39 protein-coding genes and 1 tRNA gene (1 of these 40 only partly in view) are annotated in these 57,671 nt (G+C 63.8%); 16 read left to right on the forward strand and 24 right to left on the reverse strand.

Annotation, left to right across the window (positions count from 1 at the left end; translation table 11 throughout):
- Positions 1-97 precede the first annotated feature (97 nt).
- The 8 genes from tal to DCO45_RS03670 all read left to right on the forward strand — a co-directional run bounded on the left by tal (position 98) and on the right by DCO45_RS03670 (position 11,104).
- A complete protein-coding gene (gene tal, locus DCO45_RS03635) occupies positions 98-1,045 on the forward strand; it encodes a transaldolase (protein ID WP_116924891.1) in 948 nt (315 codons plus the stop codon).
- 53 nt (positions 1,046-1,098) lie between these two features.
- Positions 1,099-2,706, forward strand: coding sequence for a glucose-6-phosphate isomerase (gene pgi / locus DCO45_RS03640; protein WP_116924576.1), 1,608 nt, complete (start codon positions 1,099-1,101; stop codon positions 2,704-2,706).
- 282 nt (positions 2,707-2,988) lie between these two features.
- A complete protein-coding gene (locus DCO45_RS03645; RefSeq protein WP_232539651.1) occupies positions 2,989-3,861 on the forward strand; it encodes a transporter substrate-binding domain-containing protein in 873 nt (290 codons plus the stop codon).
- 291 nt (positions 3,862-4,152) lie between these two features.
- Positions 4,153-5,526, forward strand: coding sequence for a VOC family protein (locus DCO45_RS03650; protein ID WP_116924578.1), 1,374 nt, complete (start codon positions 4,153-4,155; stop codon positions 5,524-5,526).
- Positions 5,527-5,529: 3 nt separating this feature from the next.
- Positions 5,530-6,978 carry an FAD-binding oxidoreductase gene (locus DCO45_RS03655; RefSeq protein ID WP_116924579.1) on the forward strand — a complete coding sequence of 483 codons (1,449 nt, stop codon included), beginning with the start codon at positions 5,530-5,532 and terminating at the stop codon, positions 6,976-6,978.
- Between the two features lie 69 nt (positions 6,979-7,047).
- Positions 7,048-8,256, forward strand: a complete 1,209-nt coding sequence (locus DCO45_RS03660; protein WP_116924580.1) for a PLP-dependent aminotransferase family protein — start codon at positions 7,048-7,050, stop codon at positions 8,254-8,256.
- A gap of 292 nt (positions 8,257-8,548) precedes the next feature.
- Complete coding sequence (locus tag DCO45_RS03665; RefSeq protein ID WP_165841114.1) at positions 8,549-9,520, forward strand: tripartite tricarboxylate transporter substrate binding protein; 972 nt, start codon at positions 8,549-8,551, stop codon at positions 9,518-9,520.
- Between the two features lie 87 nt (positions 9,521-9,607).
- Complete coding sequence (locus tag DCO45_RS03670; protein ID WP_116924582.1) at positions 9,608-11,104, forward strand: D-aminoacylase; 1,497 nt, start codon at positions 9,608-9,610, stop codon at positions 11,102-11,104.
- A 142-nt stretch (positions 11,105-11,246) separates the two neighbouring features.
- On the opposite strand, the gene DCO45_RS03675 is transcribed toward DCO45_RS03670, so the two are convergent.
- The 3 genes from DCO45_RS03675 to DCO45_RS03685 all read right to left on the reverse strand — a co-directional run bounded on the left by DCO45_RS03675 (position 11,247) and on the right by DCO45_RS03685 (position 15,588).
- Positions 11,247-13,652, reverse strand: a complete 2,406-nt coding sequence (locus tag DCO45_RS03675; protein WP_116924583.1) for a TonB-dependent siderophore receptor — start codon at positions 13,650-13,652, stop codon at positions 11,247-11,249.
- A gap of 114 nt (positions 13,653-13,766) precedes the next feature.
- Positions 13,767-14,918: a FecR domain-containing protein gene (locus DCO45_RS03680; RefSeq protein WP_243419231.1), complete on the reverse strand. Its 1,152-nt coding sequence runs from the start codon at positions 14,916-14,918 to the stop codon at positions 13,767-13,769.
- A 7-nt stretch (positions 14,919-14,925) separates the two neighbouring features.
- Positions 14,926-15,588 carry a sigma-70 family RNA polymerase sigma factor gene (locus DCO45_RS03685; protein ID WP_313900073.1) on the reverse strand — a complete coding sequence of 221 codons (663 nt, stop codon included), beginning with the start codon at positions 15,586-15,588 and terminating at the stop codon, positions 14,926-14,928.
- 548 nt (positions 15,589-16,136) lie between these two features.
- Here DCO45_RS03685 and DCO45_RS03690 point away from each other — a divergent pair.
- From DCO45_RS03690 to DCO45_RS03710, 5 genes are all read left to right on the forward strand, one after another.
- Positions 16,137-17,498 (forward strand): NAD(P)-dependent oxidoreductase, encoded by a 1,362-nt coding sequence (locus tag DCO45_RS03690; protein WP_116924586.1) that lies wholly within the window; start codon positions 16,137-16,139, stop codon positions 17,496-17,498.
- A gap of 41 nt (positions 17,499-17,539) precedes the next feature.
- Positions 17,540-18,862 carry an NAD-dependent dihydropyrimidine dehydrogenase subunit PreA gene (preA, locus tag DCO45_RS03695; RefSeq protein WP_021025784.1) on the forward strand — a complete coding sequence of 441 codons (1,323 nt, stop codon included), beginning with the start codon at positions 17,540-17,542 and terminating at the stop codon, positions 18,860-18,862.
- Positions 18,863-18,988: 126 nt separating this feature from the next.
- Positions 18,989-20,494 (forward strand): NCS1 family nucleobase:cation symporter-1, encoded by a 1,506-nt coding sequence (locus DCO45_RS03700; protein WP_116924587.1) that lies wholly within the window; start codon positions 18,989-18,991, stop codon positions 20,492-20,494.
- Between the two features lie 45 nt (positions 20,495-20,539).
- Complete coding sequence (gene hydA, locus DCO45_RS03705) at positions 20,540-22,006, forward strand: dihydropyrimidinase (protein WP_116924892.1); 1,467 nt, start codon at positions 20,540-20,542, stop codon at positions 22,004-22,006.
- A 16-nt stretch (positions 22,007-22,022) separates the two neighbouring features.
- Positions 22,023-23,279: a Zn-dependent hydrolase gene (locus tag DCO45_RS03710; RefSeq protein ID WP_116924588.1), complete on the forward strand. Its 1,257-nt coding sequence runs from the start codon at positions 22,023-22,025 to the stop codon at positions 23,277-23,279.
- Positions 23,280-23,467: 188 nt separating this feature from the next.
- On the opposite strand, the gene groL is transcribed toward DCO45_RS03710, so the two are convergent.
- The 13 genes from groL to DCO45_RS03775 form a co-directional block, all read right to left on the reverse strand.
- Positions 23,468-25,111, reverse strand: a complete 1,644-nt coding sequence (gene groL, locus DCO45_RS03715) for a chaperonin GroEL (RefSeq protein WP_116924589.1) — start codon at positions 25,109-25,111, stop codon at positions 23,468-23,470.
- 168 nt (positions 25,112-25,279) lie between these two features.
- Positions 25,280-25,570 (reverse strand): co-chaperone GroES, encoded by a 291-nt coding sequence (locus tag DCO45_RS03720; RefSeq protein ID WP_021025779.1) that lies wholly within the window; start codon positions 25,568-25,570, stop codon positions 25,280-25,282.
- 380 nt (positions 25,571-25,950) lie between these two features.
- Positions 25,951-26,631, reverse strand: a complete 681-nt coding sequence (locus tag DCO45_RS03725; protein ID WP_243419232.1) for a TetR family transcriptional regulator C-terminal domain-containing protein — start codon at positions 26,629-26,631, stop codon at positions 25,951-25,953.
- Positions 26,632-26,979: 348 nt separating this feature from the next.
- On the reverse strand, positions 26,980-27,903 hold the full coding sequence (locus DCO45_RS03730; protein WP_116924590.1) for a hypothetical protein: 924 nt from the start codon (positions 27,901-27,903) through the stop codon (positions 26,980-26,982).
- 194 nt (positions 27,904-28,097) lie between these two features.
- Entirely contained in the window at positions 28,098-29,201 is a 1,104-nt protein-coding gene (locus DCO45_RS03735; protein ID WP_116924894.1) for a ribonucleotide-diphosphate reductase subunit beta, read from the reverse strand.
- A gap of 82 nt (positions 29,202-29,283) precedes the next feature.
- Positions 29,284-32,187: a ribonucleoside-diphosphate reductase subunit alpha gene (locus DCO45_RS03740; protein ID WP_116924591.1), complete on the reverse strand. Its 2,904-nt coding sequence runs from the start codon at positions 32,185-32,187 to the stop codon at positions 29,284-29,286.
- Positions 32,188-32,719: 532 nt separating this feature from the next.
- Entirely contained in the window at positions 32,720-33,358 is a 639-nt protein-coding gene (ampD, locus tag DCO45_RS03745; protein WP_116924592.1) for a 1,6-anhydro-N-acetylmuramyl-L-alanine amidase AmpD, read from the reverse strand.
- Positions 33,359-33,370: 12 nt separating this feature from the next.
- Positions 33,371-34,885: a sigma-54 dependent transcriptional regulator gene (locus DCO45_RS03750; protein ID WP_116924593.1), complete on the reverse strand. Its 1,515-nt coding sequence runs from the start codon at positions 34,883-34,885 to the stop codon at positions 33,371-33,373.
- Positions 34,882-36,579 carry a PAS domain-containing sensor histidine kinase gene (locus DCO45_RS03755; protein ID WP_243419233.1) on the reverse strand — a complete coding sequence of 566 codons (1,698 nt, stop codon included), beginning with the start codon at positions 36,577-36,579 and terminating at the stop codon, positions 34,882-34,884. The genes DCO45_RS03750 and DCO45_RS03755 overlap by 4 nt, the downstream gene beginning before the upstream one ends.
- Before the next feature lie 3 nt (positions 36,580-36,582).
- Positions 36,583-36,819: a PP0621 family protein gene (locus DCO45_RS03760; protein ID WP_116924594.1), complete on the reverse strand. Its 237-nt coding sequence runs from the start codon at positions 36,817-36,819 to the stop codon at positions 36,583-36,585.
- Positions 36,820-36,825: 6 nt separating this feature from the next.
- Entirely contained in the window at positions 36,826-37,632 is an 807-nt protein-coding gene (gene ccsA, locus DCO45_RS03765; RefSeq protein WP_116924595.1) for a cytochrome c biogenesis protein CcsA, read from the reverse strand.
- Positions 37,633-37,742: 110 nt separating this feature from the next.
- On the reverse strand, positions 37,743-38,669 hold the full coding sequence (locus tag DCO45_RS03770; RefSeq protein WP_116924596.1) for a diguanylate cyclase: 927 nt from the start codon (positions 38,667-38,669) through the stop codon (positions 37,743-37,745).
- 43 nt (positions 38,670-38,712) lie between these two features.
- Positions 38,713-42,582, reverse strand: coding sequence for a response regulator (locus tag DCO45_RS03775; RefSeq protein WP_116924597.1), 3,870 nt, complete (start codon positions 42,580-42,582; stop codon positions 38,713-38,715).
- A gap of 384 nt (positions 42,583-42,966) precedes the next feature.
- Between DCO45_RS03775 and ffh the strand changes: the two genes are divergently transcribed.
- Complete coding sequence (gene ffh, locus DCO45_RS03780; protein ID WP_021026457.1) at positions 42,967-44,346, forward strand: signal recognition particle protein; 1,380 nt, start codon at positions 42,967-42,969, stop codon at positions 44,344-44,346.
- Between the two features lie 400 nt (positions 44,347-44,746).
- Here the strand turns inward: ffh and selD are convergent, their stop codons facing one another.
- The gene (gene selD / locus DCO45_RS03785; RefSeq protein ID WP_116924598.1) at positions 44,747-45,814 is read right to left on the reverse strand and encodes a selenide, water dikinase SelD; all 1,068 of its coding nucleotides are present in this window, start codon (positions 45,812-45,814) and stop codon (positions 44,747-44,749) included.
- Between the two features lie 292 nt (positions 45,815-46,106).
- Here selD and DCO45_RS03790 point away from each other — a divergent pair, with 292 nt between their 5' ends.
- Positions 46,107-47,045, forward strand: coding sequence for an acyltransferase family protein (locus tag DCO45_RS03790; RefSeq protein ID WP_116924599.1), 939 nt, complete (start codon positions 46,107-46,109; stop codon positions 47,043-47,045).
- 108 nt (positions 47,046-47,153) lie between these two features.
- Complete coding sequence (locus DCO45_RS03795) at positions 47,154-48,278, forward strand: acyltransferase (RefSeq protein WP_116924600.1); 1,125 nt, start codon at positions 47,154-47,156, stop codon at positions 48,276-48,278.
- Between the two features lie 272 nt (positions 48,279-48,550).
- Here DCO45_RS03795 and DCO45_RS22880 read toward each other — a convergent pair.
- The 7 genes from DCO45_RS22880 to fdnG all read right to left on the reverse strand — a co-directional run.
- Positions 48,551-48,646 (reverse strand) — tRNA-Sec (locus DCO45_RS22880).
- A gap of 89 nt (positions 48,647-48,735) precedes the next feature.
- Entirely contained in the window at positions 48,736-50,661 is a 1,926-nt protein-coding gene (selB, locus tag DCO45_RS03800) for a selenocysteine-specific translation elongation factor (RefSeq protein WP_116924601.1), read from the reverse strand.
- Complete coding sequence (selA, locus tag DCO45_RS03805) at positions 50,658-52,085, reverse strand: L-seryl-tRNA(Sec) selenium transferase (protein ID WP_116924602.1); 1,428 nt, start codon at positions 52,083-52,085, stop codon at positions 50,658-50,660. Before selA ends, selB begins: the two co-directional genes overlap by 4 nt.
- 110 nt (positions 52,086-52,195) lie before the next feature.
- Positions 52,196-53,161, reverse strand: coding sequence for a formate dehydrogenase accessory protein FdhE (gene fdhE, locus DCO45_RS03810; protein WP_116924603.1), 966 nt, complete (start codon positions 53,159-53,161; stop codon positions 52,196-52,198).
- A 121-nt stretch (positions 53,162-53,282) separates the two neighbouring features.
- Positions 53,283-53,945: a formate dehydrogenase subunit gamma gene (locus DCO45_RS03815; protein WP_116924604.1), complete on the reverse strand. Its 663-nt coding sequence runs from the start codon at positions 53,943-53,945 to the stop codon at positions 53,283-53,285.
- A complete protein-coding gene (fdxH, locus tag DCO45_RS03820; RefSeq protein WP_116924605.1) occupies positions 53,942-54,883 on the reverse strand; it encodes a formate dehydrogenase subunit beta in 942 nt (313 codons plus the stop codon). The genes DCO45_RS03815 and fdxH overlap by 4 nt, the downstream gene beginning before the upstream one ends.
- 9 nt (positions 54,884-54,892) lie before the next feature.
- Positions 54,893-57,671, reverse strand: partial view of a formate dehydrogenase-N subunit alpha gene (gene fdnG, locus DCO45_RS03825; RefSeq protein ID WP_165841115.1) — the 3' portion only. It continues 284 nt past the right edge of the window; the window shows 2,779 of its 3,063 coding nt (coding positions 285-3,063); its start codon lies beyond the right edge, outside the window; the stop codon is at positions 54,893-54,895.

Raw genomic sequence — 57,671 nt, forward strand, 5'->3', positions numbered from 1 at the left:
GCACATAAGTTCGGTTAAGCTTGAGCGCCCCCCGTGTTGGCTGCAACGCGTAGGGGCAGACAAGCACGGCTAACCGGATATGGACCAAGAGCAGACCATGAACCAACTCGATGCACTCAAAGCGCTGACCACGGTGGTGGCAGATACCGGTGACTTTCACCAGCTGGCGCAGTTCCAGCCGCAAGACGCGACGACCAACCCGTCCCTGATCCTCAAGGCTGTGCAGAAGGCCGAATACGCGCCGCTGCTGACGGAGACCGTGCAAAAGTTCCGCGGCAAGCCGCTCGATGAGGTGATGGACCGCCTGCTGGTGCGCTTTGGCGCCGAGATCCTGTCCATCATCCCGGGCCGTGTGTCGACCGAGGTCGATGCCCGCCTGTCATTCGACACAGACGCGACAGTGGCCCGGGCCCAGCGCATCATCGCGCTGTACGAGGCCGAGGGCGTGCACATCGACCGCGTGCTGATCAAGATCGCCTCCACCTGGGAAGGCATCCAGGCGGCCAAGGCGCTGGAAGCGCAGGGCATCCACACCAACCTGACCTTGCTGTTCGCCCAGTGCCAGGCCATCGCCTGCGGCCAGGCCCAGGTGCAGCTGATCTCGCCGTTTGTCGGCCGTATCTACGACTGGTACAAAAAGCAGGCTGGCAGCAACTGGGACGAAGCTGCGATGGCCGGTGCCAACGACCCGGGTGTGAAATCGGTCAAGGCCATATTCGATTACTACAAGCATTTCGGCATCACGACCGAAGTGATGGGCGCGAGCTTCCGCAATATCGGCCAGGTCACCGCGCTGGCGGGCTGCGATCTGCTGACCATCTCGCCCGAGCTGCTGGCCCAGTTGGCCGCCGCTGACGCACCGCTGCAGCCCGCGCTGAACGCCGAAGCGGCCAAGGCGCTGTCGCTGGAGCATGTGCAGTATGACGAGGCGGGCTTTCGCTTTGCACTGAACGAAGACGCGATGGCCACCGAAAAGCTGGCCGAAGGCATCCGCGCTTTTGTCGCCGATGCCATCAAGCTCGACAAGTTGTTGCAATCGGCCTGATCGGGTGGCTGCCAGCCCGCCTGGCAGCCCCGTGCAGCCATTTACACTGCCCTATGAACCGAGAATGTGCGACACAGCGCAAGCGCTGCGATGAAACCCCCGCGTGGCAAGAACTGCAAAAATACTACGACGCTGAGGGCCGAGGCCAGGACCTGCGCGCGGCCTTTGCCGACGATGCATCCCGACTGGACCAGTTCAGCCAGCAGGCGCCCCATCTGTTTGCCGACCTGTCCAAGAACCTGATCGACCGCCACAGCCAGCAGCTTTTGCTGCAGCTGGCGCGCGACTGTGACCTGGAGAAGGCGCGCGATGCGATGTTTGCTGGGGCAGAGGTCAATGCCTCCGAAGGCCGCGCCGCCATGCACTGGCTGCTGCGCCAGCCCGCCCAGGGCCTGGACAGTTGGCTACCGGGCAGCCCCGCCGAGGTGCATGCGGCGCTGGCCGATGTGCACAGCAGCCTGGCCCAGATGCTGGCGCTGGCCGAGCGGGTGCGTGCCAACCCGCAGATCACCGACATCGTCAACATCGGCATTGGTGGCTCGGACCTGGGCCCGGCCATGGTGGTCAATGCGCTGGAGGACTGGCGCATTGCCGGCAAGCGCTTCCACTTTGTCTCGAATGTGGACGGGCATGAGCTGGGCCATGTGCTGGCGCAGACCCGGCCCGAGAGCACCTTGTTCCTGGTCGCATCCAAGTCTTTCACGACCCTGGAGACCATGGTCAACGCGCATTCGGCGCGCGACTGGTTCATTGCGCAAGGCGGCAGCGAGGACCGCAGCGCCGCGCTGTCGATCTCCAAGCACTTCTGGGCGCTGACCACCAACACCGAGGCGGCCGCTGCCTTTGGCATCGACACCACGCTGGGTTTCTGGGACTGGGTCGGCGGGCGCTATTCGCTGTGGTCGGTGATCGGCCTGCCGATTGCGATTGCGGTGGGGGCCGAGTCCTTCCGTGCGCTGCTGCAGGGCGCGCATGACATGGATGTGCACTTCAAGACCGCGCCGCTGGCGCAGAACCTGCCGGTGCGCCTGGGCCTGCTCGATGTCTGGTACCGCAACTTCCACGGCTTTGCCACGCGCTGCGTAGCGCCCTACAGCCATGGTCTGCGCCGGCTGTCGGCCTATTTGCAGCAGCTGGAGATGGAGAGCAACGGCAAGGGCCGGGATGTAGACAACCAGCCGCTGCCCTATGCAACGTCGCCGGTGGTCTGGGGCGAGCCCGGCACCAATGGCCAGCACGCCTTTTTCCAGATGATCCACCAGGGCCGCGATGTGATCCCGGTGGAGTTCATCGCCGCGCGCGACGGCGGCAAGAACCTGGCCAGCCACCAGAACAACCTGGTGATCAATGCGATTGCGCAGGCGCAGGCGCTGCTGGTGGGGCGCACCGAAGAGCAAGGCCCCAAGTACTGCCCGGGCAACCGCCCCAGCAGCTTCTTGCTGATGGACAAGCTCACCCCCACCTCGCTGGGCGCGCTGATTGCTTTGTACGAGCACCGCGTGTTTGTCAGCGGTGCCCTTTGGGGCATCAACAGCTTTGACCAGTGGGGCGTGGAGCTGGGCAAGCAACTGGCCAAGGACCTGTTTGCGCGCCGCGACCAGGGTGACTGGCAGGGCGTGGATCCCTCGACCGTGGCGCTGGTGAGCCGGCTGGCGCCCTGACGCTGCTCGCCAGGCACTGCCGTGTGGAGATACGGCAGTGCAGCACGGTGTTTCCAAAACAGCAACACATGCTTCTAAATACGCGCTAGGGATTGGCGCGACTCTCTGGAATACTCGGAGGCTGGATGCGCTGGCGCAAAACCGGCGCATCCTTTTTGTTTTAAAGCGCATGTGCAGCGCACCAAGACCAGCGCAATCGCAAAGCTGGTGAGGCATCTTGGCCCGGTGCCGGGATACCCGTTCGTTCATTCCAAGGAGTACACAATGACATTCAGCATCAAGATGGTGGCTGCGGCGGTGGCTTTTGCCGCAGGCGGCGCGGCGTTTGCGCAAAGCACCTTTGACAAGATCAACAGCACTGGCAAGGTGGTGGTGGGCGTGCGCGAGAGCTCGGCCCCGATGGCCTATGCGATTGGCTCCAACCAGACCTTTGGCGGCTACCACGTTGAGCTGTGCGAGCGCGTGCTCAAGGAAATCGCGCCCAAGGCCAAGATCGAATACATGGCGCTGACGGCGCAGAACACGATGCCGCTGGTGCAAAACGGCACCGTGGACATTGGCTGCGGCCCCACCACCAACAACCTGAGCCGCCAAAAGCAAGTGGCTTTTGCCGTGACCACCTATGTGAGCCAGGTGCGCGCAGCCGTCCGTGCCGATTCGAACATCACCAGCGTCAAGCAGCTCGATGGCAAGACGGTGGCGGCCTCGGCCGGTACCACCGCCGTGCAGCTGCTGCGCAAGTTCGCCAAGGACAACAGCATCAACCTGCCCACCACCTTGGGCAAGGACCATTTCGAGAGCTTCATGCTGCTCGAATCAGGCCGCGCTGACGCCTTTGTGCTCGACGACAACCTGCTCGCTGGTGTGATCGCGAACTCGGCCAACCCGGCGGGCTACAAGATCGTCGGCGAGGCGCTGGGGTCGGAGCCCATTGCGCTGCTGTTCCGCAAGGACGATCCGGCCTTCAAGAAGGCCGTGGACGACAGCCTGACCAAGATGATGAAGTCCGGCGAGCTGGCCAAGGTCTATGACAAGTGGTTCATGCAACCCATCCCGCCCAAGGGCCAGGCGCTGAACCTGCCGATGAGCGATACCCTGAAGAAGCTGCTGCAAGAGCCCAACGACAAGCCACTGGAAGCCTACGCGGACCAGTAAGCCGCGCGCTTGCACCCTGCACCCCACCCAGCCCCGGCTGGGTTTTTTTATGCCCGCAGGCCGCGCCTATCAGGCAGCGATGGCTGCGCCAAACATCGCATTTTTTATCGCAGGCACCGGCCTCAGCCATGTTGTGCGTAATTGGAATAATTTGCCGCGCTATTGTCGTTTGACCTGGCACAAGGCTCTGCCTAGCATGACGCGCAGTGTTGTCTTGGTGCCCAGCCGCTTTTTGGCCGGCCGCCAAGGCCCGGTTTTCCCGTTTTATTAGCTATTGATCTGGTACCCACGATGACCCACTTTGTGCACCCCGATGAGGTTCGTTCGCGCTTCTCCCGCGCCATGTCCGATATGTACCGCGACGAAGTGCCGCAATACGGCAACTTGATGGCGCTGGTGGCCCAGGTCAATGCTGAAGTGCTCAAGGCCCAGCCCGCACTGGCCAATGCAATGGCGCAGGCCGACGAGCTGGACCGCCTGGATGTGGAGCGCCATGGCGCCATCCGCGTGGGCACCAAGGAAGAGCTGTCCACCCTGCGCCGCCTGTTTGCCGTGATGGGCATGGAGGCCGTGGGCTACTACGACCTGTCGGTGGCGGGCGTGCCGGTGCACTCCACCGCCTTCCGGCCGGTCTTGGGCAGCTCGCTCAACCGCAACCCGTTTCGCGTGTTCACCTCGCTGCTGCGCCTGGACCTGCTCGCCGATGAAGCGCTGCGCGCGCAAGCCGCGGAGATTCTGGCCCGCCGCCAGATCTTTACCGAACGCGCGCTGGCGCTGATCGCCCAGTGCGAAGCCGCTGGTGGCCTGAGCGATGCAGAGGCCGACGAGTTCGTGCGCGAAGCGCTGGAGACCTTCCGCTGGCACAGCGAGGCGACCGTGGATGCCGCCACCTACGACAAGCTGCACAAGGCGCACCGCCTGGTGGCCGATGTGGTCTGCTTCAAGGGCCCGCACATCAACCACCTGACGCCGCGCACCCTGGATATCGACGCCGCCCAGCTGGGCATGCCCGTCCATGGCATGGATGCCAAGGAGGTGGTCGAAGGCCCACCCCGCCGCGCCTGCGCGATCCTGCTGCGCCAGACCAGCTTCAAGGCGCTGCAGGAGCGCGTGAACTTCCCCGGCAGCGGCGACCAGGGCACGCACACCGCCCGCTTTGGCGAGATCGAGCAGCGCGGCGTGGCCCTGACCCGCAAGGGCCGCGCGCTGTACGACAGCCTGCTGGCCAATGTGCGCAGCATGGGCAATGCCGGCAGCGCCAGCGCCAACTACCAGGACCGCCTGGAGTCATCGTTCGCCGCCTTCCCCGACAGCCATGACGCCATGCGCCAGCAAGGCCTGGCCTTTTACCGCTATGTGCTGCAGCAGCCGGTGGGCGATGCCTCGGCCGATATCGAGACCCTGATTGCCGATGGCGTGGTGCGTGCCGAGCCCATCGTGTACGAAGACTTTCTGCCAGTGAGCGCGGCCGGTATCTTCCAGTCCAACCTGGGCGGCGAAGAGCAAAAGCACTACGAGGCCAACCAGGCCCAGCAGGCCTTCGAGGCCGACCTGGGTGCCCAGGTGCATGACGAGATCGCGCTGTACCAGGCGATGCAGGATGCATCCTTGCAAGCGGTGCGCCAGGCCCTGGCGCAAGCCGACGTGGCAGAAAGCGTGGCCTGAGCGATGGCCGCCTCTGACCTGGACATCCGCGACAACAGCGAACTGCTGAGCGCGCTGCACGCCATCGTGGGCGAAGTAGGGGTGCTGCAAGGCGCCGATATGGCCGCTTATGAAGAAGGCGCGCGCTACGGCCAGGGCCGTGCGCGCCTGGTAGTGCGCCCTGCCGATGTGGCGCAGGTGCAGGCCGTGGTGCGGCTGTGCGCCGAGCGCGGCATTGCGCTGCTGCCCCAAGGCGCGAACACCGGCATGGTGGGCGCCAGCACGCCGGACATGAGCGGCAGCCAGCTGGTGCTGAGCCTCTCGCGCCTGCGCAGCCACTGCGCGGTCGATGTGGCCAACCGCAGCGTGGTCGTCGATGCCGGCGTCACCCTGCAAGAGCTCAATGACCAGCTCGAAGCCCATGGCCTGTGGTTTCCGATCGACCTGGGGGCCAACCCCTCGATCGGCGGCATGGTGGCCACCAACACCGGTGGCACGCGCCTGATTCGCTACGGCGATGTGCGCTCCAACCTGATGGCGCTGCAAGTGGTGCTGATGGACCCGCCCGGCGAGGTGGTGGAGCTGGGCCGCGCGCTGCGCAAGAACAATACCGGCGTGGACTGGAAGCAGCTGTTTGTCGGCGGCTCTGGGGCCGGCGCCATCGTGACGCAGGCCACCCTCCAGGTGCATGCCCGCCCGGCGCAGCGCGCCACGGCGCTGGTGGTTCCGGCCTCGGACGAGGCGGTGATGGAGCTGCTGCAGGCCTTTGAGCGCGACCTGGGCGATTGGCTTGCCGCGTTTGAAGGCATCTCGGGCAACGCGATGCAGGCGGCCATTGACCATGTGCCCAACCTGCGCAACCCCTTTGCGCCCGACGATGCGCCCGAGTTCGCCATCCTGGTCGAGCTGGAGGCCAATGCCGCTGCCAAATACAGCCAGCTGGATCTGCAAGAGGCGCTCAACAGCTTCTTGGAAGACCAGTTCGAGGCGACCATCGTCAACGCAGCCTTGGGCAATGCCACCGAGCTGTGGCACCTGCGCCATAGCATCAGCGAAGGCGCGCGGGCGCTGGGCAAGCCCATTGCGTTTGATGTGTCGGTGCCGCGCTCGCGCATCATGGAGTTCTGCCGCAAAGGCCGCGAACTGGTGGCGCGCGACTACCCCTTCCTCACGGTGGTGGACTTTGGCCATATCGCCGATGGCGGTGTGCACTTCAACGTCATCTGGCGCAAGGATGCCCCCGAACAGTACGACCCGGCCGTGGTGCAGCGCCTGCGTGATGCCATCTATGGCATGGTGGTGCAGGACTTTGCGGGCAGCTACAGCGCCGAGCATGGCGTGGGCCCCCACAACCTGGCCTATTACCAACGCTTTACGCCGCCGCTGCTACAGCAATGGGCCGATGGCTGGCGCGACCGGCTAGACCCCCAGCACCTTTGCGGCACCGTGGATTTGGGCACGGCCAAAAACTAAGACCCTGGCCATGCCTGCGTTGGCAGACATGGCCAACAACAACCAGAGACAACCCAGCGAGACAAGGCCATGTCCTTTTTTCAATTCACTCCCGCATTCGCCAACCCCCAGGGCTCGCCCATCCGCGAGCTGTTTCCCTACCTGAGCCGCCCGGGCATGATCTCGCTGGCGGGTGGCTATCCCTCGCCCAGCCTGTTTGACCAGGAAGGCCTGGCAGCGGCGGCCGCGCAGGCGATGACCACCGGCGCCACCGCGCTGCAGTACGGCGCCACCGAAGGCTCGCCCGCGCTGCGCGAGCAGCTGGCAGCCCAGTGCCAGGCCCGGGGCATCCGCTGCACAGCGGCTGACATGCTGGTGACTACCGGCTCGCAACAGGGCTTTGACCTGCTGCTGCGCGTGCTGATTCAGCCCGGCGATGCCGTCTGCGTGGAGACCCCGGCTTACCCCGCCACCCTTGCGGCGCTGCGCCAGGCGGGCGCCAGGATGCTGAGCACGCCGGTCGACGGCGATGGCCTGGATGTCGAAGCGCTGGCCGCCATGCTGGCTGCGCTGCCGGTGGCCGAGCGCCCCAAGCTGCTCTACACCGTGCCCAACTTCTCCAACCCCTGCGGCACCTTGCTGACACAACAGCGCCGCGAGCGCCTGGTGCAGCTGGCGCTGCAGTATGGCTTTGTCGTGGTCGAGGACGATCCTTACGGCGAGCTGGCCTTCACCGACGCCCGCCCAGCCCCCGTCTATGCCGCAGCCCAGCAGCAAGTGGGCGAGGCTGAGAACCCGGTGGTCTACCTGTCGAGCCTGTCCAAGACCGTGGCCCCCGGCCTGCGCGTGGGCTGGATGGTGGCCGACCCGGCCGTGCTGCGCCGCTGCACGGTGGCCAAGCAGACCAATGACCTCTGCACCTCGCCGCTGGCGCAAGCCGTGGCCGCCAGCTACCTGCAGTCGGGCCGCTATGGCCAGGCCGTCGCCAAGGCCTGCGCTGAATACCAGCGCCGCATGCTGGCCTTGACCCAGGGCCTGAAGGCGCGCCTGGGTGACCTGGTGCAGTTTGTGCAGCCCGCTGGCGGCATGTTTGTCTGGTTGACGTTTGATGCCCGCATCGATCCGCAAAAGCTGTTTGATGCCGCCGTCGCCGCCAACGTGATCTTTGTGCCGGGCAAAGCCTTTTATGCCGACAACGCCCATCTGCATTCGATGCGCCTGTCATTTGCCGCGCCCGATGTGGCGCAGATTGAGCAGGCGGTCGATAGGCTGGCAGAAGCATTTGATAAAGCCGGCTAATCGCTAGGCAAGCCATAGCACCCGAGCCCGTTGGCATCGAAGCTGACGGGCTTTCTTATTGACGTTTTGTGCTTGGCGCTGAGGCTGTCAGCCATGCGTTCTTGCATTCCGCAGATGTTGCTTTGGTATGTTGCTGTTAATTCAGGAGATTTTGGCAAGAATGCCGAGCAGAATGGCACTGTCTTGGACGCTATGCCGTGCAGGACTCAAGGCTCAACCGGGGGCGTGTGAGGGATCGGTCGGCATACCAGCCTGTTCTTTCGCCTGTACTCCGATCTTCTGGAGAAACGCCATGGCTGCTGCACTGTTTTCACGTCGTTCGCTGATGGTCGCTGCGGGCTTGCTGGCTTATAGCGCGCACGCGGCCTACCCTGATAAACCCATCAAGATCATTGTGCCCAGCGTGGCTGGCAGCAGCCCCGATGTATTGGTTCGCTTGGTCGGCAATGCGCTGTCGCTGCAGTTGGGCAAGCCGGTGGTGATCGAGAACAAGGGTGGGGCGGGGGGCAATATCGGCATGCAGGCGCTCGCCAACGCGGCGCCCGATGGTTACACGCTTGGCTACGGCAACAATGCGACGTTGACAACCAATGAGTTTCTGTTCAGCAGGCTGCCCTATGACCCGCGCAGCCTGGTGCCGGTTGGGGGCATTGCCACGACCAGCAGTTTCTTGCTGGTCAACAACCTGGTGCCCGCCACATCGGTGACGGAACTGGTGACCTATATCAACAGCTCGGATGCGCCGGTGCATTATGGGTCCGGCGGCATTGGTACCACCAGCCATCTGGGCGCGGAGTGGTTCAAAACCAAGATGGGGCTGCAATCGGCAGTGCACGTCCCGTACAAGGGCTCACCTCAGGCACTGAACGATTTGGTCGGTGGCACTTTGCAGTTTTACTTTGAAAACATCGTTACCGCTGCGCCGCAGCTGCAAGCGGGCAAAGTACGCGCGTTAGCCGTGACAAGCGCCGAGCGCTCCCCCCAGTATCCAGACATACCGACTATGCAGGAAGCGGGTGTCCAGGGATTTGTAATGAACGCATGGGGAGGGTTGCTGGTACCACCGGGCACACCGCAGAAGGTGCTGACGCGGCTGAACACGGCATTGAACCAAGTGCTCCAGATGCCCGAGATCAGGGCGCAGCTGGAAAAGATGGCCTACATCCCGCTGGCGGGGGCTCCTGAGGATTTCGGGGCGCTGGCCGACTCAGAGCGTGCGCAATGGGGGGCCGTGGTGAAAGCAAGTGGTGCCAAGGTGGAATGAGGTCGCGCCTGTCTACTGCATTCCGTTGGTGCAGGGAATCCATCCATCCTCTTTGGGCGAGCAAGCATCTTTGGGCGAGCAAGCAAGATGAAGACGCAGGCATTTGATGTGGTAATCCGAGGCGGTGTGGTCATCGACGGCAGTAACTGCCCCCGCTACAGAGCCGATGTAGGCATTCGAGGCACGATGATTGCCGCCATGGGTGACCTGTCCTCAGCCACCGCCCATCGGGTTATCGACGCCAACGGCAAGATAGTGGCACCCGGCTTTATTGATGCGCACTCGCATGACGACCAGGCGCTGCTGCTGCAGCCGCAGATGGAGTGCAAGCTCTCACAAGGGGTGACGGCAGTGGTGACCGGCAACTGCGGTATTAGCGCTGCGCCGCTCTACCCGGATTCGCCGATGCCCGCGCCGCTGAACCTGCTCAGCGATGCTGCCATGCGGTTCACGACCTTTCAAGCCTATGTGCAGACGCTGCGCACATCACCGCCTGCGGTGCATGTGATTCCGCTGGTGGGCCATACCAACCTGCGGGTGTTGGCAATGGCAGACCTGAACCGGGCGGCCACTGCGGAAGAAATTGTTCAAATGCGGGCATTGCTGCGTGAGGCGCTGGTGGCTGGAGCAGTGGGGCTGTCATCGGGCACCTATTACCCGCCCGCTGCAGCTGCGACCATGCAAGAGGTGTGCGATGTAGCCCAACCCTTGGCCGAATTTGGCGCGCTGTATGTGAGTCATATGCGTGACGAGGCTGTGCACAGCCAGCAGTCGATTGATGAGACCTTGCAGATTGGACAGCACGCGCAGGCCGCCGTCGTCATTTCGCACCACAAGCTGCAGGGTCAGGCCAACTGGGGGAATTCGGCGCAGACATTGCCGCAGATCGAAGCGGCCATGCACTGCCAGTGCGTGGCACTTGATTGCTATCCCTACCACGCCAGCTCCACCATGCTGCACCTGCAGGAAGAGCGCTTGTCCGGCAAGATCGTGATAGCCGACAGCGGACCTCATCCCGAACTGCAAGGCAAGGAGCTGGGCGACATCGCCAGGGACTGGCAGGTGTCTCGCGCCGAAGCCTCCAACCGCCTGCAACCGGCCAGCGCCATTTATTTCAACATGGATGAGGGTGATGTGCAGCGCATTTTGCAGTTTGCTCCCACCATGATTGGCTCAGATGGCGTGCCCTCCAACGAGCGACCGCACCCGCGCCTGTGGGGTACCTTCCCCCGCGTGCTGGGGCACTACAGCCGTGATCTGGGCCTGTTCCCGCTGGAGACCGCCGTCTGGAAAATGACGGGCCTCACTGCCCAGGTCTTTGGTATCGAAAAGCGAGGTGTGTTGGTCGAAGGCCATTACGCAGACCTGTGCGTGTTTGATCCCCAGGCCGTGCGTGATACCGCTACCTATGACGATCCGAAACAGCCCGCTGTCGGCATCGACTGTGTCATTGTCAATGGCGCCATCGCCTACGAGCAGGGTGCTTACCAAGGAAGTCGGACGGGCACCGTGTTGCGGCGCACGTTGCCTGCCAAGACAAGCCCAGGCTTGCAGATACTGGCTGAGCCAGGGAGCCGCCTGTAAGCCGTACCTCGGTCGCTGACATCGCCTTCGAAAACCATGGCACACCATCGCGCCAGAGCCCACAGAATGTGGGCTGTGGCATTTGTCACCAAGATGGGCGCAATGGTTGGCCACCCGGCCCAGGTACCGCTATGGTGACCGCTTAGAAGTCGTAACGCATGCCCACATTCACGCTGCGCGGCGCTCCCCAGGTGTAGTACAGGCCAATGGCGCTGAAGTTGTTCACACCCGCTTTGTAGTGCTTGTCCAGCGCGTTGTTGACGTTCAGGCTGAAGGACAGCTGCTTGTCGACCTGGTAGCGGGCCATCAGGTCCAGCACCGCGTAGCTGCTTTGTTCCAGGGTAGCAGCGCTGTTGCTGACGGAGGTCTTGTCCTGCCAGCGGGTGGAGGCACCGACGGTCAGGCCACGCAGCGCGCCTTCGTCAAATCGGTAGGTGCTGCCCAGCTTGAACTGGTACTCGGGGTACTGGCTGGTGTTGCTCAGCGAGCTGTTTTGCCGCAACAGGCTGCCCTGGGCCTGCCAGCCGCGCGCCAGCTCGCCCGACAGCTCCAGCTCCCAGCCGTGGCGGGTGGCAGAGGCGACGGAGCGGTAGGCGGTGTCGCCACCAGGGGTGAGGCCACCGGTTTCCTCGGCGGTATTCTTGGTCTTGATCCAGTAGTGGCTGATGCTGGCGTTGAGGCGCTTGTCAAAGAACTCGCCCTTGATGCCGACCTCATAGGTGTTGCCTTCTTCGGGCTTGAGGGTGCGGCCCTGCTCGTCCTGCGAGGTCTGGGGCTGGAAGATGCTGGCGTAGCTGGCGTAGGCCGACATGTTGGGGTGGAAGTCGTAGACCAGACCGGCGTAGGGCGTGTAGACCGCGCTCTCGTTCATGTCGTAGTTCCACCAGTAGGGGGTGATGTCGCGCTCCTCGAACTTGGTCACGCGCAAGCCGGCAATCAGCTGCAGCGGATCGCTGAGCTGAAAGCGGCCAGCCGCATAGGCGTAGCGCTGTTTTTGGCTGAAGCGGTTGTCGCCATAGGTCCAGCTGCTGGTGTCGGGCTCGGGCAGGTAGGCGCCGCCCTGGTCGTAGCTGGTGCCCAGGCCATCGAGCGGCAGCAGGGTCAGCGCGTTCAACGGCAGCTTGACGCTGCTTTGGAAGCGCGAGATACCGATGCCGGCGAGCAGCTCATGCTGGCGGCCCAGCAGACTGAACGGGCCCTTGATGTCCAGGTTCACGGTCCAGTTGTCGTTGCGCATGTCCAGCCAGCGGCCATAGTTCAGCCGGTCCTGGTCGTAGAGGTAGCCGGCAAACATGTCATCCATGCGCACCTGCTGGTGCGAGAACTTGAGGCTGGTGGACCAGCCATTGCCCAGGCGCTGCTCCAGGCTGCCGAAGAGGTTGAGCGCGTTCTGGTCATAACCGCCCCAGGGCGCGCCGGTGTTGAACGAACGCGGACGGTCGGGCGTTTTGACACCGGCGCGGGTGTAGCCCTGGATGGGTTGGGTGGTGCCGATGCCGTTGGCCGCACGCTGGCGGTAGGTAAAGCCGACATTCAACAAGGTGTCCGGGCTGAGGTCCGCTTCCAAGGTGCCGAACAGCATCTTGCTTCTGCTGTCTTCATGGTCGCGAAAGCTGCCCGCATCGGTGGCTGAGGCGACCAGGCGGCCACGCAGGGTGCCCGCTTCGTTGAGCGGGCCGCCGATATCGGCCTGCGCGCGGTAGCTGTCCCAGCTGCCGGCGCTCGCCTGCACGCTGGCCTGGAAGGTCCGTGTGGGGCGCTTACGCACCATGTTGACGGTGGCGCCGTATTCGCCCTTGCCAACCACCAGGCCCGACGAGCCCTTGAGCACATCGATGTGGTCGATCTCGGCCATGTCGTCGAGCGAGAACAGGGTGCTGGTCAGGTAGTACCAGCCACTGCGCACTTGGGCCATGCCATCGGTCTGCAGGTTGACCGAAGTGCCGCGCGCCTGGAAATCAGTGGCATTGCCCTGGCGGTAGGTGCCGATGCCCGGGGTCTGCTCCATCACATCGGTCAGGGTGTCGAGCTTGAAGTCGTCCATGCGCTGCCGCGTCATCACGCTGACCGACTGCGGGGTTTCGCGCAGGCTCAGGCTCAAGCCCGTGGCGGTGGCGCTGGGGCCGCGCTGGGTATAGCTGCCCGTGCCTTCGGTGGCGCCATCGCGCTGGGCATCGGCCGTCACGGTGACGGTCGCCAGGGTCGCGCCTTCCTCCCCCATTGAGGCGGCCTTGATCACCACCGCCTGGCCTGCCACCGTGGCCACCAGGCCGGTGCCGGCCAGCAGGCGGTCCAGCGCCTGGTTGGGCGTCAAGGTGCCGACGATGGCCGGTGCCCGCTTACCGGCGACCAGGCCTTGCTGGGCAATCAGCTGGATGCGCGTTTGCCGCGCCCAGTCATTGAGCGCCTCGGCCAGCGGCTGGGCCTGGATGCTGAAGGCCAGTGGGGTGGTCGGCAGCGCGGCGCTTTGCGCATGGGCTGCTACGGAGCCCAAGGCCAGGGCCATGGCCAAAGCCAGCGGAGCGGGACGCAGAAGGGGGTACGACATGGAGGTCCTCAAAGTAGTCAATGCAAATCATTCCTACTGAGGTAGACGCACGAGTTCCGAGAAATACGGTAGTCAGCGCGAAAAATATTAAAAATTTTCTGGGGCTTGGCGACGTCAACGCAGCGCGCGTATTTCCAGTCCGCCCGCCACCTGCTGCAACCGCACCGGTAGCGCATGGGGCAGCACCTTGCGCAAGGTCTGGGTATCGCTGGGGTCAAAGGTGCCGCTCAGGCGCAGCGCGGCCACGGCCGGATCGCTGATCGTCAGGCCCGTGCTGCCGTAGCGCTCAAACTCGGCCAGCGCCTGCGCAAGCGGCGTGTTGACAAAGCTGATGCGATGCTCGCGCCAGGCGGCAATGCCTTCGGCGGCGACCGCTTGGATGGGGCTCAGGCCACCTTCGGGGTTGGCGCTGATCTGCTGGCCGGCCACCAAGGTCTGGGCTTCAGGGAGCTGCGCTAGCGCGGGGCCGGGCGCGCCATCGCGGCGTACCACGCGCACCTTGCCTTCTTCGACGGCCACGCGCACGCCATCGCTGCCAGCCAGACCCGGTGTAAAGCGCACCGAAAACCGGGTGCCCACCACGGTGATGCCGACCGGGCCGCTCAGCACATGGAAAGGGCGCTGCGGAGCGGCCTGCACGCTGAACAGGGCCTGGCCTTCGTGCAGCAGCACTTCGCGGCGGTCGCGGTAGTAGGCCACCTCCAGCCGGGTGGCGGTATCGAGGCGCAGCTCGCTGCCATCGGGCAGCTGTACCTGCAGTTGCTGGCCGCGCTGCGAGGCATAGGCCTGCTTGAACACGGGTTGCGCCTGCCAGTGCTGCCAGGCCAGCAGGCCCGTGCCGCTGGTCATCACGATCGCAGCGGCCATGCCCAGCGATGGCAACAGCCAGCGGCGGCGCAAGGCTGGCAGGGCTGCGGCAGGCGCAGGCGCAGACGCTGCTGCGGCCGGGCGCGGCGTGGGGGCAGCAGCGGCCGTGGCGCTTGGTAGCACCTTGTCATGCGCCAGGTTGCGGCGCAACTGGGCGATGGCATCGGCGGGCATGGCATCGATCGCGCGCCAGTGCTGCTCCCACTGCACATAGGCGGCGCGGTGCGCGGCATCGGCCGCCAGCCACTGCTGCAAGGCCTGCTCTTCCGCCGTGCTCCAGCTCTCGCGCTGGCGCCGGACAAACCAGTCCAGCACCTGCTGGCGCAGGCCGGCGGTGTTCTCTGGTGGCAGGGGCGATGCGTTCATCTCGTGGTCAATTCTGGAGTCGGAGGCGGGCATGGGCGGCTCATGGCTTGGCGCGTCTGGTGCGGGCGCGTCCATGGCGGGCATGTGCAGCACCGTCGAGCCGGTCCTGGCAACGCCAGCAGGCCTCCATCGCGATTTGCAGCTGCATCTCGACCGTGCGGGTGGAGATGCCCATGTGCTCGGCGATCTGGGCATAGCTCAGGCCGTCGAACTTGTAGAGCATAAAGGCTTCGCGGCAGCGAGGGGGCAATTGGTCGATGGTGGCGACCAGGGCCGCCAGACCTTCGCGCGAGGCCAGGATGGTCTCGGGCTCCAGGGTGCGCGGGCCCGGCAGGTGCTCCAGCGCCGGCTCATCGCCGGCTGCGGGCGCTGCGGTCTCCAGCTCGGCGCGAATGCTGCTGCGCCGGTGCTGGTCGATGACCAGGTTGCGGGCGGTGCGGTAGAGCAGCGCGCGCGGGTCATGCACGGCCTGGCCGGTCTGCTGGGCCGCCAGCACGCGGGCATAGCTCTCCTGGGCCAGATCGGCCGCCGTGTCGCGGTCCTGTACCGATCGGGACAGAAAGTTCAGCAGTTCGCGGTAGTAGCGCTCAAACACCAGGCGGCCGTTGCAAAAAGGGAAAGAGGGGACTTCGCAACCGGTGGACGCCGTCGCCGTGGCCAGGAACGCAGTCCTGCCATATACGCAAATGGGAATTGTTATCATTATCGCTGATTGCTGGCCCCGCTCCACCAATGCCGCTGGGCTTGGAGGGGGATGGCGCACGCTTATCCCAAGGGACTGGATTTGCACCGCCAGCTGCATGCAGATCTTCCGCTGGCACTGCTTGCTGCGCGGGTGATGGCGCCTGGCAGATCGGCGCATGCGCCGATGGATCGCCCCTTCATGGCAGGCCAGCTTTGCGCACTTTCGCAAAAGCCCAGAACGCCAGGTTCGCGCCAGGCCAGCCCCGCCTCGTGGCCGGACTGAAGCGTCAGTCGTAGCGTATGCCTAGTGTTTTTACCAGTGCGTAAAACTTTAATCGGGCATTTAATGGTTCCCTAAGTGCTGCGGCAACAGCAGCACAGGACAGATCAAACACCCACGATGAGGGCCTGATGAACCCTCCCTGGTTGGTGCAGCTTTGGCGGTGAATGGATGGCGCAGCCATGCCATTGGCCGGACTTGTTGTAGAGGCAGTGGCGCGGTCGCAGGCGGCATGGTGATGGAGCCGTTCGCACTCGCGCTGGTAACCCAGTCGAGGAGGATGAGTCATGAACGGACCCACAGGATGCGGTGTGCGCGCAGGACGGCTTGGCGCGGACCAATACGCTGAAAATTTCTCGGATGCGCACCCGCCGCTGACATGGGCGCAGGCATCGATCGAAGCCGAGCGCTGTTACTACTGCTACGACGCGCCCTGCGCCACCGCCTGCCCGACCAGCATCGATGTGCCCAGTTTCATTGCCCGCATTGCGCAGGACAACATCCGGGGCGCGGCCAAGACCATTCTCGAATCGAACCCGCTGGGCGGCATGTGCGCCCGGGTGTGCCCGACCGAGGTGCTGTGCGAGCAGGCCTGCGTGCGCAACACCCATGAGGACAAGCCGGTGGAAATTGGCGCGCTGCAGCGCTATGCCACCGACCGCTTCATGGCAGCGGGCGGCGCGCCGCTGTTCCAACGCGCCGAGCCCACCGGCAAGAAAGTGGCCGTTGTGGGCGCTGGTCCGGCCGGGCTCGCCTGCGCGCACCTGCTGGCCTTGCAGGGCCATGATGTCAGCCTGCTCGATGCCAAGCCCAAGCTTGGCGGCTTGAACGAGTACGGCCTGGCCAGCTACAAGACCACCGATGATTTTGCGCAGCGGGAAATTGACTGGCTGCTGTCGGTGGGTGGCATTGCCCCGCGCAACAACCAGCGGCTGGGCCGCGACTTTAGCGTGGACAGCCTGCTGGCCAGCCATGATGCGGTGTTTCTGGGCCTGGGCCTGGCAGGGGTCAATGACCTGGGTATTGCCGAGCCCGCCGCCCAGGGCCTGCGCAATGCGGTCGATTTCATTGCCGATATCCGCCAGGCGCCCGACAAATCCACGGTGCCGGTAGGCCGGCGTGTGGTGGTGATTGGCGGGGGCATGACGGCCGTGGACGCGGCCGTCCAAGCGCGCCTGCTGGGTGCCCAGGAAGTTACCATCGTCTACCGGCGTGGTCAGGATGCGATGTCGGCCTCCGCGGTGGAGCAGCAATGGGCGCAGACCCATGGCGTGACGATCCGGCTGTGGGCGGCGCCGCAGGAAGTGCTGGTGGACAACGGTGCCGTCAGCGGCATCCGCCTGGCGGCCACGCAGCAGGTCGATGGCAAGCTGCAAACCACCGGCGAGACCGAGGTGCTGGCGGCCGACATGGTGCTCAAGGCCATCGGCCAGAGCTATATCGCCGAGCCCGCCGGCGCACGTATCGCCCTCAAGGCCGGGCGAATCGAGACGGACGAAGACGGCCAGACCAGCCTGGAGCGGGTCTGGGCGGGAGGCGACTGCCGCTGGGGCGGCCAAGACCTGACGGTGGAAGCCGTGGAGCACGGCAAACGCGCCGCAGCGGCCATGCACCGCATGTTGATGCGCGAAGTGGGTGTCAGCGCCTAAGCGCACGCCCAGCCCTCTTTCCACCGAACCTAGGAGTCGCCATGGCCGATATTCGCAGCAATTTTCTGGGCATCCGCAGCCCCAACCCTTTCTGGCTGGCCTCTGCGCCGCCGACCGACAAGGAGATCAACGTCACCCGCGCCTACGAGGCGGGCTGGGGCGGTGTGGTCTGGAAGACGCTGGGCGAGGACCCGCATGTGGTCAACGTCAACGGGCCGCGTTACTCCACCTTGATGTCGCAGGACCGGCGCGTCATGGGCCTGAACAATATCGAGCTGATCACCGACCGCCCCTTGCAGATCAACCTGGAGGAGATGACCCGGGTGAAGCGGGCCTGGCCCGATCGCGCGCTGATTGCGTCGCTGATGGTGCCCTGCGTTGAAGAGAGCTGGAAGCGCATCCTGCCGATGGTGGAGGACACGGGCGCCGATGGCATTGAGCTGAACTTTGGCTGCCCGCACGGCATGAGCGAGCGCGGCATGGGCGCTGCGGTGGGCCAGGTGCCGGAATACATCCAGATGGTCACCGAATGGTGCAAGCACTACAGCCGGCTGCCGGTGATTGTGAAGCTCACGCCCAACATCACCGATGTGCGCTTTCCGGCGCGCGCGGCCAAGGCGGGCGGGGCGGATGCGGTGTCGCTGATCAACACCATCAACTCGGTGATGGGCGTGAACCTGGACACCTTGGTGATGCACCCCAGCACCGATGGCAAGGGCTCGCACGGCGGCTACTGCGGCCCGGCAGTCAAGCCGATTGCGCAGAACATGGTGGCCGAGATCGCCCGAGATCCGCAAACCGCTGGCCTGCCGATCTCCGGCATTGGCGGCATCACCACCTGGAAGGATGCGGCCGAATACATTGCGCTGGGCTGCGGCACGGTGCAGGTCTGCACCGCTGCGATGGTCTATGGCTTCAAGATCGTGCAGGACATGTGCGATGGCCTGTCGCATTACATGGACGCGCATGGCTTCAAGACCATCGAGGACTTCCAGGGCCGCGCCGTGCCCACCGTCAGGGACTGGAAGGACCTGAACCTCAACCACATCGACAAGGCCGTGATCGACCAGGACAGCTGCATCCAGTGTGGGCGCTGCCATGTAGTCTGCGAAGACACCTCGCACCAGGCCATCTTCTACCAAAAGGGTGAGGCCGGTGAGCGCCGCTTTGAGGTGAACGAGGCCGAATGCGTGGGCTGCAACCTTTGCGTGTCGATCTGCCCGGTGCCTGACACGATCTCCATGCGCAGTCTGCAGCCCGGCGAGGTGGATGCGCGTACCGGCAAGACCGTCACCGGCGAGTACGCGAACTGGACCACCCACCCCAACAACCCGTCACGGGTGGCCGCGCAGATCTCCCCTTGAGCGGCGAGCGCGCCATCCGTTGTGGTGGCGCGCTTTTTGCATGACCCGATGTGCTACAGGATGGAAACCAAGACTTTGGATTTGGACGCTTAAAACCTATCGATAACACCTCTCAAGGAGTGAGCAATGTCCCATGACGCGCAAGCAAGGGGTGCCGCCGGCAGCGAAGCCGGTGGCCTTTGGAACGACGACCTCGCACCCACGCAAGCCTCGCAGCGAACGTGGACCTGGTACCACTTCACGGCGTTGTGGATAGGCATGGTGATGTGCATTCCGGCCTACACCTTGGCCGCCAGTCTGGTCGAAGGCGGCATGTCGGCGTTCCAGGCGGTCATGACGGTGTTTCTGGCCAACCTGATTGTGCTGGTGCCGATGCTGCTGATCGGGCATGCGGGCGCCAAATACGGCATCCCCTATGCGGTGCTGGCCCGCGCCTCCTTCGGCACCCGGGGCGCCAAGCTGCCTGCAGTGCTGCGCGCGCTGGTGGCCTGCGGCTGGTATGGCATCCAGACCTGGTTTGGCGGCCTGATGATCTATACCTTGCTCGGGGTGATCCTGGGCCATCCGCTCGAGAGCGAGAAGATCTCCTGGCTGGGCATCAATGTGGCGCAGTTGGTCTGCTTCCTGGTCTTCTGGGCCATCCAGTTCTACTTTGTGGTGCATGGCATCGAGTCCATCCGCAAGCTCGAGACCTATACGGCGCCGGCCAAGATCGTGATCTGTTTTGTGCTGCTGTGGTGGGTGTATGACAAGGCGGGCGGCTTTGGTCCGATCTTGAGCAAGCCGTCGGCCTTTGCGGCTGGCGAAGCCAAGGCCGGCCAGTTCTGGGGCACCTTCTGGCCGTCGCTCACGGCCATGATTGGTTTTTGGGCCACCTTGGCGCTGAACATCCCCGACTTCACCCGCTTTGCCCGCTCGCAGCGGGACCAGATCGTGGGCCAGGCCATTGGCCTGCCGGTGCCCATGGGCCTGCTGGCGGCCCTGGCGGTGATCGTCACTTCGGCCACCGTGGTCATCTATGGCAAAGCGCTGTGGGACCCCGTGGATGTGGCCGCGCGCATGACCGGCGCTGCGGTGCTCATCGCCCTCATCGTGCTGCTGGTCGATACGGTGAGCGTCAATCTGGCGGCCAACCTGGTGGGCCCCGCCTACGACTTTTCTGCGCTGAACCCCCAACGCATCAGCTACCGCACCGGCGGCTACATCACCGTGGCGATTGCGATTTTGATGATGCCCTGGAAGATTCTGGAGTCCACCCAGGGCTATATCTTCACCTGGCTGATCGGCTACTCGGCGCTGCTCGGCCCGATCGCCGGGATCCTGATGGTCGATTACTTCCTGATCCGCCGCACCCAGCTGGATGTGGACGAGCTCTACCGGGAAGGCGGCAAATACAGCTATTCCGGCGGCTGGAACTGGGTGGCTGTTGCCGCATTTGCCTGCGGCGTGGCGCCCAATATTCCGGGCTTTCTCAATGCCGCGTTTCCTGCCAGCTTCCCCGATGTGGCAGCGATCTTCAAGGACCTGTACGCTTATGCCTGGTTCATCGGTCTGTTCATTGCCGGTGTGGTGTACCGCATCGGCATGGCCAGCCATGTGGTGGCGTCGCAGGCCATGCTGCGGCGCGCTTGAGCGCAGCAGCCGCCGTTTTTGTGATTTGAACCAAGGAGAGACATGATGAGCACAGCCAGCCACCCCCTTCTGATCCGTGGTGGTACCGTCGTGAATGCGGACCGTGAAGAGCGCGCCGATGTGCTGCTGGTGGACGGCAAGATTGTGGCCGTCGGTGAAGGGGCTGCGGCCCAAGCACCGGCCGGCACCGAAACGCTGGATGCCAGCGGCCAGTATGTGATGCCCGGTGGTATCGATCCGCACACCCATATGCAGCTGCCCTTCATGGGCACGGTCACCGCTGATGACTTCTTCACCGGCACTGCCGCGGGCCTGGCCGGTGGCACCACCAGCATCATCGACTTTGTGATTCCCGCGCCGCAGGAGCCGCTGATGGACGCCTACCGCAAGTGGCGCGGCTGGGCTGAGAAGTCGGCGGCCGACTACTCCTTCCATGTGGCGGTGACCTGGTGGAGTGAGCAGGTGCGCGAGGACATGGGCGTGCTGGTGCGCGACGAGGGCATCAACAGCTTCAAGCACTTCATGGCCTACAAGAACGCCATCATGTGCGATGACGAAACCCTGGTCAACAGCTTCCGGCGCGCGCTGGAGCTGGGTGCCATGCCCACCGTGCATGCCGAAAACGGCGAGCTGGTCTACCTGCTGCAGCAGGAGGTGGCGCGCATGGGCATCACCGGCCCGGAAGGCCATCCGCTGTCGCGCCCGCCGATGGTGGAGGCCGAGGCCGCCAACCGGGCGATTGCGATTGCCGATGTGCTGGGCGTGCCCATCTATGTGGTGCATGTGAGCTGCATCGAGGCGGCCGACGCCATTGCCCGCGCCAGGGCGCGTGGCCAGCGCGTCTACGGCGAGGTGCTGGCCGGCCATTTGACGATTGACGACAGCGTCTACCGCCATCCTGATTACGCGACGGCCGCTGCCTATGTGATGAGCCCGCCGTTCCGCCCCAAGGAACACCAGGAGGCGCTGTGGCGCGGCCTGCAGGCCGGGCATCTGCACACCACGGCGACGGACCACTGCACCTTCTGCGCCGAGCAAAAGGCCGTGGGCAAGGACAATTTTGCCAAGACGCCCAATGGCACCGGAGGCGTCGAAGAGCGCATGGCCGTGGTCTGGGATGCCGGGGTGAACACCGGGCGCCTGACGCCCAGCGAGTTTGTTGCGATCACCTCGGCCAATACGGCCAAGCTCTTCAATGTGTACCCGCGCAAGGGCTTTGTCGGCGTGGGCGCCGATGCCGATGTGGTGCTCTGGGATCCGAAGGCGACCAAGACCTTGTCGGCCAAGACCCAGCACTCCAAGGGTGATTTCAACATCTTTGAAGGCCGGCAGGTGACAGGCCTGCCCAGCCACACCATCAGCCGGGGCCGCGTGGTGTATGCGAACGGCGACCTGCGCGCCGAGAAGGGCGCAGGCCAGTATTTCAAGCGGCCGGCCTTCGGCCCCAACTTCCAGGCAGTGCAAAAGCGGGCGCAAGAGACGGCGCCCACGGCCGTGGCCCGCGCGCAATGAAACAAGGAGACCAAGCATGGACACGAAAGTGAAGACCGATACCAGCCAGCTGCGCATCAATGGCGACCGGCTCTGGGCATCGCTGATGGAGCTGGCCCAGATTGGTGCCACCGCCAAAGGCGGCGTGTGCCGCCTGGCCCTGACCGACCTGGACCGCCAGGGGCGCGACCTGGTGACACGCTGGGCCCAGGAGGCGGGTATGACGGTCACCATCGACAAGATCGGCAATGGCTTTATGCGCCGCCCAGGCCGCAACAACAGCCTGCCGCCGATCATGACCGGCAGCCATATCGACACCCAGCCCACGGGCGGCAAGTTCGACGGCAACTATGGCGTGCTCGCCGGCATCGAGGTGGTGCGCACGCTCAATGACCATGGCATTGAGACCGAGGCGCCCATTGAGGTGGCGTTCTGGACCAACGAGGAGGGCTCGCGCTTTGTGCCGGTGATGATGGGCTCAGGCGTGTTTGCCAAGGCCTTCAGCCTGGAGCATGCCTATGCGGCCAAAGACACCGACGGCAAAAGCGTCAAGGACGAGCTTGCGCGCATCGGCTACATCGGCCCGCAGGAGCCCGGCGACCACCCTATCGGCTACTACTTTGAAACCCATATCGAGCAGGGCCCGGTGCTGGAGGACCATGACAAGACGATTGGCGTGGTGACCGGGGTGCTGGGCATCCGCTGGTATGACTGCACCGTCACCGGCATGGAAGCGCATGCCGGCCCCACGCCGATGGCGCTGCGCAAGGATGCGCTGCAAGTTGCCACCCGGGTGATGCAGGAGGTGGTGGCCTGCGCGCACCGCCACCCGCCGCACGGGCGCGGCACGGTCGGCATGGTGCATGTGCATCCCAACAGCCGCAATGTGATTCCGGGCGAGGTGAAATTCAGCATCGACCTGCGCAATGCCACCGACGCCGACTGCGAGGCCATGGACCAGGATATTCGCGCGGTGGCCGCGCGCATCAGCCAGGAGACGGGGCTGACGATCAAGATCGATCTGGTGTCCAGCTACACCGCGCAACCTTTCAACCCCGATTGCATCGATGCGGTGCGGCGCGGCGCGCAGATGCTGGGTTACTCCCACATGGATGCCGTCTCGGGCGCGGGCCATGATGCCGTCTACATGGCGCGCCTGGCGCCAGCGGGCATGATCTTCATCCCCTGCAAGGATGGCATATCGCACAACGAGATCGAAGACGCCAAGCCCGAGCACATCACGGCCGGCTGCAATGTGCTGCTGCACGCGATGCTGGAGCGCGCAGGCCGTTGAGCCGGTGAGACGTTGCACGGCGGGTCTCGCCACCGCGCTGCAGCGGTCCAACCGCAAGGCGCTGTGAGCCTGAGGCACAAGCCATAAAAAAACCCGGCCACCTTGACGGTGCCGGGTTTTTTGGTGTCTGGCCCCAAGCCCGCAAGGGGTCTTGCAGGCTTGATGGTGCGCTATGACAGCCGGGGCAATTACATGCCCATGCCGCCCATACCACCCATGCCGCCCATGTCGGGCATGGCAGGAGCGGATTCAGCCTTGGGGGCTTCAGCGATCATGCACTCGGTGGTCAGCAGCAGCGAAGCCACGGACGCAGCGTTTTGCAGCGCGGTGCGGGTCACCTTCGTTGGGTCCAGGATACCCATTTCCAGCATGTCGCCGTAGGTGTCGTTGGCAGCGTTGAAGCCGAAGTTGCCCGTGCCCTTGAGCACGGCATCGACCACCACCGATGGCTCGCCACCAGCGTTGGACACGATTTCGCGCAGAGGCGCTTCGATGGCCTTCATCACCAGCTTGATACCAGCGTCTTGCTCGGCATTGCCGGTCGCCAGCGCGCCCACGGATTGCTTGGCACGCAGCAGCGCCACGCCACCACCGGCCACGATGCCTTCTTCCACCGCAGCGCGGGTCGCGTGCAGGGCGTCTTCCACGCGGGCCTTCTTTTCCTTCATCTCGACTTCGGTGGCAGCGCCCACCTTGATCACGGCAACACCGCCGGCCAGCTTGGCCACGCGCTCTTGCAGCTTTTCACGGTCGTAGTCGGACGTGGCTTCTTCGATCTGAGCGCGGATTTGCTTGACGCGGGCTTCGATTTCAGCAGCTTGGCCAGCACCGTCGATGATGGTGGTGTTTTCCTTGCCGATTTCGACGCGTTGGGCTTGGCCCAGGTCTTCCAGGGTCACCTTTTCCAGCGACAGGCCCACTTCTTCAGCGATCACCTTGCCGCCGGTCAGGATGGCGATGTCTTCCAGCATGGCCTTGCGACGATCGCCAAAGCCTGGAGCCTTCACAGCCACGACCTTCAGGATGCCACGGATGGTGTTGACCACCAGCGTTGCCAGTGCTTCGCCTTCGACGTCTTCTGCAATGATCAGCAGAGGACGGCCGGCCTTGGCCACAGCTTCGAGCGTAGGCAGCAGGTCACGGATGTTGCTGATCTTCTTGTCGAACAGCAGCACGAAGGGGTTGTCCAAAATAGCGGCTTGCTTTTCTGGGTTGTTGATGAAGTAGGGCGACAGGTAGCCGCGGTCGAACTGCATGCCTTCAACGACGTCGAGTTCGTTGTCCAGCGACTTGCCTTCTTCCACGGTAATCACGCCTTCCTTGCCGACCTTGTCCATCGCGTCAGCAATGATCTTGCCCACGGATTCGTCGGAGTTGGCGGAGATCGAGCCGACTTGGGCGATTTCCTTGGAGGTGGTGGTGGCCTTGGATTGCTTCTTGAGCTCTTCCACCAGGGCGGCGACAGCCTTGTCGATGCCGCGCTTCAGATCCATCGGGTTCAGACCAGCGGCCACGTACTTGGAGCCTTCGCGCACGATGGCTTGGGCCAGCACGGTAGCGGTCGTGGTGCCGTCACCAGCGATGTCGTTGGTCTTGGAGGCCACTTCCTTCACGAGCTGGGCGCCCATGTTCTGCAGCTTGTCCTTGAGTTCCACTTCCTTGGCCACGGACACACCGTCCTTGGTCACGGTAGGGGCGCCGAACGAACGCTCGAGCACCACGTTGCGGCCCTTGGGGCCCAGGGTCACTTTGACGGCGTTAGCCAGAATGTTCACGCCTTCAACCATGCGTGCACGTGCTTCACCGCCGAATACTACGTCTTTTGCTGCCATTTTTGGCTCCTAAATACTTGAAAACTTGAAATGAGAATGAATGCTCGGGAGAGAAAGCGTAGCGAGCAGGTGTCAGGCTAGGCGCACGGATCGCAGCAACCGGAACGTACTTGGGTACGTGAGGATTGCGAGCACCGCGCAACGACGCCTGGCGCCTGCGCAGTAGCTTTATTTCTCGACGACGGCGAAGAGGTCTTCTTCCTTCATCACCAGCAGTTCATTGCCGTCCACCTTGACCGATTGGCCAGAGTACTTGCCGAACAGCACGCGGTCGCCGACCTTCACACCCAGGGTGATGGACTCGCCCTTGTCGTTCTTCTTGCCTGGGCCGACGGCCAGCACTTCGCCTTGGTCTGGCTTTTCAGCAGCGTTGTCGGGGATGTAGATGCCCGAAGCGGTCTTGGTTTCGTTTTCCAGACGCTTAACGATCACGCGATCGTGCAGAGGACGCAGGTTCATAACAACTCCTTCAATATCAATACCAGGTTTTGATGAAAGATGGCCCGGCAGATGCCGCGCCAAATACGCAAAAATGTCTGAGAAGTGGTGGTTTTAGCACTCTACCCCTTCGAGTGCTAATAATAAGGTCATTTGATGACAGTTCAAGACTGCGGGGGCTAAAAAATCGATCCAGGGGCACTGCCCGATCACGATACCTCTGCGCAAGAATCACGAAAGCGCTGGTGGGGACTGAAGATGCTGCTATTGAAAGAGGTGCATCTCATGGCGGCAGCCGATCCCGCGCAGCGCACCCATGCTGCGAAGCCCGCACGGGGGCGCGGGCCAGATCACCGCAGCTGGGACTTCCATGCATGGGCCTGGAGGCGGCACGCCCCGGGTCAGTCCGGCAGCTCGATCTTGAGCGTAGCGGCGAGCATCTGCACCAGCAAGGCCTCGGCCTGGGCGAAGTCGCCCGCGTCCAGCGCGGCCTTGTTTTGCAGCAGCGCAAACTGGGTTTGCTGGTCGACATAGCCTTGGGTGATGGCCCAGATGCTGAACATCAGGTGCTGGAAATTGACGGGCGCAATCAGGCCTTGTTCGGCCCAATGCGCAAACGCTGCCACATTGGCTGCCAGCAACGGGGCGATGCGCTCGCGCACGGCCGAGGCGGCAAAGGGCGCGCCAGCAATCATCTCCTTGGTGAACAGCTGGCTGCCATAAGGGCGGGTGCGTGCAAATTCGAACTTCTCGCGGATGTACTGGCGGATCTGCTGGGCCGGGTCGCCGTCCTTGGACAGACCTGTCATATGGCCCAGCCAGTCGTCGATCACCGATGCCAGCACGGCCTGGTACAGCGCCTCCTTGCTGGGGTAGTAGTACAGCAGGTTGTGGCGGCTAAAGCCGGCATCCTGCGCGATCTGCTCCAGCGGAGCACCTTCAAAACCCAGCAATGCGAAATGCCGCTCTGCCGAGCCCAGGATCAGGTCAATCTTGCGCAGACGGGCCGCACTGGGTTTGCGTGCCATCTCTGCAGTGGCTGCCTGCGAGAGCGCTGGCGGTGTGGGAAGGGCATCATTCATGAGCCTGTATTGTCTGGCATTTGCGATCGCCGATGGCGCGGCTGCATGAAGAACCTGCTGGTCGCGGGCGATTTCCTCGCGCTGTGACGCTGTCCTGGTGGACTGTCTGGCAGACCCGTCTGCTGCCTTGCTCACCGAGCCGGCTTGGATGACGCATCCATCGAAGGCGTGGGCAACGATGCGCGCTCTGGACCGTGGCAACTGGGAGCGGTTGTTGCGGCGTCATTGGCTTTTTTGTGCGCACCAAGCAGCGGACACCAGGCATAAAAAAAGGCAACGCATTGTGCGTTGCCTTGGATGCCAAGTGGTGCCTTGCGGCACCCGGGCATGCTGCCCGGCTTGGGGTAATTATTGTGGGCGGCTGTTGGTTGGGAAAGGCCATGCCGCATTGGTGCTGAGCACGGTCTTGACAGGCTCTGCAGCAGCAGGCGCAGCAGCTGGGGCCTTGGCAGGAGCAGCAGCCTTCTTGGCGGGAGCAGCCTTCTTCGCAGGTGCTGGAGCCTTGGCAGCAGCAGGGGCCTTGGCAGGAGCAGCGGCCTTCTTGGCGGGAGCTGGAGCCTTGGCAGGAGCAGCAGCCTTCTTGGCGGGAGCTGCGGCCTTCTTAGCGGGCGCTGCGGCCTTCTTAGCTGGAGCAGCGGCCTTCTTGGCAGGAGCAGCGGCCTTCTTGGTAGGAGCAGCGGCCTTCTTGGCGGGCGCTGCAGCCGTCTTGGCAGGAGCTGCAGCCTTCTTGGCAGGAGCGGCAGCCTTCTTAGCTGGAGCAGCGGCCTTCTTCGCAGGAGCAGCAGCCTTCTTCGCTGGAGCGGCAGCCTTCTTCGCCGGAGCTGCGGCCTTCTTGGCAGGAGCTGCGGCCTTCTTGGCAGGAGCTGCGGCCTTCTTGGCAGGAGCTGCGGCCTTCTTGGCAGGAGCTGCGGCCTTCTTGGCGGGAGCTGCGGCCTTCTTCGCGGGAGCGGCAGCCTTCTTCGCAGGAGCTGCAGCCTTCTTCGCAGGAGCTGCAGCCTTCTTAGCTGGAGCAGCGGCCTTCTTCACGGCAGTCTTGGCAGCTGCTGTGGATTTGGTTGCGGGCTTGGCGGCGGCTTTCTTGGCGGCTGGCTTAGCAGCGGCCTTTTTGGCGACGGCCTTGGCAGCAGGCTTTGCCGCTGCCTTGGTGGCGGCTGGCTTGGCAGCGGCCTTGGGCTTTGCAGCTGCCTTGGGGGCGGCTGCCTTGGTTGCAACTGCCTTCTTGGCAGTTGCCTTGGTGTCAGCAGTTTTCTTGCTTGCTTTGGACGTTGCCATGCTCTTCTCCTTCGGTCAATTTAGAAAGCAGACTTCATGCCTGATTGAATTCGACACGAAGTTTTGATAGCAAACTGAATTGTGCATCAGCTGCTAGCAACTGGCATAGTGCAAACCTCAATAAAGACGCCAAATTTCACAGTTTTCTCTCAGGAAAACCACATTCTGACGAGGTTTGCACATCAAGGTCGGCGTCAATCCCAGGAAAGCGCGCCACCGGACTGGTATTCGATGACCCGTGTCTCGAAGAAATTTCGCTCCTTTTTCAGGTCGATCATCTCGCTCATCCACGGGAAAGGGTTGTCCTCGTTGGGGTACAAAGCATCCAGGCCGATCTGCGTTGCGCGGCGGTTGGCGATGTAGCGCAGGTAGCCTTTGAACATCGATGCGTTCATGCCCAGCACACCTCTTGGCATCGTGTCTTCGGCGTATTGGTATTCAAGTTCGACTGCCTGAATAAACAAGGCCTTGATCTCGTCCTTGAACGCGCTGGTCCACAGCTGCGAGTTCTCCAGCTTGAGCTGGTTGATCAGGTCGATGCCGAAGTTGCAGTGCATGGACTCGTCGCGCAGGATGTACTGGTACTGCTCGGCTGCGCCCGTCATCTTGTTCTGGCGGCCCAGCGCCAGGATCTGCGTGAAGCCGACATAGAAGAACAGGCCTTCCATCAGGCAGGCAAAAACGATCAGGCTTTTGAGCAAGGTCTGGTCGGTCTGCGGCGTGCCGGTCTGGAAGTGGGGGTCCATGATCGCCTCGATGAAGGGGATCAGAAACGCATCCTTGTTGCGGATCGAGGGAACCTCGTTGTAGGCGTTGAAGATCTCGGCCTCATCCAAGCCCAGCGACTCCACGATGTACTGGTAGGCATGCGTGTGGATGGCTTCTTCAAAGGCCTGGCGCAGCAGAAACTGGCGGCACTCCGGCGCAGTGATGTGGCGGTAGGTGCCCAGCACAATGTTGTTGGCGGCCAGCGAATCGGCGGTGACGAAAAAGCCCAGGTTGCGCTTGACGATGCGGCGCTCGTCCTCGGTCAGGCCATGGGGCGATTTCCACAGCGCGATGTCGCGCGTCATGTTTACTTCTTGAGGCATCCAGTGGTTGGCGCAGGTGGCCAGGTATTTCTCCCAGGCCCATTTGTATTTGAAGGGCACCAGCTGGTTGACATCGGTCTTGGCGTTGATGATTCGCTTGTCGGCGGCATGGACGCGCTTGAATGTGGCGGCTGGGGATGCGGCAGGCGATGCAGAGGGCGAGGCCGCAGAGGTGGCCGGCGCGGCTGGTGTGGCCAGCGCGTCCATCGAATCTTCTTCAAAGCTCAACATGAATGAATGCTCCTGGTGGGGGCCGCGGCTGCGGCCAGGTTCAGACGGTTAGCAGCTCTTACTGGCAGGCTTCGCAGCCGGGGTCATCGATGGCGCAAAAGCGGATGTCGGTGCCGGGCGCGGCGGACTGCGATGCAGCAGCGGCGGCGTGGGGGACAGCCTGGGCGACGGGCGACGCATAGCTGCTGGGCACGGCATTGAGCACGCGGCTTTGGATGGTGGATTTCTCGGCCTGCGTGGCGCTGGTGGTGCGCAGGTAGTAGGTGGTCTTGAGGCCACGCACCCAGGCGAGCTTGTAGGCATCGTCGAGCTTCTTGCCCGAGGCCCCTGCCATATAGATATTGAGGCTTTGCGCCTGGTCTATCCATTTCTGGCGCCGGGAGGCCGCTTCCACCAACCAGACGGGGTCGACCTCAAAGGCTGTCGCATACAGGGCCTTGAGTGCGTGGGGCACGCGGTCGATGGGGCGCAGCGAGCCATCGAAATGCTTGAGGTCCATGACCATCACATCGTCCCACAGGCCCAGCGCTTTGAGGTCGCGCACCAGGTACTGGTTGATGACGGTGAACTCGCCCGAGAGGTTGGACTTGACCGAGAGGTTGCCAAACGAGGGCTCGATCGAGGCATCGACACCGACGATGTTGGAGATGGTGGCGGTGGGCGCAATGGCCACGCAGTTGGAGTTGCGCATGCCGTCCTGCGCGATCTTGCGGCGCAGCGCCTCCCAGTCCAGGCGCATGCTGCGGTCGACCTGCACATAGCCGGCCTGGCCGCGCGCCTGGGCGAGCAGGTCCAGTGTGTCCAGCGGCAAGATGCCTTGGCTCCAGAGCGAGCCGGGGTAGCTGCTGTAGACGCCGCGCTCGCGCGCCAGCTCGGTCGATGCCCAGTAGGCGTAGTAGCAGACGGCTTCCATCGAGGTGTCGGCAAACTGCACGGCCGTATCGCTGGCGTAGGGGATGTGCAATTGGTAGAGGCTGTCCTGAAAGGCCATGATGCCCAGGCCCACCGGGCGGTGGCGCAGGTTGGAGTCGCGTGCCTTGCCCACCGCGTAGTAGTTGATGTCGATGACGTTGTCGAGCATGCGCATGGCCGTGGCGATCGTGCGCTTGAGCTTGTCATGGTCAAGCGCCAGGCCGCCTTGGCCGTCGTCCTTCAGGTGGCGTGCCAGGTTGACCGAGCCCAGGTTGCAGACGGCGGTTTCCGTGTCGCTGGTGTTGAGCGTGATCTCGGTGCAGAGGTTGGACGAGTGCACGACGCCGGCATGCTGCTGTGGGGAGCGCAGGTTGCAGGCATCCTTGAAGGTGATCCAGGGGTGGCCGGTCTCGAACAGCATCGACAGCATCTTGCGCCACAGATCGACCGCGGGCACGGTCTTGCTCAGCGCCAGCGCGCCGCTGGCCGCCTGGGCTTCGTAGGCGGTATAGGCGCGCTCGAAATCCTGGCCAAAGCGGTCATGCAGATCGGGCACATCGGAGGGGGAGAACAAGGTCCACATGCCTTTTTCCATGACCCGTTGCATGAACAGATCGGGGATCCAGTGGGCGGTGTTCATGTCGTGGGTGCGGCGGCGGTCATCGCCGGTGTTCTTGCGCAGCTCCAGAAACTCCTCGATGTCCAGATGCCAGGTCTCCAGGTAGGCGCAGACGGCGCCCTTGCGTTTGCCGCCCTGGTTGACGGCCACGGCCGTGTCGTTGACCACCTTGAGAAAGGGCACGACGCCTTGCGATTCGCCATTGGTGCCCTTGATGCGGGCGCCCATTGCACGCACTGGCGTCCAGTCATTGCCCAGACCGCCGGCAAACTTGGACAGCAAGGCGTTTTCGCGGATCGCATCGTAGATGCCGCCCAGGTCATCGGCCACCGTGGTCAGGTAACACGACGACAGCTGCGAGCGCAGGGTGCCGCTGTTGAACAGGGTGGGCGTGGATGACATGAAGTCAAAGGACGAGAGCAGGTCATAGAACGCGATGGCGCGTGCATTGCGGTCGTCCTCCTTCAGCGCCAGGCCCATGGCCACGCGCATGAAGAAGGCCTGGGGCAACTCGATGCGCTGCTGGCGTACATGCAAAAAATAGCGGTCGTACAGGGTCTGCAGACCCAGGTAGTCAAACTGCAGATCACGCTCGGGCTGGAGAGCGGCGGCCAGCCGGTGCAGGTCAAAGTCCAGCATCTCGGGGGCGAGCAGTTCGTGCTCAACCCCTTGCGCGACAAAGCCGGGGAAGTAGCTGCGGTAGGCCGCGCCCATATCGGCACTGCTGACGTCCTGGCCGATCACTTCGCGCGTGATGGTGTGCAGCAGCAGGCGCGCGGTGACAAAGCTGTAGTCCGGGTCCTTTTCGATCAAGGTGCGGGCAGCCAGAATGGAGGCCTTGAACACCTCGTCCATGTGGACGCCGTCATAGAGGTTGCGGAGGGTCTCGCTGAGGATGGGCGCGGGGTCGACGTCCTGGCCCAGGCCCTGGCAGGCTGCGGCAATGCGGTCATGGAGTTTTTTGACATCAAGCACCACCTGCTGGCCCCGGTCCTGCACATGCAAGCTGGCATGGGCCGGCGTGTGCTGGGCCTGGAGCTGGGCACGCTCCTGGTTGCGGCGCTCGCGGTACAGCACATAGGCGCGTGCCACCTCATGGTTGCCGCCGCGCATCAGGCCCAGCTCGACCTGGTCCTGCACATCTTCGATATGGAAAGTGCCGCCGCCCGGGCGCGAGCGCATCAGCGCGCGCACCACCGTGTGGGTCAGGTTCTCGACCACTTCGCGCACACTGGCCGATGCCGAGCCCTGGCTGCCATGCACGGCCAGGAACGCTTTCATGATGGCGGTGGTGATCTTGGGGGGCTCGAAAGGGACGACTGCTCCGTTGCGCCGCATGATCTGGTAGTCCGGCAGTACGGTAAATCCATCCAGGGTGCGCGAGCTGGCGGCCGGTGCGGCTCGTTGCTCGGAAAGCGAAGCAGCGCTCATGATGTCCTCTCTGTGGTGCGTGAAAAGCCGGAGAAACAGCGCTGTGCATGCCGGTATCACTGAGCCGCTGGATACCACCTCACACTACATATAGTGTTTTATTAAGCGCTGGACACTACCTGTAGTGTATGGCGCAATGCATGGTTTGTGTGTAGTGCCGATGACCATGCTGCGCAGCAAAACGGCGGCTACTGCGCATGGCGTCGTGGTTTGCGCCTGCAAACCACCACTGTGCGTGTGTTTCTGCGCCATCTGCGTTGCAGAGCCTGCGTAAAACTTAGGCATTGCATCTGAAAAAAAATTTTTCAGATGTGGGGAAATTGCTGTGTTTTTGAAGTGCGCATGCCATCAGCTGCATGCGGATGCGTGAAAAATGCAGGCTGTTTAGAGGGTTGGCCTATAGCCTGATTTAGAGCTGCCAATACGGGCCAGCAAACCAACGGTTTGCGGTTGGAACGAGGCACACCGCCGCAGGCCGTACAAGCGTAGGGCAAGGTGGGGCAACGACGATCAAGGGGGGTGTTGCTGGCTCTCAGAGATGCAGTGAGGCAGGAAACATGGATGCCGGCCAGGCCAGATCCTGCTGCAGCTGGGGCCACAAAAATCCTGGGCCCGGGTCGTTCTTGCGGCCTGGCGCAATGTGTTCGTGGCCGGCGATATAGGCGATCGCATACTGGGCGCGGATCTGCTGGCACAGCTGCACCAGACTGTGGTACTGGGCGGGCTCGAAAGTCTCGCCCTCCAGGCCTTCGAGCTCGATGCCGATGGAGTCGTCATTGCAGCGCGGCCGGCCGCGCCAGAACGACTGGCCGGCATGCCAGGCGCGCTGGTCGGCGCTGACAAACTGCCACACCACGCCTTGGCGCGTGATGAAGAAATGCGAGGACACCTGCAGGCCCCGGATGCTCTGGAAGTAGGGGTGCGCATCCCAGTCGAGCTGGTTGGTAAAGAGCCGCTGCACATCCCCCGTGCCGTAGATGCCCGGCGGCAGGCTGATCGAGTGGACGACCACCAGATCGATGCATGCCCCCTCGGGCCGGGGACTGTAATTGGGCGAGGGGCAGTGCGTGGCCGTGCGCAGCCAGCCTTTTTGCCAGAGCGCAGCTTGCGGCGCGGTGGCAGCGTGGGGAGCGGGGGCGCCGGGCGGCGTCTCGGGCAGATCTTGGGGCATGGCGTTGGGCCCCTAGGGCTGCACCCCATCGCTGGGGTCATGGATCTGCAGCCGCTCCATGCGGTAGCGGATCTGGCGCAGGCTGATGCCCAGGCGGTTGGCCGCTGCGGTGCGGTTAAAGCCAAACTCCTGCAGCGCGCGCACGAGGATGTCGCGCTCGATGCCATCGAGCCAGGCCTGCAGATCGGCGGGCAGATCCTGTGGCGGCGCAAAGCCGTGGAGGCGCTGAGGCGCGACGGCTGCGGCCTTTGGCGCGGGCGTGGGCTGCTCATAGGCAGGGGCCGGCTCTGCAGCCTGGCTGTGCACGGGCGCCGGATGCGCGGCATCGGCCCGGGCCGGCTCCACATCCAGAAACGCGCCATCGCTCAAGGCGACCGAGCGCAGCAACAGGTTTTCCAGCTCGCGCACATTGCCCGGCAGTGCATGGCCTGCCAAGGTGTGCAGCGCCTGGGCGCTGAGCTGGGGCACCGGCTGGCCGCTCTCGCTGGCGATGCGCTCGAGCAGCGCCTGGCACAGCGCAGGCACATCTTCGCGGCGCTCGCGCAGCGGCGGGATGAAGATGTCAATGACGTTGAGCCGGTAGTACAAGTCCTGGCGAAAGCGCCCGGTCTGCACGTCGGCCGCCAGGTCGCGGTGGGTGGCACTGACGATGCGCACATCGACCGCTTCTTCCTGTTGCGAGCCCAGGGGCCGCACCTTGCGCTCCTGGATCGCACGCAAGAGCTTGGCCTGCATCGACAGCGGCAGCTCGCCGATTTCATCGAGGAAGAGGGTGCCACCATGGGCTGCCTGGAAAAAGCCTTCGCGGTCCTGGTTCGCGCCGGTGTAGGCGCCTTTGCGGGCACCAAAGAACTCCGCTTCGAGCAGGTTCTCGGGGATGGCGCCGCAGTTGACGGCCACCATCGGCCCGCTGGCCCGCTGGCTGTTGCGGTGCAAGGACTGGGCCACCAGCTCCTTGCCGGTGCCCGATTCGCCGCGCACCAAAATGGGCGCCATGCTGCCGGCCACCTTGGCAATGCGCTCGCGCACCTGCTGCATCACCAGCGACGGGCCGATCAATTCGCGCTGGGCCGGGGGGGCAGGCCGGGTGGGCGTGCCGGGCTGCGGCGCCGCTTGAAAAGCGGACTGCGCCGGGGCCAGCGCAGCGGCATCCTGCAGCCCCTGGCAGGCGGACGCCACCACCTGGCGAAACTGCTTGAGGTCCACCGGCTTGGTCAGGTAGTCAAACGCGCCTTCGCGCAGGGCCGCGACGGCATTGTCGGCCGAGCCATAGGCGGTCATGACGATGGCGCGCTCGCTGCGGCCCTGGCTGCGCAGGTCCTGCAGCAGCTCCATGCCCAGGCCATCGGGCAGGCGCATGTCGGTGATCAGAATCTCGAAGCGGCGCTGCTGCAGCTGGGCGCGCGCTTCCTGCACCGAGCCGGCCGTGTAGACCCGGTAGCCTTCGCGCAGCAAGGTCAGCTCATAAAGGGTTCTGAGGTCGGGCTCATCGTCCACGACCAGAACAGTGGTGTTTTCAAAACTCATGCCTGGTGGATCAAATCAGTCTGCTGGGGATGCGCGGGGCTGGCGGCCCGGCGAAACTGCACTATGAAGGCATTGCCCTGTGCCAGCTCGGGCAGCGCTGCGCTCTGCCTTTCATAGCGGATCATAGCGCCATGGCGGGTGCACAGCTCGCGGCAGATGTACAGGCCCAGGCCGCTCGATCGGCTCTCGGAGGAGAAGAAGGGCTCGAACAGATGCTTTTCGATGGTCGGCTCGATGGGCGCGCCATCGCTCCACACGACCAAGGTGGTGGTGCCCGTCAGGCTGCTGTGCGTGCTGACACGCAAGGAGTCTGCACAGTCCCGGCGGTAGCGCTGGCCGTTGTTGAGCAGGTTGTAGAGCAGCTGGCGCAGGTGTCCGGTATCAAAGGCCACCAGGCTGTCCTCGGCACTGAGCGACAGCGCCACGGTGTGGGCGGCGGGGGCCAGCGCCATCCAGTCATGGCAGATGTGCAGCACGGTCTCATTGAGGGCAATGGAGTCGCCATCGCCGGGCTGGATCTGGTTATGTACGCGGGCAATGTCCAGAATATCTTCGGCAATGCGGCCCAGGCGCTGGGCATTTTGCTCGACCATGTAGGTCAGGCGCTTCTGGCCCGGGTCGGTCAGCTCCTCATCGAGCAGCGCATTGGCCTGGGTGATGGCCGTCAGCGGGTTGCGGATTTCATGGGCCACGGCCGCGGACATACGCCCCATTGCCGCCATTTTCTCGGTGCGCAGCCGCGCCTCTATCTCACGCAGGTCATGCAAGAACACCAGGCACAGCGGGTCATTGTCATTGCTGCCAATGTTGCCGAAGGTGGGCAGCGGGTGGGTCAGCCAGGTGCGCACATGCAGGCCAATGGGGGCCATCTGCGGCGCGGTCAGCGCCAGGTCTTGCGAGAAGGGCTTTTGCTCTGCAAAGGTCTGGGTGACCTGCTCGACCACACCGCGCCAGGCGGGCAGCTGCGCCAGCGCCAGTGGCAGGTGAGGGTGACCCAGCAAGGTCATGGCGGCCGGGTTGGCAATACGCACCTGCAAGGCCTGATCGGCCACCAGCACGCCATCGGGCAGGTTCTGCAAGATGAGCGCATTGATTTGCTCTTGCTGGTTGGCCGCAGCGGCATTGCGCAGGCCCTGCAAGGTCTCGCGCTCCACCCGCGAGGCGAGCAGCCGCACGAGAATGCCCACCAGAAAATAGGCCGCTCCGGCGAGCCCGGCCTGCACGGTGTTCTGCGTGCCATCGGGGTCAAACACCGACAGGCGAAAACTCAGCGACTCGACAATCAGGAAAATCGTGATATAGGCGCAGCTGCCCAAGGTCACCAGCCAGCCACCCAGGGTCCCGGCAAACAGCACCGCCAGGCCGAACATCGGCGTCAAGGTGTAGGTGCCGGTTTTGGTCACTTCCAGCAGCGAGATCAGCAGCAGATCCATGCCGATCGTGGGCAGCCAGGCGTAGACGCGGCGCTGCGGTGGCGGCTGGTGGCTGAGCGCGGCATACAGCATGGCCGAGATGCCATAGGCGCCCAGCAGCGCCAGCTGCGACAGCAAGGGGCCCGATTGCGCCGGCGTGATGGCCATGGCCCCCAGAGCCAGCAGCAGGGCCACGAAGACGCGGGCCACCAGGTAGCCGCGCCACAGGCGCTTGAAGGGGGTTTCCATCAACGCCAGCGCGGCCATCGTGGCGATGCCCAAAGCCTAGCGCTGGCCAGGCGGCAGCGCCTGGGCGAGATGGGCTTGCGAGCAGTAATGCGCGCCCTGGTAGCCGATGGCATCGGACTGCGGCAGGTGCACGCCGCAGTGCGCGCAGTGCACCATGGGCTCAGGCTTGCCCAGGCCTTTTTTGGGCGGTGGCGGCGGCGCGTTCTTGACCCGTTGGCTGCGCCACATGTGCCAGCCCACGGCCAGCACCAGCAATACCAGCAAATACTTCATGGCAGCTCAGTGTTTCAAGATGACTTCAAGGACAAAGCGCGAGCCCACGTAGGCCAGCAGCAGCAAGGTGGCGCCCACATAGAGCATGTTGACGGCGCGCTGCCCGCGCCAGCCAAAGCGCTTGCGGCCCACCAGCAGCACGGCAAAGGTCAACCAGGCGAGCAGCGAGAACACCGACTTGTGGTTCCAGACCCAGGCCTTGCCGTACAGCGCCTCGCCAAACCACCAGCCGGCCAGCAAGGTTGCGGACAGCAGGATGAAGCCGGCCGTGACAAAGCGGAAGGTCAGGCGCTCCAGCGCCAGCAGCGGCAGGCCGCCGTCGTGGCTGCCATCCTGGCGCATCTGGCGCTCGGCCCGGGTCATCAGTGCGGCATGCACGACGGCTGCGGCAAACAGGCCATAGGAGGCAATGCCCAGCGCCAGGTGCAGCGGCAGCCAGGGCGAGGCATTCACATGCAAAGGGCTGCCGGGGTAGACGCCGGCCAGCAGGACCGCGATGCAACCCATGGCCGACAGTGGCCAGCGTGAGCGCAGCTGCGGGTAGAGCTGCTGCTCGACCACATACACCGTCAGCACCAGCCAGGCGGTGACGGACAGCGCCGGCGCAAAGCCGAAGTGGGGCATGTCACCGATCAGGCTCCAGGCGATGGCCGCCAGGTGCAAGGCCCAGGCCGCGCGCAAGCCCAGCCGCGCGCTGGGCTCCTGCAGGCGTCGGGCCGCAAGTGCGGGAATGGCGTAGGCAATAGCTGCAGCAATGGCCAGTGCCCAGCCGATGGGGCTGGTGCTGGCTGCGGCAAAGGCGGGAGAGAGCATGCCCGCTATCATAGCGGCGGCGAAAGGCCTGTGTGGTCTGCGCGGGCGCTAGCGCCTCGCCATCTGCTGGCTATTGCCGGCAATAGGCCGCAGAGGCTTCCTGGGGTGCGCTACAGGCCGATGCTGGTCGCGCAGACCCGGTTGCGGCCGCTGGTCTTGGCCTCGTACAGCAGTTCATCGGCCCGGCGCAGGCAGTCCTCCAGGCCGTCGGTCTGGCCGCAGTGGATGGTCAGCACCCCGCAGCTCACCGTCAGCTCAGGCGCCGTGGTGGAGGCCGCATGGGCAATCGCCATCTTCTGCACTTCCTGGCGAAAGCGCTCCACCACGGCCACGGCATCGGCGTGGCCGGGCAGGATCAGTGCAAACTCCTCACCGCCAAAGCGGGCGGCCAGGTCATAAGGGCGGCGGGCATGGCGCGCCAGCGTACCTGCTACTTGCTTGAGCGCCTCATCACCTTGCACATGGCCGTAGTGGTCGTTGTACAGCTTGAAGTGGTCGATATCGATCAGCGCCAGGCCCAGCGGGTCGTGCCTGCGCAGGCACAGGCGCTGGCTGCGCTGCAGCATGTCATCAAAATGCCGGCGGTTGGCCAGGTTGGTCAGGCCGTCGACCTGCGCGAGGCGCTGCAAGGCTTGGCGCTGCAGCGCCAGGTCGATCTGGTTGCGTACCCGCACACTCACCACTGCCGGGCGGATGGGCTTGGAGACATAGTCGGCCGCGCCCAGGCGCAGGCCATACTCTTCGGCCGCGGCATCGCTCTGGCCGGTGATGAAGATGATCGCAATGCCGGCCGTCGCCTCCTGTTTTCTCAGCTGGGTCAGCACCTCGTAGCCATTCATGCCGGGCATGCTGACATCGAGCAGCACCAGCAGCAGGCGGTGCGATTCGCGCGCGGCGATCGTGAGCGCACTGGGGCCGTCCTTGGCCAGCAGCACGCGGTACTGCTGGCCGAGCAACTCGGCGAGCATGGAGCGGTTGACGCGCTCGTCATCCACAATCAGGATGGTGGGTTGGTCGTTATCGGGCTCAGCTTGCATGGTGCGATGGTAAGGGGTCTCAAGGGGGCTGGCAGCCAGATGGTCAGGGCAGTATGTGTTCGAGCCGCTCGATCGCCGCCAGCGCGGCGTCGCCGTCCAGGTCTTCCACATGCTGCAGGATCTGCTGGAGCAGCGGCGTCCAGCGCGCCGCCGGGCTGGCCAAGAGCATCCGCTCGAGCTCGCTGACAGCCGCATAGTCGCCGTCAGCCACCAGGCGCTTGAGGTGCTTGAGGTCCTGGCGCAGGCTGGCAGCGGCAGGCGGGTTGGCCGCAGGCGGCGCGTCCAGCGCTGCGCTCGGCGGGGCCGGTGCAGGCTGGCGCGTGGCCAGGCCTTGCAGCAGCGTCTGCAACTGGGCGGCAAACTCGGCCGTCTCGGTATGCAGCAGGCGCTGGGGCTGGGGGGCGGGCGGTGGGGCCTGCATCCACTCCCGGGCCTGGTTCTCGATGGTTTCGGCCGCCTGTACCAGGGAGGTGGCATCGAGGTAGCCCAGTGCCCCCTTGAGCGAATGGGCGAGCATGGACAGCGGCTCCCAGGCCGACTGCTGCACATGCAGCACCAGGGTCTGGGGGGCATCGGCAAAGTCGCGGTAAAAGCCGGCCAGCACCCGGTCGACCCGCTCGGCATTGCCGTGGAAGCGCTGCAGCATCTTGGCGTGGTTGATGCCGGGCGTGGCTGCCACGCGGGCCTCGTCGCGCAAAAATTCGGACTCGGGTGCATCCAGTGCTTCGGCACTGTTGCCAGGGCCTGCGATCCATTCGCTCAGCGTTTCGTACAGCTTGCGCTCATCAATGGGCTTGGTCAGGTGGGCATTCATGCCCGCCTCTTCAATGGCGCTGCGGTCTTCGACGCGGGCCTGTGCGGTCAGCGCAATCACCGGCAGTTGCTGCAGATGGGGCAGCTGGCGCAGCGCGCGGGTGGCGTCCAACCCATCCATCTGCGGCATGTGCACGTCCATCAGCACGGCGTCGAAATGGTGGTGCTCGAGCATGCTGAGCGCTTCGGCGCCATTGGTGGCCAGGCTCACCTGCACGCCCACGAGGCTGAGGAAGTCGGCGGCCACCTCGCGGTTGAGGGCATTGTCATCGACGACGAGCACATTTTTGCCATGCAGCTGGGGATAGAGCTGGATCGGGTTGCTGTGAACCACCTGCGGTGGGCCCGAGGCACCGGGCAGTGCGCGCCGCGAGATGCTGCTGCCTTGCGACTGCAGCGCTTCCAAAATGGCATTGAACAGCACGGACTGTGTCACCGGCTTGATCAGCAGGCCTTGCAGACGCAGCTCCTCGGACCTGCGCATGACCTCGTCACGGCCGTAGGCAGTCACCATCAGCACTGCCGGGGTGGCCGAGAGATGCTCTTCCTCGCGGATGCGGCGCGCCACCTCCAGCCCGTCCATGCCGGGCATGCGCCAGTCCATCAGCACCAGGCCATAGGGCGTGCCTACGCGCGAGGCGAGCTGCAGATCGAAGAGGGCTTGCTCGCCGGAATCCACCGTGTCGGCGCGCATGCCAAAGCCGCGCACCATCTCGGCGAGGATGTCGCGTGCGCTGGCGTTGTCGTCGACGATCAGCACGCGGTCGACCGGCGTGCCGTGGTAGCGGGCCGGCTTGGGCGCCTGCTTGAGTTGCGCGGGGTGCAACTGCACCGAGAAGTAGAAGGTGCTGCCCAGTCCCGGGTTGCTCTCGACCTTGAGCTCACCGCCCATCTGGCCCACCAGGCGCTGGCAGATGGCCAGGCCCAGACCCGAGCCGCCATAGCGCCGCGTGGTCTGGCTGTCGGCCTGCGAGAAGGGGCGAAACAGCTGGCTCATCTGCGCCGGGCTCATGCCGATGCCCGTGTCCTTGACGGTGACCTCCAGCCCGATCTTGCCAGGGGCCACGGGGCGGTTGCCGGCGGTCTCGGTGGTCTGGATGCTGATGACCACCTCGCCCAGGTGGGTGAACTTGATGGCATTGCTCACCAGGTTGTTGAGCACCTGGCTCAGGCGCAGCGGGTCGCCGCTCAGCTGCCGGGGCACATCGGGCGCGACCGAGTAGACCACCTCGATGCCCTTTTCCTCGGCGCGCAAGGTGGTGACGGCCGAGACGGTCTCGAGCACATCGTCCAGCGCGAACTCCACGTTCTCCAGGGTCAGCATGCCCGCCTCGATCTTGGAGAAATCCAGGATGTCATTGATCACCGACAGCAGTGCGTTGGCCGACAGCTCCACCTTCTCTAAGTAGTTGCGCTGCTTGGGCAGCAGCGGGGTCTGCTGGATCAGGCGCGTCATGCCGATGACGGTGTTCATCGGCGTGCGGATCTCGTGGCTCATCGTGGCCAGGAACTCGGACTTGGCGCGCTCGGCCGCTTCGGCCATCTCCTTGGCTTTTTGCAGCGCCAGCTCTGCCTCGCGCTCGCGGGTGATGTCAAGCATGATGCCGTCCCAGATCGTGCCCGCTTCCTGGCGGCTGGGTGCCGAGCGACAGCGCAGCCAGCGCAGTCCGCCATCAGGGCGGATGATGCGGAAGCTGCAGTCAAACAGGCTCAGGCGCTCCAGCGCTTCGCGCTGGTGCTGCCGGTACATCGCCAGATCTGCCGGGTGGATGGTTTTGATATAGGCATCGTTGTTGGCCATGATGGCCTGCGCGCTCACACCGATGAGCTTTTCAATACCGGCGCTGATGTAACTCATGCGCAAGGTCGTGGCTGAGCCTTCAACGCGGTAGATCGCGCCACTGGGGAGGTTGTCGGCCAGAGCTTCCAGCCGCTGGCGCGCCTGTTCACGCTCGGACAGATCCTGCAGCGTGCCGCTGAGGCTGACGATGCGGCCACTGCTGTCATAGTCCGCCTGGCCCAGGATGCTGGCCGGGAACTGGCCGCCATCGGGCGTGTAGTGGGTCACATCAAGCCGGTAGGGCTGGCCGGTCTGGGCGCATTGCGCAATGGCCGCAGTCACCTTGGCATAGTCCTGCGGCGGCATCATGTGGGCTATGTTGTCCTGGGTCAGCTTCGGCCCCTGCGGGTCCAGGCCATTCATCTCGTACATCATCTCCGAGGCCTCGATCTCACCGCTGGCCAGGTCCAGCGTCCAGCTGCCGATGCGCGAGAGCCGCTCGGCGCGGCGCAGCGAGTCATAACTTTGGCGCAGCTGGTTTTCCGACTCGCGCATCTGCGTCATGTCACGCGAAATACCCAGAAGGCCGATGACCTCACCGTTCTCGTTGCGGTACTGGCTCTTGATGGACTGAAAGCTGAGCCGGCGCCCATCGATCAGTGCGTGCGACTCCGACACCACGGGCGTGCTGCTCCGATAAACGGCGGCATCGTCCTCGGCAAAATTGTTGTGTCCGCCAAGGATTTCGGCGTCGGTCTTGCCAATCAGCCCCCCGGGCGGCATCTTTGTGATGGCCTCGGCCGCAGGGTTGGCAAACACATAGCGGCCCTGCCTGTCCTTGACAAAGACGATGTCCGAGGTGCCGCGCATCACTGCATCGAGCAGATGGGTGGAATGGCGCCACTGCTGGGTGCTTTTCTCGACCTGCTGCTCGAGCGCGGCGTTGAGCAGCTGAATTTCCTGGTCGCGGCGCACGCGCTCGGTGATGTCGTGGGAGATGGTGAAAAAGCGCTTCTCGCCCTCGACCAGCTGGCAGGTGATGTGCACCTCCACGGGGAAGCAGGAGCCATCCTTGCGCTGGTGCGTATTGGTGGCCACGGTGTGTTCACCGGGCTCCATTTTCTGCCACAGGGCCAGCAATTCATCGCGGGTGTAGTCCAGCGCAAAATCGGCCACGTTCAGGGCCATCAGCTCTGCCAGGCTGTAGCCCATCTCCCGGTAGGCCTGGCTATTGACATCCAGGATCCGGCCTTGCGTATCGGTCACAAAGAAGGCGTCCGAGAAATGGTCTAGCAAGTGGCGATACGGCGTATCTGGCATCGGTGATCCTGGTCAAAGAAAGCGCCACCTCAGGGTGGCGGGCAGGGCTTTGGCATTGCGGGAGGCCATGCAAGCGCGGGCACGCCCAGGCCGCGGGTGCATTGTCGCGGCTTCGGGCAGGCATTTGCGCAGCCTCAAAGGCTAAATTCGTTTGGCGCTTTACGGGCAAACATTTACCTATTGTAGGAAGCGGGCCATAGTTTCTTGCGCTGGCGGGAGAGCTGCCAGCCCTGGTCCCGCGTCAGTTTTGGGGCGAGCGGGTAGAATCAAAGGTTTGCAGGGCTGTGGCTTACAGCCCCTGGCGCCAGCCGTTTTTAGCCCGGGCTCCGGCTAGCGGCTACACCTGGGCGCCTCCTTTGCCACGATTACTCAAGACTCCACCCTATGGCTTCCGCACTGACCGATAAACTCTCGCGCCTCGTCAAGGAAATGCGAGGCCAGGCCCGTATCACCGAATCCAACGTCCAGGACATGCTGCGTGAAGTGCGCATGGCCCTCTTGGAGGCGGATGTGGCCTTGCCCGTGGTGCGTGACTTCATTGCCCGCGTCAAGGAAAAAGCGCTGGGCCAGGAGGTTCTGGGCAGCCTCAAGCCGGGCCAGACCCTGGTGTCGATCGTCAACAAGGAGCTGGCCGCCACGATGGGCGAGGGCGTGGCCGACATCAACTTGCAGGCCCAGCCGCCTGCGGTGATCCTGATGGCCGGCCTGCAAGGTGCCGGTAAGACGACCACCACGGCCAAGCTGGCCAAGCACCTGATCGAGCGGCGCAAGAAAAAGGTGCTGACCGTCTCGGGTGACGTCTACCGCCCCGCCGCTATCGAGCAGCTCAAGACTGTGACCCAGCAGGCGGGCGCGGAATGGTTCCCCAGCACACCCGACCAAAAGCCGTTGGATATTGCCAACGCGGCGCTCGATTACGCCAAGAAGCACTACTTTGATGTGCTCCTGGTCGATACCGCCGGGCGCCTGGCCATCGACGAAGTGCTGATGACCGAAATCCAGCAATTGCATGCGGCCTTGAAACCGGTCGAGACCTTGTTTGTCGTCGATGCGATGCAGGGCCAAGACGCGATCAACACTGCCAAGGCCTTCAAGGAGGCACTGCCGCTCACCGGTATCGTGCTGACCAAGCTAGACGGCGACTCGCGCGGCGGTGCGGCGCTGTCGGTGCGCCAGATCACCGGCGCGCCCATCAAGTTTGCCGGTGTGTCCGAAAAACTCGACGGCCTGGAAGTGTTCGACGCCGAGCGCCATGCGCAGCGCGTGCTGGGCATGGGCGATATCGTGGCCCTGGTCGAGCAGGTCTCCAAGGGCGTGGACATGGAGGCGGCCCAGAAGATGGCCGAGAAGATCAAGTCCGGCGACGGCTTTGATCTGAACGACTTCCTGGGCCAGCTCCAGCAGATGAAGCAGATGGGGGGCCTGTCGACCCTGATGGACAAACTGCCCTCGGAGCTGGCGGGCAAGGCTGGCAAGGTCGACATGGACAAGGCCGAGCGCGAAGTGCGCCGCAAGGAAGGCATCATCTGCTCGATGACCCCCTATGAGCGCGCCAAGCCCGAATTCATCAAGGCCACGCGCAAGAAGCGCATTGCCGCTGGCGCTGGCGTGCAGGTGCAAGAGGTCAACCGCCTGCTCAACGAGTTTGGCCAGATGCAGCAGATGATGAAGAAGATGAAGGGCGGCGGCCTGATGAAGATGATGAAGAAGATGGGCGGCATGAAGGGCATGATGGGCGGCGGCATGCCCAAGCTGCCGTTCTAAGAACCTGTTCAAAGTCTCTACGCAGCCGCGTTGGAGTGCAATCGGGATGAGTTCGAAGGGGTGGAGCGCAGCTTGCACCGGGGTGCAAGCAAGGGCCAGCGCGAAGAAATCGCCCGATTTCACGCCAACCCATAGTGACAGTGGCTTTGCGCTACCCGGGAAGGGGCGCCCGGCGAGGGCCGCCCGGGCAGGGGCGGTCTGCGTCGTTGCAAATCCTCGCAATAGCATGGCTATTGCTGCGGTATTGCGCGGCTGGGCGCCCCCTCGCATCCCATCTCGCAAAGACACTGTCGCGGCGCGAGGAGACATTGAACAGGTTCTAAGCCCATACCGGCTTTATCGCGGCCCCAACCACAACGCCTGCATCCAGCAGGCGTTTTTGCATCCAGGCGCTGCGGTGTTACGACACCACGACCTGCGCCTCGCCGGCCTGCATATGGCCGACTACGCAGGCATCGGCAAAGCCCTGTGCTTTGAAGAGTTCGAGCACCTGACCGGCAGCCTCCGGCGCGCAGGAGACCAGCAGGCCGCCGGAGGTCTGCGGGTCGGTCAGCAGGCTGCGCATCGCATCGGGCACTTGCGCGCCCATTGCCACATCATGGCCGTAGGACGCCCAGTTGCGGCCCGATGCGCCGGTCACCACGCCTTGCTTGGCAAGATCGAGGACGCCAGGCAGTAGCGGCAGCGCCTGGCTGTCGATCACGGCTGTGAGCTGCGCGCCGCGTGCCAGTTCCAGGGTATGGCCCAGCAGGCCAAAGCCAGTGACATCGGTCAGCGCATGCACATCGGCCAGTTGCGCCAGAGCAGCGCCAGGCCGGTTGAGCTGGGTGGTGGTGCGCACCATGCTGGCGTAGTCACTGTCGCTGAGCAGGCCTTTTTTCAAGGCCGCGGACTGGATGCCCACGCCGATGGCCTTGCCCAGGATCAGCACATCGCCCGCCTGGGCATCGCGGTTGCGCTTGAGCTGCGCTGGGTTGACGATACCGATGCCGACCAGGCCATAAATGGGCTCGACCGAGTCGATCGAGTGGCCGCCGGCCAGCGGAATGCCGGCATCGCGGCAGACGGCCTCGCCGCCTTCCAGAATCTTGGCAATGACGTCGTGGGGCAGCACATTGATCGGCATGCCGACAATGGCAAGCGCCATCAGCGGCGTGCCGCCCATCGCGTAAATGTCCGACAGCGCATTGGTCGCAGCAATGCGGCCAAAGTCATAGGGATCATCGACGATAGGCATGAAGAAATCGGTGGTCGCAACAATCGCCTGCGTGTCATTGATCTGGTAGACCGCCGCGTCATCCGCTGTCTCGGTGCCCACCAGCAGCTGTGCATAGAACTGCTTGGGCACCGCACTGCGGCTCATCAGATCGGCCAGCACCCCAGGGGCAATCTTGCAGCCGCAGCCGCCGCCATGCGACAGCGAGGTCAGGCGTGGCGAGGTGGGCAGGGTGGCGGTAGGGGCATTCATACGGGCATCCTCAGGGCTAACAGACTGGCGAGAAAAGCGGTGCCGCCCATGGCGGCCCACCATTATCGGCATTTGGCGGGCAGGCGTGCGCCATGCTGCATTGCGCGTGAGGGGCAAAGCGGCAGCACTCGCCGATGGGGCCAAAAGTGGCTCCGATGAATTCAGTGCCACCTTGGCTGTGGCAACCAGACAGCTTAAAAGCCGAGCATCGATAGTCGTCAGGGAAGCGCTGACCCGTGTCGCATCGGGTATGCTCTCGGATTTTTCTGCGGGATCCTATTGAGGCAGGGGTATGCGAGAGAATAACTTTGACCTGCTGCGACTGATGGCGGCCCTGGGCGTTTTCTGGGCCCATGGCTCGCTCTTCTACGACCTGCAGATCACCCCATTTTTCAACAATACCTACAGCATGGGCTCGCTGTCGGTCTATGTCTTTTTCTTCATCAGCGGCTATCTCAATGTCCAAAGCTGGAGCCGAACGGCGCAATGGACTGCGTTTGGCATCAAACGGGCGCTGAGAATTTTCCCTGGGCTGCTGGCGGCAGCCTTCGTATCCGTGTTTGTCATTGGTGGGCTCATGACGACGCTGGACCTGAAAAGCTTTCTGTCTTCGGGGCAGACCTGGGGGCTGTTTGTCAACTATGGAACAGGCCTTGCGACACTCAATGACCTCCCCGGGGTGTTTGCGCACAATCCAATTCAGAACGCGGTAAACGGCTCGTTGTGGACGATCAAGTACGAGGTCTTGATGTATGTGCTGCTGGTTTTATTCGGCATGACGCTAGGGCTCTCTCGCCGGATTCTTGTGCTAGTAGTGGCCGTGTCGGCCGCTGCTTTTCTGTTGGTGAAAATCCCCGCGCTGGATGAGGGCGCGATCAGCTGGCGAGATTTCTGGCAATTCGCCACGATGTTCTTCGCAGGAGCCGCTTTTAACTACATCCCGGTGGACCGCAGGCTATGGCTGGTACCGCCAATGCTGGTGGGCTTTGTCATTGCTTGTACCAGCACCACCCTGGCGATCGTTCAGGGCAGTGTCTTCCTTTGCTTGCCCTGTGCCGTTTTTCTGCTTGCCTATTGGAAGCCTTTGACCCGCATTCGGCTGGACCAAGATCTGTCCTACGGCATCCACATTTATGCATTCCTGGTGCAGCAGGCCATCACCGAGATCAGTCAAAGGCATGGGATTTCCAAACCGATATATATATCGTCGTGGCGCTGGTCATCGTGTTGATGCTGGCGCTGGCTTCCTGGGTCTTTATCGAGCACCCGGCCATCGCCTGGTCCCGGCCTCTGGTGCCGCCTACGCGTCGGTCCTCACATCCCCATGTAAAACCGTGAAATGATTAAACAGATACAAATACTCCGGCTGATGGCAGCCCTCTGGGTAGTAGTTTTTCATGGTGCAATACTCGGTATTTTTTCGGATGCGACACCTTGGGTGGCTGCTGTCATCAATTTTGGCTATGCCGGGGTGGATGTTTTCTTCGTCATCAGTGGCGTGATCATGGCGCATTCCACCAAAAATATGGGCCATGGGCCACGCACTGCCACTGCATTTTTGCTGGCTAGATTTTCAAGAATCTATACAGGCTGGTGGCCGGCCATGCTGCTCTATGTCATTTACTTAAAACTAACGCAGCAACTCGATCCCCACATTCAGCTGCAAGCATCTTTTTTTCTCTACTTTTCCGATCTTGCAGGCCTTGTCAGTATTGCCATCTGGTCACTGATGTTTGAGCTGTATTTTTACGTGGTCTTGTCACTGGTCTTGTTGTTTCCGAAATGGCATCGCCAGCGCTTTATTAAAACTCTGTTTGCGGCACTCGTTGTGCTCAACCTCTACTTGTTGGCGCATCGCTCTGCCGCAGATGGAGGCATCGAGCAAAACTGGATTCGGCTCTTTTATGTGGCTCCCCTTGTGGCAGAATTTTTCATGGGCTACTTCCTCTACCAGTACCTGCAACGCCCTTCGCGCGCATCATGGAAGTTTTGGGCCTTGCTGGCTGCAGCATGGATTGCCTTGATTGTCTATTTCATGCCCCATTTTGAAGATTATCCCTATGGTTTGGCCAATTTTCACTATTGGCCTGAGCGCGCAGTATTGATGGGCGGCGCAGCAATGGCGATCGTAGGCATGGCGTTGAAGCTGCCCTCTCCGCGCAGCCAGATCGCACTGGCGCTGGCAAAATTTGGTGACTATTCTTACGCCATCTATTTGCTGCATATCCTGGTATTCAGCATGATGTTGACGCTATTGCCTTGGCACAGCTGGCATAGCCAGGTGCAGCTTTTGATTGTCGTTGGTGTCCTCGTTGCATTGCTACTGGTGTCAGCCGCTTACTACCACTGGGTGGAGCGGCCGGTCTACATGTTTTGCCGCCAAAAAATCAACCACTGGTTGCACCCCACTGTCCCTGCCCAGCCTGTTCTTCAACCACTCTACAAAAATCAACAGCTGCGATAACGCATTTGCAGAGGGTCCTTTGCATAGCCCTCGCCAAGCGGGTTGGATGTGGATGGAGATAAGACGCAAGGCGTCTTTTGACGGTGGAGCCGTGGGTAGCTATTGCGGAGGAATGCGTCCCTAAGGTGCATGAAGCCAGAAAACTTGCCTTGGATTTGAGAAATTCCCGGCGCAAGCATCAGGACTAGGAGCCATGCGCTGCAGTGCTCATAAGCGGGGGATCAGAAGAGCGCTACCTGACTGAGCGCATACCACCTGTACGGAGACCGAGATGGCGGAAGACAGCTGGAGTCGAACCAACCCAGGAGTGGCTGACACCCCTCACCGGGTTTGAAGCCCGGCCGCGCCACCGGGCACGATTGCCTTCCCTGCAACACGTGCGTGTTGGGCAAGATGGCCGATTGTAGCGGCTCTGCGTGGCGCCTGCGGCTGGCGCTGCCGCAGACCCTTGGGTGGCTTACGAGGTTGCGCCCGCCTGCCAGCGCACACCCGGGCGCAGCACATGCGTATCGCGCACGCGGCGGGTATAGCCCACGCGGTCGAAGAACTCCAGGATCTGGATGGCGCGCTTGCGGCCCAGGGCCGTGGCATCGCGGAAGGCATGGGCCTGCACTTCGCCGCGCTCGGCCTGCTGGGCAAGCTCTGCGGTGAGTGCCGCCAGCGCATCCATGGAGGGGGCGGCATAGAACAGGTCCTTGACCACCTGGAACACGAGGCCCTGGCGCGAGAGCTTTTTGAGCAGCTGGCGCACCAGCTCCTCCCCGGCGCCATGGTCGCGGGCCAGGTCGCGCACCCAGGGCGGGTCAAAGCGGCCTTCGGTGATCGCTGGCATCAAGCGCTGGGCGAGGGCCTGCTCGGCCTCGCTCAGCTGCACCTGGTGGCCGGGCAGGTGCAGCCAGGCGCCGCTGCTGGCGATCTGGCCGGCGGCGATCAGCGCATCGAGCAGGCCGTGGTAGAGCGCATCGTGCGGGCCATGCTGCAGCGCGGGCAGGGCCATGCGGCGCAGCCGGGCTGCGTTGATGCCGTGCTCATCGGGGGCGACTTCATGAAAGCGGTGCAGCGCCTGCAGCAGCTGGTCTTGCAACGTCTGCCAGGCCTGGCTGTCTACCAGCAGCGCATCGCCATCGGGCAGCGGCAGGTGGGTGCAGTGCTCGGCCACGACCGGTGTCGCCGTGCCAGTCAGCCGTACCAGCTGTGAGCGGGCCAGGCCCAGCGGGGCTTCGGCCAGCAGCGGACCGGTGTCGGCGGTATCAATCCAGTGCGCCAAGGCGGCCAGGTAGGCCATGCGGCTTTCGCTGCGGCGCTTCCGGGCGGGGGCATAGGGGTCGAGCACCATGGCGCCGGCTATGGTGCGGTTGGCCTGGGCGTTGCGCACGATGACGCGGTCGCCGGGCAGCACCAGGGCGGGGGCATCCAGCACCAGCTGGGCCAGCGCTTCGGTGCCCGGGGCCAGGTCGCCATCTTGCAGCAAGGCGATATGGCCGGTGCAGCGCATGGTGCCCAGGTGCAGGTGCACAGCCGACCACTGCGCCAGCGGCGCTGCATCGGCGAGCAGATGCAGGCGTACATCGATACGCTGGGTGGGTTGGCGCAGGCGCGCGTCCATGATCCAGTCGCCGCGCGTGATGGCCTCCTTGGCAATGCCTGCCAGGTTCAGCGCGCAGCGCTGGCCGGCCAGGCCGTGCTCGCTCGCCTGGTTCTGCGCATGGATGCTGCGCACGCGTACGGGCTCGCCGCTGGCCGAATGCACGAGGCTGTCGCCCACGGCCACCTGGCCATTGAAGACGGTGCCGGTCACCACCGTGCCCTGGCCGGGCAGGCTGAAGACCCGGTCCACTGCCAGGCGGAACAGCCCGCTGTTGGCGCGCTGGGGCATGGCCTGGGCCTGCTGGTGCAGGTGCTGGCGCAGCGCCCGCACGCCCGGGTCATCGGGCAGCGCGGCTGCGGTTTCAAAGACGGGCGCATCGGCCAGATTGCTGCGGGCCAGGATGGCGGTGATCTCGTCCCGCACCTCATCGATGCGGTCGCGGGGTACGCGGTCGACCTTGGTGAGCGCCACCGTGCCCTGGCGGATGCCCAGCAGCTGCAAAATTTCCAGATGCTCCAGGGTCTGGGGCATCACGCCGTCATCGGCAGCCACCACCAGCAAGGCATGGTCAATGCCGACGGCGCCAGCGGCCATCGTGTGCACAAATTTCTCATGGCCGGGCACATCGATGATGCCCAGCACATCGCCATTGGCCAGCGGGGTGTAGGCGTAGCCCAGCTCGATCGAGATGCCGCGCGCCTTTTCTTCCTTCAGGCGGTCGGTCTCCACGCCGGTGAGCGCGCGCACCAGGGTGGTCTTGCCATGGTCGATATGGCCTGCGGTGCCGATGATCATGCCTGACCGTCCGCTGGGGTGCTGCCCAGGGCCAGCTGCTGCAGATTGGCGGCAAAGGCGGCCTGGTCAGCGGCTTCGAGGCAGCGCAGATCCAGCCAGAGCGCATCGTCGCGCAGCCGGCCGATCACCGGGCGCGGCAGCTGGCGCAGCGCGGCTTCGAGCTGCTGCAGCAGGCGCCCGGCGCGTTTGCGCTCTTGGGGGCGCACGACCAGGCCGTGGCTGGGCAGGCTCTCGACGGGCAATGCGCCGCTGCCGATCTGGCTGGTCATCGCGGCGTGCTCCACCCGATAGTCCGGCCCCAGCAAGCTTTGCAGTGGCGCCTGCAGCGCGATCGCCTGCTGCTCCATGGCAGCGGCCGGGCGGGTGAACAGGCGCAAGGTGGTCAGGCGCTCGGCCAGTTTTTCCGGGTGCAGGTAGAGGCGCAAGGTCGGCTCGAGCGCAGCCAGGGTGAGCTTGCCCACGCGCAGTGCGCGCTTGAGCGGGTTCTTCTTGATCTGGGCGATCAAGGCCTTGCTACCGACGATGATGCCCGCCTGCGGGCCGCCCAGCAGCTTGTCGCCGCTGAAGGTCACGACATCGGCGCCAGCCTCGATGGTCTCGCGCACCGTGACCTCATAGGGCAGGCCCCAGTCGCGCATGTCGACCAAGGTGCCGCTGCCCAGGTCCACGATCAGCGGCAGCTGGCGCGCATGGGCGATGCGCGCCACATCGGCTTCGGCCACCGACTTGGTAAAGCCGCTGATCGCGTAGTTGCTGCAGTGCACCTTCATCAGCGCAGCGCTGTGCTCGCCCAGCGCGGCCTCGTAGTCTCTCTCATGGGTGCGGTTGGTGGTGCCTACCTCCACCAGGCGGGCGCCGGCGCGCGTCATCACATCGGGGATGCGGAAGGCGCCGCCAATCTCGACCAGCTCGCCGCGGGAGACCACCACTTCCTTGTCGCGTGCCAAGGTGGACAGCACCAGCAGCACGGCTGCCGCATTGTTGTTGACGATGGTGGCGGCTTCGGCGCCAGTGAGGCGGCAGACCAGGTCTTCGACCAGGTCATCGCGGTCGCCCCGGCCGCCGTCGGCCAGGTCGTATTCGAGGTTGCTGGGGGTCGCCAGCGCCTGCACCACCGCGTCAATAGCCTCTTGCGGCAGCAGCGCGCGGCCCAGGTTGGTGTGCAGCACCGTGCCGGTCAGGTTGTAGACCGCCTTGAGGCGCGGCGCAAACAGCTGCTGGAGCTTTTGCTCGGCAGCGTCCAGCAAGGCATCGGCACCCTCTGCGTTGCTGCCCGCGTCTGCCAGCCAGCGGCTGCGGGCCTCGCCCAGTGCGGCGCGGATGGCCTGCGTGCACTGGGTCTTGCCATAGCTGTGCACCAGCGCAGCGGTGCGCGGGTGCTGCAGCAGCTTGTCAACAGAGGGCAGGTGGGACGGTGCGTTCATGGGCAAACAAGCTCAAACAAGGGCTGAAACAAAAAAACGATGGGCTGCAGCGGGCAGCGCCATCGTCCAGTATGGCATGGTGCCAAAACGTTCAGGTGCTCGGCACGCGCTCAGTGCAGATCGGGCACGCTGCCATCGGCATCGGCCGCTTGCGGCTCGGCCACGGCGACAAACAGCAGCGGGTTGCCGCTGGCGCGCGAGAACGCGGTCTGCTCGTTCATCAAGAGGTCCAGCATCAGGCTGGCCAGGTCATCGGCCAGCGGCTCGGCCAGCGGGTCTTTTTCCTGGTTGACCAGCTTGCGGTAGCTGCCGCATTCGGTGCAGGTTTCGGCCAGCACCACATCCTTGCCACCTTCCAGGCCCTGGTAGCGCACGCCCTTGGTCGATTCGCAGTGGCTGCATTTGACGCGCACCATATGCCATTCGGTGGCGCAGCAGCCGCAGTGCAGGTAGCGGTGGCCGGCCATCTTGCCGCCAATGCGTACCACGCCGGCGACCGGCTCGCTGGCGCAGACCGGGCAGATGGTGGCCGGGTCGGTGAAGGGAATGTCGGCCAGGCGCAGCTGGCTGGCGCGGTTGGCAAACACCACTTGCAAGGCCGCCATGACAAAAGGTGCCAGGCCCACATCGCGCGCGGCCAGCTCCTTGGTCAGCAGGCGCTTGGCCAGCGCATTGCGGTCGTCGGTGTTGCAGCGCTGCAGCTCGCCAATCAGCGGCTGCAAGGCCTCGGGCAGGCCATCGGCACTGGCCAACTGGCCGAGCATGCCGTCCAGCACCTGGTGCCAGATGGGGTCCAGGTGGTCAGCGGCCGGCAAGAGCGGCGACGAGTACTGCTGAGCCTGGGCGATGGCCGCTGCATCGGGGGCAGCCACCTGCAGGCCCTGGGCTGCTTTGTGCTGGGCATCCACCAGCTTGGCGATGAACAGCAGGTAGTCTGCAATCGGGTTGCCGTCGGCCAGTTGGCGAATACGCTGCGCACGGTCGAGGAAAAGACTGCTGGTATTGGGCAGCAGCACGCGTGGAAAACTGGTGTGGTCGAGCGACTCGATCTCACCGGGTTGAAGAATGCGTTGCATACGGGGATTTTCTCAAAAATCAACGCCGATAGACCTGGCGGGGCTATCGGCGTTGGGGAGCAGGGAGGGCCTGGCCCGGCGCAGCGCTGGGCTGCTCGCCGGGGCATGCCCAGGGGGCGCATCAGGCGCCGTGCTTGTGGCTGGCGGGCTTGTCCAGGTCCGCCGTGTCACCCGTCATGCGGCGGTACCACAGCGGGTGGTGAAAGCGCGCCCAGGCGCGGGTCACCGTGCCGCGCGTCATCGCGCGGATCGTGCCCTGGGTCCAGATGGCCGCGTAGATGTGGGCGATGATCAGACCGATCAGGCCGAAGGCCGACAGCGCATGCAGCAGCGCCGCAGCGCGCACCACGTTCACCGGCAGGTTCCACCAGGCGCGCCACATCAGCACGCCGGTCACCAACAGGCCCGCCATGCACACCACCAGCATCCAGAACAGCACTTTCTGGCCGCCGTTGTACTTGTCCACCGGTGGCATCTTCTCGTGCTCGCCGTTGACCAGCGCGGGCACATTCCTGAGCCACTCGACATCGTTCTTGCGGATGATGTTGAGCTGCCAGAAGCGGAAGAACATCAGCACGAAGCCGACGGTCATCACCAGACCGATGTAGGGATGCAGAATGCGGGTCCAGGGGCCGCCACCGAACAGGTTCGTCATGAAGAAGAACGAGGGGTGGAAGAACGCCAGGCCCGACAAGGCCAGCAGCACAAAGCTGATCGCGACCACCCAGTGGTTGACGCGTTCGCCAGCGGTGTAGCGTTGGAGATCACGGGTCTTGCTTTTCATCGTCCAGACTCCTCGTGGTGGTCGGCGCCCTTGTCCGCGCGCGCCTTGGCGGCCTCTTCCTCTTCCAGCTCCTCGGGCACTTCGATCGGGCCCTTGGTGATGTAGTGGAAGAAGCTGCCGACAGCGGCCACGCCCAGCGCTGCCAGCGCCAGCGGCTTGGCCACACCCTTCCACAGGCTCACCATGGGGCTGATCGATGGATCATCGGGCAGGCCGTGGTAGAGCGAGGGCTTGTCGCCATGGTGCAGCACATACATCACGTGGGTGCCGCCCACGCCTTGCGGATCGTAGAGGCCGGCCTTGTCAAAGCCGCGCTCCTTCAGGTCGACAATGCGCTCCTCGGCACGCTCTTGCATGGCGGTCTTGGTGCCAAACATGATCGCGCCGGTCGGGCAGGTCTTGACGCAGGCGGGCTCCTGGCCCACGGCCACGCGGTCCGAACACAGCGTGCACTTGTAGGCCTTGTGGTCCTTTTTGGAGATGCGCGGAATGTTGAACGGGCAGCCGGTCACGCAGTAGCCGCAGCCCACGCAGTTTTCCTCCTGGAAATCCACGATGCCGTTGGTGTACTGCAAGATCGCACCGGGAGAGGGACAGGCCTTGAGGCAGCCCGGGTCTTCGCAGTGCATGCAGCCGTCCTTGCGGATCAGCCATTCGAGGTTGCCGGTGGCTTCGTTTTCGTACTCGGAAAACCGCATCACCGTCCAGGAGTTGGCCGTCAGGTCGGTCGGGTTGTCGTACACCCCGGCCGCTGCCGTGCCCACATCGTCACGCAGATCGTTCCACTCCATGCAGGCGGTCTGGCAGGCCTTGCAGCCGATGCACTTGGAGACATCGATCAGCTTGGCCACCTCACCGCCATGCGGGCTGCGCACGCTGGGCGATGGGGTGGTGGTGGCGGAGCGGCGCTTGATATCCAATGATTGAAGAGATGACATCGCTGCTCCTTAGATCTTCTCAACCTTCACGAGGAAGGTCTTGAACTCTGGCGTGTTGCTGTTGCCATCACCCACAAACGGGGTGAGGGTGTTGGCGAGGAAGCCAGGCTTGGTAAGGCCCTTGAAGCCCCAGTGGATAGGGATACCCACGTGGTGCACCGTCTTGCCTTCGATCTGCATGGGCTTGATGCGCTTGGTCACCACCGCAGCGGCCTTGATGTAGCCACGCTTGGAGCTGACCTTGACCATCGCGCCCGTCGCGATGCCGATCTCCTTGGCCAGCGCCTCGCCGATCTCGACGAACTGCTCGGGCTGGATGATGGAGTTGAGCAGCGCGTGCTTGGTCCAATAGTGGAAGTGCTCCGTCAGGCGGTAGGTCGTGCCCACATGCGGGAATTCGTCTGCCTTGCCGAAGGTCTCCCAGATGGCCGGGAAGACGCGGGCGGCCGGGTTGCTGACCGCCTTGTCGTTCTTCGGGTACATCGGGTTGTAGCCCAGCGGGTTGTCGAATGCCTCGTAGTGCGTCGGGAACGGGCCTTCGTTCATGCCCTTGCGGGCAAAGAAGCGTGCCACCCCTTCGGGATTCATGATGAACGGGCCGGTGCCGGTCTCGGGCTTGATGGTCGGGCCGTAGTCGGGCACGTCCGCGCCGCCCCAGGTCGAGCCATTCCACTTGACCAAGGTGCGGTTGGGGTTGAAAGGCTTGCCTTCCAGATCCGCCGATGCGCGGTTGTACAGCACGCGGCGGTTGGCCGGCCAGGCCCAGGCCCAGTTCAGCGTGTTGCCGATGCCGGTCGGGTCGCTGTTGTCGCGGCGGCCCATCTGGTTGCCCGCCTCGGTCCAACTGCCCGTCCAGATCCAGCAGCCACTCATCGTGGAGCCGTCGTCACGCAGCTCGCCAAAGCCGGACAGCTGCTGGCCGGCAGGGCGCAGCACCTTGCCATCGGGCGCCGTCAGGTCCGTCAGTGCGCGGCCGTTGTACTCCTTGGCAATCTCTTCGGACGAAGGGTGCGCGGGCTGTGCATAAGGCCACCACAGGTTCTGGATCGGATCGGGGAACTTGCCGCCGTCCTTTTGGTAGGCCGCCTTCATGCGCAGGTGCAGTGCCGACATGATCGCGATGTCGGTCTTGGCCTCGCCTGGGGGCTCGGAGGCCTTCCAGTGCCACTGCAGCACACGCGAGGAGCTCACGACGGCGCCATCTTCTTCTGCGAAGCAGGTGGTGGGCAGGCGGAACACTTCGGTCTGCACCGATGCGGTGTCGATGTCGTTGTGCTCGCCGTAGTTCTTCCAGAACTCCGAGGTCTCGGTGGCCAGCGGGTCCATCACGACCAGGAACTTGAGCTTGGCCAGACCGTCGCGCACGCGGCTCTTGTTGGACAGCGCCGCCAGCGGGTTGAAGCCCTGGGCGATGTAGCCGTTGACCTTGCCTTCGTTCATCAGCTCGAAAATCTGCAGCATGTCGTACTGCTTGTCGAGCTTGGGCAGGTAGTCATAGGCCCAGTTGTTGTCCTTGGTTGCAGCCGGTCCCCAGAAAGCCTTCATCAGGCTGACGTGGAACTTGGGGTAGTTCTGCCAGTAGCTCATCTGGTTGGCACGCAAAGGTTTTTGCGTGCGCGCGTCGATGTACTTCTGGTAGTCCTGCTCCCCTTGGTTGGCCAGCGTCAGGTAGCCGGGCAGTGCGTTGGATAGCAGGCCCAGGTCGGTCAGCCCCTGGATGTTGGAGTGACCGCGCAAGGCGTTCATGCCACCACCGGCGACACCGATATTGCCCAAGAGCAGCTGCACCATGGCGCCGGTGCGCAGGATCTGCGCGCCGATCGAGTGCTGGGTCCAGCCGAGGGCATACAGGATGGTTGCCGCGCGGCCCGCTTGTGCCGTCGATGCGAGCTTTTCGCAGACATGCAGGAATTTGGCCTGGGGCGTGCCGCAGACGCTCTCGACCTTCTCAGGCGTGTAGCTGGCGTAATGGCGCTTGAGCCATTGGTAGACGCAGCGCGGGTGCTGCAGGCTCGGGTCGGTCTTGACGTAACCATCCTCGCCCAGCTCGTAGTCCCAGCTGGCCTTGTCGTAGGTGCGCTTTTCCGGGTTGTAGCCCGAGAAGATGCCTTCGTCGAACGCAAAGTCTTCCCGCACGATGAACGTGAAGTCGGTGTAGTTGCGCACGTACTCGTGGTGGATCTTGTCATTCGTCAGCAGGTAGTTGATCACACCGCCGAGGAAAACAATGTCCGAGCCGGAGCGGATAGGGGCGTAGAAATCTGCCACCGATGCCGAGCGGTTGAAGCGCGGGTCGACCACCATGAAGTGAGCCTTGTTGTGCTCCTTCGCCTCGGTCACCCATTTGAAGCCGCAAGGGTGGGCTTCAGCGGCATTGCCGCCCATGATCAAAATAACGTCCGCGTTCTTGATGTCGACCCAATGGTTCGTCATCGCTCCACGGCCAAACGTCGGGGCAAGACCTGCCACCGTCGGGCCGTGTCAGACACGGGCTTGGTTATCGAACGCCAACATGCCCCAAGAGCGGGCCACTTTGTAGGTGATGTAACCGGCTTCGTTACTGGAGGCCGAGGCGGCCAGCATGCCGGTCGAGGTCCAACGGTTCACCGTCAGGCCATCATCGGTCTTCTCCAGGAAGTTCGCGTCGCGATCGTCCTTGAGCAGCTTGGTAATGCGGGTCAGGGCCTCATCCCAGGACAGGCGCTTCCACTCATTGGAGCCGGGCGCGCGGTATTCGGGGTAGAGCAGGCGGTTGGGGCTGTGGACGATGTCCAGCAGCGATGCGCCC

The sequence above is a fragment of the Comamonas sp. JNW genome (assembly GCF_003105075.1).
Taxonomy (GTDB): domain Bacteria; phylum Pseudomonadota; class Gammaproteobacteria; order Burkholderiales; family Burkholderiaceae_C; genus Comamonas; species Comamonas squillarum.

Excerpts from the sequence above, each read along its gene's own strand:
- groL (WP_116924589.1), bottom strand. The coding sequence starts at position 25,111 with ATGGCAGCAAAAGACGTAGTATTCGGCGGTGAAGCACGTGCACGCATG.
- DCO45_RS03670 (WP_116924582.1), top strand. The coding sequence starts at position 9,608 with ATGAAGACGCAGGCATTTGATGTGGTAATCCGAGGCGGTGTGGTCATC.
- DCO45_RS03690 (WP_116924586.1), top strand. The coding sequence starts at position 16,137 with ATGAACGGACCCACAGGATGCGGTGTGCGCGCAGGACGGCTTGGCGCG.
- DCO45_RS03725 (WP_243419232.1), bottom strand. The coding sequence starts at position 26,631 with ATGAATGATGCCCTTCCCACACCGCCAGCGCTCTCGCAGGCAGCCACT.
- DCO45_RS03655 (WP_116924579.1), top strand. The coding sequence starts at position 5,530 with ATGGCCGCCTCTGACCTGGACATCCGCGACAACAGCGAACTGCTGAGC.
- DCO45_RS03660 (WP_116924580.1), top strand. The coding sequence starts at position 7,048 with ATGTCCTTTTTTCAATTCACTCCCGCATTCGCCAACCCCCAGGGCTCG.
- selD (WP_116924598.1), bottom strand. The coding sequence starts at position 45,814 with ATGAATGCCCCTACCGCCACCCTGCCCACCTCGCCACGCCTGACCTCG.
- DCO45_RS03650 (WP_116924578.1), top strand. The coding sequence starts at position 4,153 with ATGACCCACTTTGTGCACCCCGATGAGGTTCGTTCGCGCTTCTCCCGC.
- DCO45_RS03685 (WP_313900073.1), bottom strand. The coding sequence starts at position 15,588 with ATGATAACAATTCCCATTTGCGTATATGGCAGGACTGCGTTCCTGGCC.
- tal (WP_116924891.1), top strand. The coding sequence starts at position 98 with ATGAACCAACTCGATGCACTCAAAGCGCTGACCACGGTGGTGGCAGAT.
- DCO45_RS03795 (WP_116924600.1), top strand. The coding sequence starts at position 47,154 with ATGATTAAACAGATACAAATACTCCGGCTGATGGCAGCCCTCTGGGTA.
- DCO45_RS03740 (WP_116924591.1), bottom strand. The coding sequence starts at position 32,187 with ATGAGCGCTGCTTCGCTTTCCGAGCAACGAGCCGCACCGGCCGCCAGC.
- DCO45_RS03675 (WP_116924583.1), bottom strand. The coding sequence starts at position 13,652 with ATGTCGTACCCCCTTCTGCGTCCCGCTCCGCTGGCTTTGGCCATGGCC.
- ccsA (WP_116924595.1), bottom strand. The coding sequence starts at position 37,632 with ATGCTCTCTCCCGCCTTTGCCGCAGCCAGCACCAGCCCCATCGGCTGG.
- ffh (WP_021026457.1), top strand. The coding sequence starts at position 42,967 with ATGGCTTCCGCACTGACCGATAAACTCTCGCGCCTCGTCAAGGAAATG.
- DCO45_RS03750 (WP_116924593.1), bottom strand. The coding sequence starts at position 34,885 with ATGAGTTTTGAAAACACCACTGTTCTGGTCGTGGACGATGAGCCCGAC.
- DCO45_RS03680 (WP_243419231.1), bottom strand. The coding sequence starts at position 14,918 with ATGCCCGCCTCCGACTCCAGAATTGACCACGAGATGAACGCATCGCCC.
- selA (WP_116924602.1), bottom strand. The coding sequence starts at position 52,085 with ATGAACGCACCGTCCCACCTGCCCTCTGTTGACAAGCTGCTGCAGCAC.
- selB (WP_116924601.1), bottom strand. The coding sequence starts at position 50,661 with ATGATCATCGGCACCGCAGGCCATATCGACCATGGCAAGACCACCCTG.
- DCO45_RS03760 (WP_116924594.1), bottom strand. The coding sequence starts at position 36,819 with ATGAAGTATTTGCTGGTATTGCTGGTGCTGGCCGTGGGCTGGCACATG.
- DCO45_RS03770 (WP_116924596.1), bottom strand. The coding sequence starts at position 38,669 with ATGCAAGCTGAGCCCGATAACGACCAACCCACCATCCTGATTGTGGAT.
- fdxH (WP_116924605.1), bottom strand. The coding sequence starts at position 54,883 with ATGTCATCTCTTCAATCATTGGATATCAAGCGCCGCTCCGCCACCACC.
- DCO45_RS03775 (WP_116924597.1), bottom strand. The coding sequence starts at position 42,582 with ATGCCAGATACGCCGTATCGCCACTTGCTAGACCATTTCTCGGACGCC.
- DCO45_RS03790 (WP_116924599.1), top strand. The coding sequence starts at position 46,107 with ATGCGAGAGAATAACTTTGACCTGCTGCGACTGATGGCGGCCCTGGGC.
- pgi (WP_116924576.1), top strand. The coding sequence starts at position 1,099 with ATGAACCGAGAATGTGCGACACAGCGCAAGCGCTGCGATGAAACCCCC.
- DCO45_RS03645 (WP_232539651.1), top strand. The coding sequence starts at position 2,989 with ATGGTGGCTGCGGCGGTGGCTTTTGCCGCAGGCGGCGCGGCGTTTGCG.
- fdhE (WP_116924603.1), bottom strand. The coding sequence starts at position 53,161 with ATGCAACGCATTCTTCAACCCGGTGAGATCGAGTCGCTCGACCACACC.
- preA (WP_021025784.1), top strand. The coding sequence starts at position 17,540 with ATGGCCGATATTCGCAGCAATTTTCTGGGCATCCGCAGCCCCAACCCT.
- DCO45_RS03735 (WP_116924894.1), bottom strand. The coding sequence starts at position 29,201 with ATGGACGCGCTGGCCACACCAGCCGCGCCGGCCACCTCTGCGGCCTCG.
- DCO45_RS03665 (WP_165841114.1), top strand. The coding sequence starts at position 8,549 with ATGGCTGCTGCACTGTTTTCACGTCGTTCGCTGATGGTCGCTGCGGGC.
- ampD (WP_116924592.1), bottom strand. The coding sequence starts at position 33,358 with ATGCCCCAAGATCTGCCCGAGACGCCGCCCGGCGCCCCCGCTCCCCAC.
- DCO45_RS03700 (WP_116924587.1), top strand. The coding sequence starts at position 18,989 with ATGTCCCATGACGCGCAAGCAAGGGGTGCCGCCGGCAGCGAAGCCGGT.
- DCO45_RS03710 (WP_116924588.1), top strand. The coding sequence starts at position 22,023 with ATGGACACGAAAGTGAAGACCGATACCAGCCAGCTGCGCATCAATGGC.
- DCO45_RS03730 (WP_116924590.1), bottom strand. The coding sequence starts at position 27,903 with ATGGCAACGTCCAAAGCAAGCAAGAAAACTGCTGACACCAAGGCAACT.
- DCO45_RS03720 (WP_021025779.1), bottom strand. The coding sequence starts at position 25,570 with ATGAACCTGCGTCCTCTGCACGATCGCGTGATCGTTAAGCGTCTGGAA.
- hydA (WP_116924892.1), top strand. The coding sequence starts at position 20,540 with ATGAGCACAGCCAGCCACCCCCTTCTGATCCGTGGTGGTACCGTCGTG.
- DCO45_RS03815 (WP_116924604.1), bottom strand. The coding sequence starts at position 53,945 with ATGAAAAGCAAGACCCGTGATCTCCAACGCTACACCGCTGGCGAACGC.